The sequence below is a fragment of the Alteromonas sp. P256 genome (genome assembly GCF_036864455.1).
Classification (GTDB): domain Bacteria; phylum Pseudomonadota; class Gammaproteobacteria; order Enterobacterales; family Alteromonadaceae; genus Alteromonas.
Genome location: NZ_JAZETM010000002.1, coordinates 288,356 through 346,026, shown reverse-complemented (window position 1 = coordinate 346,026; position 57,671 = coordinate 288,356). Strand labels below are relative to the sequence as shown.

Annotated in this window: 51 protein-coding genes (2 of these 51 running past the window's edge); 29 read left to right on the top strand and 22 right to left on the bottom strand. The window is 43.7% G+C overall.

Annotated features, from left to right (window positions below; genetic code table 11):
• Positions 1–515, top strand: partial view of a glycosyltransferase gene (locus V7R39_RS04855; protein ID WP_334028747.1) — the 3' portion only. 487 nt of this gene lie to the left of the window's left edge; 515 of the gene's 1,002 nt are visible here — the last part of the coding sequence; its start codon lies off the left edge, out of view; its stop codon occupies positions 513–515.
• 52 nt (positions 516–567) lie between these two features.
• Here the strand turns inward: V7R39_RS04855 and V7R39_RS04850 are convergent, their stop codons facing one another.
• The 5 genes from V7R39_RS04850 to V7R39_RS04830 form a co-directional block, all read right to left on the bottom strand.
• On the bottom strand, positions 568–2,028 hold the full coding sequence (locus V7R39_RS04850; RefSeq protein WP_334028745.1) for an oligosaccharide flippase family protein: 1,461 nt from the start codon (positions 2,026–2,028) through the stop codon (positions 568–570).
• A 48-nt stretch (positions 2,029–2,076) separates the two neighbouring features.
• On the bottom strand, positions 2,077–2,976 hold the full coding sequence (locus tag V7R39_RS04845; protein ID WP_334028743.1) for a glycosyltransferase: 900 nt from the start codon (positions 2,974–2,976) through the stop codon (positions 2,077–2,079).
• Between the two features lie 72 nt (positions 2,977–3,048).
• Positions 3,049–4,155 (bottom strand): glycosyltransferase family 4 protein, encoded by a 1,107-nt coding sequence (locus tag V7R39_RS04840; protein WP_334028740.1) that lies wholly within the window; start codon positions 4,153–4,155, stop codon positions 3,049–3,051.
• A gap of 4 nt (positions 4,156–4,159) precedes the next feature.
• Complete coding sequence (locus V7R39_RS04835; protein WP_334028738.1) at positions 4,160–5,479, bottom strand: O-antigen ligase family protein; 1,320 nt, start codon at positions 5,477–5,479, stop codon at positions 4,160–4,162.
• A 2-nt stretch (positions 5,480–5,481) separates the two neighbouring features.
• Positions 5,482–6,621, bottom strand: a complete 1,140-nt coding sequence (locus tag V7R39_RS04830; protein ID WP_334028736.1) for a glycosyltransferase — start codon at positions 6,619–6,621, stop codon at positions 5,482–5,484.
• A gap of 453 nt (positions 6,622–7,074) precedes the next feature.
• On the opposite strand from V7R39_RS04830, the gene V7R39_RS04825 reads away from it, so the two are divergent.
• The 5 genes from V7R39_RS04825 (at position 7,075) to V7R39_RS04805 (ending at position 12,236) form a co-directional block, all read left to right on the top strand.
• Complete coding sequence (locus tag V7R39_RS04825; protein ID WP_438823514.1) at positions 7,075–7,722, top strand: transglutaminase-like cysteine peptidase; 648 nt, start codon at positions 7,075–7,077, stop codon at positions 7,720–7,722.
• Between the two features lie 2 nt (positions 7,723–7,724).
• Positions 7,725–9,662: a bifunctional diguanylate cyclase/phosphodiesterase gene (locus V7R39_RS04820; protein WP_334028734.1), complete on the top strand. Its 1,938-nt coding sequence runs from the start codon at positions 7,725–7,727 to the stop codon at positions 9,660–9,662.
• A gap of 96 nt (positions 9,663–9,758) precedes the next feature.
• Entirely contained in the window at positions 9,759–10,331 is a 573-nt protein-coding gene (locus V7R39_RS04815; RefSeq protein WP_334028732.1) for a hypothetical protein, read from the top strand.
• Between the two features lie 410 nt (positions 10,332–10,741).
• Entirely contained in the window at positions 10,742–11,761 is a 1,020-nt protein-coding gene (locus V7R39_RS04810) for an O-antigen ligase family protein (protein ID WP_334028729.1), read from the top strand.
• A gap of 67 nt (positions 11,762–11,828) precedes the next feature.
• Positions 11,829–12,236 (top strand): 3-phosphoshikimate 1-carboxyvinyltransferase, encoded by a 408-nt coding sequence (locus V7R39_RS04805; RefSeq protein ID WP_334028728.1) that lies wholly within the window; start codon positions 11,829–11,831, stop codon positions 12,234–12,236.
• Between the two features lie 88 nt (positions 12,237–12,324).
• Here the strand turns inward: V7R39_RS04805 and V7R39_RS04800 are convergent, their stop codons facing one another.
• Genes V7R39_RS04800 through V7R39_RS04780 form a run of 5 tightly spaced genes read right to left on the bottom strand, consistent with a single transcriptional unit; the run spans position 12,325 to position 17,771 of the window.
• Positions 12,325–13,041 carry a VpsP family polysaccharide biosynthesis protein gene (locus V7R39_RS04800; RefSeq protein WP_334028726.1) on the bottom strand — a complete coding sequence of 239 codons (717 nt, stop codon included), beginning with the start codon at positions 13,039–13,041 and terminating at the stop codon, positions 12,325–12,327.
• Positions 13,042–13,764 (bottom strand): tyrosine-protein phosphatase, encoded by a 723-nt coding sequence (locus V7R39_RS04795; protein ID WP_334028724.1) that lies wholly within the window; start codon positions 13,762–13,764, stop codon positions 13,042–13,044. It lies immediately after the preceding gene.
• 9 nt (positions 13,765–13,773) lie between these two features.
• Entirely contained in the window at positions 13,774–15,990 is a 2,217-nt protein-coding gene (locus V7R39_RS04790; RefSeq protein ID WP_334028722.1) for a GumC family protein, read from the bottom strand.
• Between the two features lie 24 nt (positions 15,991–16,014).
• Positions 16,015–16,542: a polysaccharide biosynthesis/export family protein gene (locus V7R39_RS04785; RefSeq protein WP_334029125.1), complete on the bottom strand. Its 528-nt coding sequence runs from the start codon at positions 16,540–16,542 to the stop codon at positions 16,015–16,017.
• Between the two features lie 17 nt (positions 16,543–16,559).
• Entirely contained in the window at positions 16,560–17,771 is a 1,212-nt protein-coding gene (locus V7R39_RS04780) for an outer membrane beta-barrel protein (protein WP_334028720.1), read from the bottom strand.
• Between the two features lie 578 nt (positions 17,772–18,349).
• Between V7R39_RS04780 and V7R39_RS04775 the strand changes: the two genes are divergently transcribed.
• Positions 18,350–19,804, top strand: a complete 1,455-nt coding sequence (locus V7R39_RS04775) for an undecaprenyl-phosphate glucose phosphotransferase (RefSeq protein WP_334028718.1) — start codon at positions 18,350–18,352, stop codon at positions 19,802–19,804.
• Positions 19,805–20,419: 615 nt separating this feature from the next.
• On the opposite strand, the gene rplT is transcribed toward V7R39_RS04775, so the two are convergent.
• From rplT to thrS, 4 genes are all read right to left on the bottom strand, one after another.
• Entirely contained in the window at positions 20,420–20,776 is a 357-nt protein-coding gene (gene rplT / locus V7R39_RS04770) for a 50S ribosomal protein L20 (RefSeq protein WP_071979225.1), read from the bottom strand.
• Between the two features lie 18 nt (positions 20,777–20,794).
• Positions 20,795–20,992 (bottom strand): 50S ribosomal protein L35, encoded by a 198-nt coding sequence (rpmI, locus tag V7R39_RS04765; protein ID WP_032095095.1) that lies wholly within the window; start codon positions 20,990–20,992, stop codon positions 20,795–20,797.
• Positions 20,993–21,109: 117 nt separating this feature from the next.
• Positions 21,110–21,664, bottom strand: a complete 555-nt coding sequence (gene infC / locus V7R39_RS04760; protein ID WP_287009097.1) for a translation initiation factor IF-3 — start codon at positions 21,662–21,664, stop codon at positions 21,110–21,112.
• A gap of 98 nt (positions 21,665–21,762) precedes the next feature.
• Positions 21,763–23,679, bottom strand: a complete 1,917-nt coding sequence (gene thrS / locus V7R39_RS04755; RefSeq protein WP_334028709.1) for a threonine--tRNA ligase — start codon at positions 23,677–23,679, stop codon at positions 21,763–21,765.
• A gap of 395 nt (positions 23,680–24,074) precedes the next feature.
• Here thrS and V7R39_RS04750 point away from each other — a divergent pair, with 395 nt between their 5' ends.
• The 12 genes from V7R39_RS04750 (at position 24,075) to V7R39_RS04695 (ending at position 39,717) form a co-directional block, all read left to right on the top strand.
• The gene (locus V7R39_RS04750; RefSeq protein ID WP_334028707.1) at positions 24,075–24,968 is read left to right on the top strand and encodes a fructosamine kinase family protein; all 894 of its coding nucleotides are present in this window, start codon (positions 24,075–24,077) and stop codon (positions 24,966–24,968) included.
• Between the two features lie 23 nt (positions 24,969–24,991).
• Positions 24,992–25,786: a pteridine reductase gene (locus tag V7R39_RS04745; RefSeq protein WP_334028704.1), complete on the top strand. Its 795-nt coding sequence runs from the start codon at positions 24,992–24,994 to the stop codon at positions 25,784–25,786.
• 35 nt (positions 25,787–25,821) lie between these two features.
• Complete coding sequence (locus V7R39_RS04740) at positions 25,822–26,934, top strand: DUF3080 family protein (protein WP_334028702.1); 1,113 nt, start codon at positions 25,822–25,824, stop codon at positions 26,932–26,934.
• Between the two features lie 144 nt (positions 26,935–27,078).
• The gene (locus V7R39_RS04735; RefSeq protein ID WP_334028699.1) at positions 27,079–27,924 is read left to right on the top strand and encodes a MurR/RpiR family transcriptional regulator; all 846 of its coding nucleotides are present in this window, start codon (positions 27,079–27,081) and stop codon (positions 27,922–27,924) included.
• A gap of 193 nt (positions 27,925–28,117) precedes the next feature.
• Positions 28,118–29,344, top strand: coding sequence for an amidase (locus V7R39_RS04730; protein WP_334028697.1), 1,227 nt, complete (start codon positions 28,118–28,120; stop codon positions 29,342–29,344).
• A gap of 132 nt (positions 29,345–29,476) precedes the next feature.
• Positions 29,477–31,063, top strand: coding sequence for a gamma-glutamyltransferase family protein (locus V7R39_RS04725; protein ID WP_334028695.1), 1,587 nt, complete (start codon positions 29,477–29,479; stop codon positions 31,061–31,063).
• Positions 31,064–31,343: 280 nt separating this feature from the next.
• Positions 31,344–32,162, top strand: a complete 819-nt coding sequence (locus V7R39_RS04720; protein ID WP_334028692.1) for a sulfite exporter TauE/SafE family protein — start codon at positions 31,344–31,346, stop codon at positions 32,160–32,162.
• A 12-nt stretch (positions 32,163–32,174) separates the two neighbouring features.
• Positions 32,175–33,437: a pyridoxal-phosphate-dependent aminotransferase family protein gene (locus V7R39_RS04715; protein WP_334028689.1), complete on the top strand. Its 1,263-nt coding sequence runs from the start codon at positions 32,175–32,177 to the stop codon at positions 33,435–33,437.
• Positions 33,430–34,665 (top strand): allantoate amidohydrolase, encoded by a 1,236-nt coding sequence (locus tag V7R39_RS04710; RefSeq protein WP_334028686.1) that lies wholly within the window; start codon positions 33,430–33,432, stop codon positions 34,663–34,665. Before V7R39_RS04715 ends, V7R39_RS04710 begins: the two co-directional genes overlap by 8 nt.
• Positions 34,666–34,856: 191 nt before the next feature.
• A complete protein-coding gene (locus V7R39_RS04705; RefSeq protein WP_269520344.1) occupies positions 34,857–35,222 on the top strand; it encodes a hypothetical protein in 366 nt (121 codons plus the stop codon).
• A 381-nt stretch (positions 35,223–35,603) separates the two neighbouring features.
• Positions 35,604–37,004 (top strand): uracil-xanthine permease family protein, encoded by a 1,401-nt coding sequence (locus V7R39_RS04700; protein ID WP_334028681.1) that lies wholly within the window; start codon positions 35,604–35,606, stop codon positions 37,002–37,004.
• A 283-nt stretch (positions 37,005–37,287) separates the two neighbouring features.
• Entirely contained in the window at positions 37,288–39,717 is a 2,430-nt protein-coding gene (locus tag V7R39_RS04695) for a TonB-dependent siderophore receptor (RefSeq protein WP_334028679.1), read from the top strand.
• Positions 39,718–39,726: 9 nt separating this feature from the next.
• Here V7R39_RS04695 and V7R39_RS04690 read toward each other — a convergent pair whose 3' ends face one another.
• The gene (locus V7R39_RS04690) at positions 39,727–40,107 is read right to left on the bottom strand and encodes a hypothetical protein (RefSeq protein WP_334029138.1); all 381 of its coding nucleotides are present in this window, start codon (positions 40,105–40,107) and stop codon (positions 39,727–39,729) included.
• Here V7R39_RS04690 and V7R39_RS04685 point away from each other — a divergent pair.
• Positions 40,034–41,137: a purine nucleoside permease gene (locus tag V7R39_RS04685; RefSeq protein ID WP_334029123.1), complete on the top strand. Its 1,104-nt coding sequence runs from the start codon at positions 40,034–40,036 to the stop codon at positions 41,135–41,137. The genes V7R39_RS04690 and V7R39_RS04685 overlap by 74 nt on opposite strands.
• Positions 41,138–41,309: 172 nt before the next feature.
• Here V7R39_RS04685 and V7R39_RS04680 read toward each other — a convergent pair whose 3' ends face one another.
• Entirely contained in the window at positions 41,310–41,435 is a 126-nt protein-coding gene (locus V7R39_RS04680) for a hypothetical protein (protein WP_334028677.1), read from the bottom strand.
• Between the two features lie 171 nt (positions 41,436–41,606).
• Positions 41,607–42,539, bottom strand: coding sequence for a GGDEF domain-containing response regulator (locus tag V7R39_RS04675; RefSeq protein WP_334028675.1), 933 nt, complete (start codon positions 42,537–42,539; stop codon positions 41,607–41,609).
• A gap of 459 nt (positions 42,540–42,998) precedes the next feature.
• On the opposite strand from V7R39_RS04675, the gene V7R39_RS04670 reads away from it, so the two are divergent.
• Complete coding sequence (locus tag V7R39_RS04670) at positions 42,999–43,349, top strand: Hpt domain-containing protein (protein WP_334028673.1); 351 nt, start codon at positions 42,999–43,001, stop codon at positions 43,347–43,349.
• 96 nt (positions 43,350–43,445) lie between these two features.
• Here V7R39_RS04670 and V7R39_RS04665 read toward each other — a convergent pair whose 3' ends face one another.
• The gene (locus V7R39_RS04665; RefSeq protein ID WP_334028669.1) at positions 43,446–44,456 is read right to left on the bottom strand and encodes an adenosine deaminase; all 1,011 of its coding nucleotides are present in this window, start codon (positions 44,454–44,456) and stop codon (positions 43,446–43,448) included.
• A gap of 289 nt (positions 44,457–44,745) precedes the next feature.
• On the opposite strand from V7R39_RS04665, the gene V7R39_RS04660 reads away from it, so the two are divergent.
• Positions 44,746–46,077: an NCS2 family permease gene (locus V7R39_RS04660; RefSeq protein ID WP_334028667.1), complete on the top strand. Its 1,332-nt coding sequence runs from the start codon at positions 44,746–44,748 to the stop codon at positions 46,075–46,077.
• 46 nt (positions 46,078–46,123) lie between these two features.
• Here the strand turns inward: V7R39_RS04660 and V7R39_RS04655 are convergent, their stop codons facing one another.
• The 3 genes from V7R39_RS04655 to V7R39_RS04645 form a co-directional block, all read right to left on the bottom strand.
• On the bottom strand, positions 46,124–46,381 hold the full coding sequence (locus V7R39_RS04655; RefSeq protein WP_334029121.1) for a DUF3862 domain-containing protein: 258 nt from the start codon (positions 46,379–46,381) through the stop codon (positions 46,124–46,126).
• 203 nt (positions 46,382–46,584) lie between these two features.
• Positions 46,585–47,499 (bottom strand): allantoinase PuuE, encoded by a 915-nt coding sequence (puuE, locus tag V7R39_RS04650; protein WP_334028665.1) that lies wholly within the window; start codon positions 47,497–47,499, stop codon positions 46,585–46,587.
• Between the two features lie 3 nt (positions 47,500–47,502).
• Positions 47,503–48,147 carry a TetR family transcriptional regulator C-terminal domain-containing protein gene (locus V7R39_RS04645; protein ID WP_334028663.1) on the bottom strand — a complete coding sequence of 215 codons (645 nt, stop codon included), beginning with the start codon at positions 48,145–48,147 and terminating at the stop codon, positions 47,503–47,505.
• 697 nt (positions 48,148–48,844) lie between these two features.
• Here V7R39_RS04645 and xdhA point away from each other — a divergent pair.
• From xdhA to V7R39_RS04610, 7 genes are read left to right on the top strand one after another with little or no spacing between them, the layout of a single operon-like run.
• Entirely contained in the window at positions 48,845–50,329 is a 1,485-nt protein-coding gene (xdhA, locus tag V7R39_RS04640) for a xanthine dehydrogenase small subunit (protein WP_334028661.1), read from the top strand.
• A complete protein-coding gene (gene xdhB, locus V7R39_RS04635) occupies positions 50,322–52,736 on the top strand; it encodes a xanthine dehydrogenase molybdopterin binding subunit (RefSeq protein ID WP_334028659.1) in 2,415 nt (804 codons plus the stop codon). Before xdhA ends, xdhB begins: the two co-directional genes overlap by 8 nt.
• Entirely contained in the window at positions 52,736–53,752 is a 1,017-nt protein-coding gene (gene xdhC / locus V7R39_RS04630; RefSeq protein ID WP_334028657.1) for a xanthine dehydrogenase accessory protein XdhC, read from the top strand. Before xdhB ends, xdhC begins: the two co-directional genes overlap by 1 nt.
• A complete protein-coding gene (uraD, locus tag V7R39_RS04625; RefSeq protein WP_334028655.1) occupies positions 53,739–54,242 on the top strand; it encodes a 2-oxo-4-hydroxy-4-carboxy-5-ureidoimidazoline decarboxylase in 504 nt (167 codons plus the stop codon). Before xdhC ends, uraD begins: the two co-directional genes overlap by 14 nt.
• A gap of 12 nt (positions 54,243–54,254) precedes the next feature.
• Positions 54,255–54,587: a hydroxyisourate hydrolase gene (gene uraH / locus V7R39_RS04620; protein ID WP_334028653.1), complete on the top strand. Its 333-nt coding sequence runs from the start codon at positions 54,255–54,257 to the stop codon at positions 54,585–54,587.
• Between the two features lie 5 nt (positions 54,588–54,592).
• Entirely contained in the window at positions 54,593–56,038 is a 1,446-nt protein-coding gene (guaD, locus tag V7R39_RS04615; protein WP_334028651.1) for a guanine deaminase, read from the top strand.
• Entirely contained in the window at positions 56,025–57,305 is a 1,281-nt protein-coding gene (locus tag V7R39_RS04610; RefSeq protein ID WP_334028648.1) for a urate hydroxylase PuuD, read from the top strand. The genes guaD and V7R39_RS04610 overlap by 14 nt, the downstream gene beginning before the upstream one ends.
• 22 nt (positions 57,306–57,327) lie before the next feature.
• Here the strand turns inward: V7R39_RS04610 and V7R39_RS04605 are convergent, their stop codons facing one another.
• Positions 57,328–57,671 carry the 3' portion of a diguanylate cyclase gene (locus tag V7R39_RS04605; protein ID WP_334028646.1) on the bottom strand. It continues 922 nt past the right edge of the window, so 344 of the gene's 1,266 nt are visible here — the last part of the coding sequence; its start codon lies off the right edge, out of view; it ends in the stop codon at positions 57,328–57,330.

Below are 57,671 nucleotides of genomic sequence, written 5' to 3'. Positions count from 1 at the left end.
TGGCTCGTGCTACTGAGAAGAAAGGACTAGAATACGCAATCAGAGCGATGGCCCAATTGAATAATAACTACAACCTTTCAATAATTGGGGGGGGAGCATTGGAAAAGCAGTTAATAGCACTGAGCGAGGAACTAGATGTTACCAGTAGAGTCACTTTTCACGGTGCAAAGCCCCCTAGTTTTGTAAAAACGACTCTTGACGAGTCAGACATATTTCTCCTTCCCTCAGTCATAGACAGCGTTGGAGATATGGAAGGTGTGCCAGTGGCACTCATGGAAGCTATGGCCTCAGGCCTTGTAGTTATTAGCACCCAGCACAGTGGCATCCCAGAACTAATTGATAACGAAAAGAATGGCTTTCTAGTCCCAGAAAGAGACTCTACAGCCATATCCGCAGCAATCGTACAAGCTTCATCATCTACCAACCTATCTATGTTGAGACGAGAAGCAAGAATGAAAGTTGAAAAAGAGTTTAACTCTCATACACTAGCTGGACACTTATATAAATTAGTGTAATCAGCTAGAAAGAGGCTTAACTACAGCGATATATTAAGCCTCTTGTTTCCAACTATTTGATCCCTCGCTTCTTCAAAAACATTGATTTAAGCTCTTGAACTTGACGCTTTGTTTGCGGGTAAAACACCGAGAATGAAAACACTATATAGCTTGCGCCCCCCAGAGCAATTAAAGCTATAAGCATGAAAATGTCGTTGTCTAAAAGATTACTAATCCTAGGTTTTGCAGCCATAACTACTAAAAACATACCAAACGCACTCACGAATGATGGTAGAAGTGCGAAAATTAACAGCTTAATGTCAATATAAATATGCCTTCTTACTATTGCGAATCTAATCGGCATCGCTAAGAAGTTACCGATTACGATACAGGTAAGCATAAATGAAACGCCAAACCAAATAGTACATGCGGCTACAACTACATTACTTATAATGTTAACTAACGTAATATTGAATGCTGCTTTCGTCTGAGCTTTAGATATCAATAAGTTAGGCATAAAATTAGCTATGACCAAAGGAAAAATGCTAAAAGCAGATATGGTCATATACTCTGCGCTTGGAGCGAATTTATCACCGAACGCGATTGTAACGAAAGGATCGGCGATAGCTGCCAAACCCATAAAAATTGGCGTAACAATAATGGATGTAATGGCCACTAACCTTGTGAATAGCGAGCCCACATTAGCGTCTTGACCGATGCGCGAAAAACTTGGGACTACCATTGAGTTGATAGAACTCATCGTAACTTGATTTATCACCACTTCCGCCTTGTGCGCTGCTGCAAGAAGGGCGAAGTTTATAGGCCCGAGTACGACACCAGTAAATAAGTTACTCGCTTTCTTATTTAAAAAGCGTAGTACTACCATCCAAAATAAAGGCAGACAAAACGTAATAAGTTCCTTAAAGTTATCCCTGTCTAGATTGAAGGAGAGCCTAACCTTCGAAACAAAAACAAGTAAGATGTATTGTAAGCTCACGTTAATTAGCTTTCCAATGATTAGCGCCCATATGCCATAACCGAATTCAGCGAGCACTACTATTGAAGTTGCAGAAATAAGCGTTGCACAAAATTTAGCTATGCCCATTTGCTTATTTTTGAACTCGCGCAAAAGTTTCCCTGTTACAACTACTTGCAGACTAGTAATTAGTGTTATTGGGGCGAGGCTAATAATTACTAATGCAGCCAACTCAGAATAGTTATAATAGGCAATAGGGGCTCCAATACCAACCAACAACCCTGAAGCCATAACCCCCATAAAAGCTACAAAGGTCATAGTGCTAGCAGCATACCTGTCTGTCCATTCCTTGCGCTGCACTAAGTTTTGATTTACACCTGCGTTGACGAGAGTGTTAGTGAACTCTACGAAAAGGAAACAAAAGCCAGCTAAACCAAACTCCTCTAGGGTAAGGATACGTGCTAAATAGGCGTATACGAGGAAATCAACTACGTTTATACCAGTCCTTGTCAGGGACATCCAAATACTACCTTGCGTAGCTTTCTTTTTAATCGACATGAATACTAATGGTCCATCAATGGTGTGTTTATTGTGGTTTCAGGGAAATTATTGTCTATTTGACTGCTTGCCAAATGAAAGCGCTACAAGTTCAGTTATACTTACAAGAAAAATGCTAAACAATAAGCCGATCAAGCCAAGTTTACGGCGAATCGATAAAGAAGAATTTTTGATCACCTTCTTACTTCTACCAAAAAACATTTTTAAAAGTCGAATAACAAAGTTAAATTTGTTAAGAATATCGCTCGAAGAGAGCACGGAGTCCCACGTTCCACCAATTATTCGTTTCCTTTTAATTATAAGCTCATTCTTGTTTCTAGAAGGGTGCTCAACAACGGCTTTTTCGCTATAGACAACTGACCCACCTTTCTTAACTACCCTTCCGCTCATCTCAACATCGCCGCCAGACTTAAGTGAAGCATCAAAAACACCTGCTTCATTAAATAGGTTTCGGTAGCAAAAAAAGTTAGCGGTTATACACTTGCCACTCGCTGCGTTGTCTTTTTGCTTCATTGAAAACAAGTTTTCAAAATCGATAGCACTCTGTTCAGTTTTCTTCGAGTCTTCAGCGAAAAATTTTACTTCACCCGCGCTAATACTGTTCGTGTGACCCTCGATATTTTCTAGATGATGATCTAACCAATTTTTCGAAACAATACAATCCGAATCAGTAAAAGCAGTAAAGTTTCCACTGCATACTGATAAACCAAGATTGCGCGCCGCATAAGAACCTGGAACTTCGCAGGTTTCAACGATCAGATCTTTGTATTTTATTTTGAGTTCACTTTCAATCACCGACAATGTGTTATCTGAGGAGCCGTTGTCGACGACTATTACTTCTAGAGAATAATTTAACTGTGCCTGTTCATAGACAGAGGTGACACAATCTATTATGCGCTTCTCGTCGTTGTAAACTGGTATAATTACACTTACTAATGGTTTTGACACTTTCTTCCCTCTGGAAAAATCGTTCCTTAGATGCCGAATGCTATAGCATTCGCTTACACCATTACCATGAACCTATTCTTTATCTTTCGCGATTATTCTCATTGTAGAATCAGTTGTTTCGGCAATGTTTCCCCAATCAAATCGAGCTAAAAAACTTTGCTGGTCTAGTTTTAAATCTAAACTTGCTAACCTGCTAAGTTTAGTCGAAAGCTTATCAATGTTTCCCACGGGAAAGTAACTATCACTTTTAGCCTCAATATCTTTGTTAGGGAATATATCGCTTAGTATTACTGGCGTTCCTGCACTAATCGCTTCCAAAGCTACGATTGGAAGCCCCTCGTGATAAGAAGGTAAAACAAATAGCGTTGCGTATTTAAATAAGGCATGTAGTTCATTTCCGCTTCGACGGCCTGCGAATATTACTTTTTCATTTCCCTTGGCTAATAAAGTTGACGCATATTCATCTACGTGGTCTGCATCACCTACAATTACCAAACGTTCCGCTATTCCAGCTTTATTATAAGCTTGCACTAAGTCGTGAAATCCTTTTTCAGGGACTAATCTACCCACCGCGAGTACGTAGTTATATGGTTGCAAGTAGAGATCTTTTGGAAGGAAAGAGTCGGAAACGTCTTCCGCAAACTTCGGTAACATACCATTCGGAACATATCGAACTTTATCTGACTCATTTGGAAAACGTAATTTGAGGTGCTCCGTTAGGGTCCTCCCAACAACTAAAACAGCATTCCCATACATAATTCCCATTTTTTCGCCAAATCTAAGCACTTTTTTCGCGAATGGGCTCCATTTTTGTCTGTCGTAATCGGCACCATGGTGAGTAACCATAACCTTCATACCTAGCATTCGAGCCAATGGAGTAAAAAGCGCCGGTCCTATAGCATGCAAATGCACGATATCTGGTCTAACAAAAAGCCTTGCGTAAACGATCGCGATGAAAGTGTGTAAAAAGGTTTCTAGCAACTTATGCCTTAGCGCCCAAACGCTAATAACTTCGACGCCTTCATAGCTATATCGCTTCTGACTTACATAAGGTGAACGCGCTAGAACCGTAATCTCAGCTCCTTGCCTAACCATTTTGGGGTAAAGTTGTTGGCAATGAGACTCTATCCCTCCCATCACATCTGGAATACCGCGTAGACCTATCGCGCAAATCTTCATAAAACTAATCCGTTGTTAATAATGCTAATTGATTTCTAAAACTGTACCGCGCTTTTGCTGGCGCGGTATTACCTAGCGAAACGCCTATCAAAATTGCGAAAAATATTAGCCCTTCTATATTCCATAAAGGCATTGTTGCTAAATTCATTGTTAGAAAACCAATCAAAGACAATGGTAGTATTTTTGATAAGCGCTTGTCTTTTACACCAGCGGTAATAACTAGCGAATACGAGCATAGAAATACGAAAGATAGCAAACCTATGTATCCGTACTCATAGAAATAAGATACGAAAGTATTGTGTGCGTAATGCTTGAAAACGCCATTCCATGCTTCTGGTCCATAACCTACCAATTGCCTAAGTAAGTCTGAATTTGTAAGCGCATCTATATATTGGCTCCACAAATATACTCTTGAAGACATGATGTCTTTTTCCGCTTCAGTAAAATATGCAGGCGCTTTAAATATCAAGTCTAAGTTCGACGCTAACATCCCAACGTCGGCAAACCTTTCTCTCATCGTAAAAGAAAGTGCCACAAAAGCAAAAATGAGTAACATAGACACCACCGTGAGAACTGGGGCTTTTTGTGATGGTTTCAAACGCTGCTCAACGAGCGAGTAATAAAAGATTGCAGCTATAGGCAAAATTGTTAAAACCGCAGTCCGATAATTAACGAGTATAAGGAGTAGGGCCGCTAACGTAAAAAGCGAGGTTCTAAATTTAATAGCACTTCTTTCAGTTAACCCAAGCACGAAAATAAAGCTAACGATTATCATAGAAAATGCGGCTTCGTGGTTATATCCACCGATATAGCTCGCTGAGCCGTCATTTTCTGTCGCTTTTACTTCACCAAGCGCAATAGACAGCACCTGCATAGTAACTGGCATAAAAAAGCAAACTAATAGCTTTTTAAAAGTAACATTGTGGCCTTGCACTCTTACCGATAAAAATATTGCCCCAGCTAAAACAAGGAAGTAACACCATTTAACTAAAACATTAATGGTTCCTGGTATCTCCATGTTCACAAAACCACTTATAGCAATAGCCAAAAATAGAAAATAAAAAGGAAGCAGTTTACGCAAAGTGAAAACTGTAAACGGCAAAAAGAATAGCCCTAATCCGGCTACCGATATACTTGAAAGCGCATTAATCGAAAAACCTGCAACAAGCGAGGGGTAGGTAATAGTGTGAAACGCAGATAAAAAGAAGCGCAGCCATATAGCGCAAATAGCAAACGCAAGATACTTATTGCAGTTCCCCGTTATGCTGCGATACACCAAAATGACGCTTATTAGGCCAACGACAACCTTCAACCCTTCAAACATATTTATTGACTAACCTTTTCAATAATGGCTATAACTTTTTGTTGAAAGGCATTGTAAGAAAATTGCTGTGCACAGCTTTTGCTTTTTGCGGCATAAGAAAGCCGAACAGTTTCATCACTGAATGAGCTTAACGCACTTGCAACGCCTTCAGCGTTATTCAACTCACATAGGATACCGTTTTTTTCCTCACTCGCACCAGAAACATGGTAAGGATATTGTTCAGCAATGATTTCAGCTGGGCCCGACTCACAATTGGTAGCAACTACCGGCTTATCTAAACACATAGCTTCCACTATGGCATTGGGGAAACCTTCTGCATTACTGGTTGAAACAAAATATTCTGCCTTGGCCACGTAGGGGTAAGGGTTTGGTTTAAAACCTAAAAAATGCACCCTATCTGCAATGCCCAAAGTTTTAGCTAGCGCTTTAAGCATTGCTTTTTCGTCACCAACACCCAAAATAACCAAATCTTCAACTATGTCAGCCTTGGCGAAGGCATTTAATAGCAGCGAAAAGTTTTTGTTTTTAACTAACCGCCCTACCCCAATAATGTATGGCGCTTTAGGAATGTCGTTAACCGGCTCACTTGCAAGTTCGTGAAGTTGAACAATGTCATAAGGGTTATATAAAAGGGATACTTTTGATTCGGGTACAGCATAGTTTTTAACTAAATCGGCTTTTACACCTTCAGATACCGCCACAACGTTATTTGCACGTTTGTACAAAAGCTTAACAAGAAGTCGACTGATAGCATCTTTCAAACCACCGGATAAGTGGCTGGTGGTATTCACTCGCTCACTTATAATGGCGCGATAGCCTAACGATTTAGCAAGGGCAACATTTAAAAAGTTACTGCGTGTTAAAAAACTAAAACAATATGCTGGCTTAATTCTGCTTAAAAGTGGCTTTAACTGTTTGTAGCCGTTAACTAAACTGCCCTGCGAATTGAGCACGGTTTTGGTCACATACGTTGGGCACGCTTGAGATTCCGGTAAACTATCTAACAGGATAAGGTGTACAGGGGTTTTATTCGCCGCAAAGTAATTTTGTAGGATGAAAAGAAGTTTCGCCATTACTCTCTCAGCGCCGCCGCCCTCTAATGAGTTTATAATAAAAACAGCAGGGCGTGCTGGTTGTTCCATGAAACATCCTTTTCTAGGTTAAATAACTACAAACCGCCACTATTCTAACAGTCTGTATATGAATTGGTAATAAAATTACAAATTCATGAAAAGCCTCTCAAACTTGCACTTCAGTAATTATAAAAAATGCTACTTGGCGCTTGTTGAATGTAAGTCAAAGTATTAGTCCCTACATCAGTACACATATCGTGAATACACATATCGTGCCAGTAATTGATACAGATAAATCTGTTCATTTTGTGTAAAGATCTTTCAAGTTCAGTACAACTTTGTAATGATAAGCGCTTAACCAGGAGCAAAAGTGTATATCAAAAGAATTACGCATTTTTGACATCAACTTTCGTTGCACAAAGTAAGTACGTTTTGCACCAAAAAGACTACACACTCAATGCTTTTATTCATTTAGATAAAACTAAACATCGCGTTTGTGGTGTGTTTGGTCGTGCGCTTCCTATTGTTGCTACGCTGTACTGTCTTAGCACTTTTCCTTCGTTAATTGCGCAGCAAGCCAATGTATTTACTACTGATGTGTATAAGCGCATTAGCAATGTGTACGGTAAGGATGCATCACACGCTGTTGCCGATTGGCGACAGCTTATTAACGAGCTTCAAACTGAAGATTTAGATGAGAAGCTCTATTCAATAAATCGTTTTTTTAACAGGTTCGATTTTGTTGATGACATTGTACATTGGAAAGAAAAGGATTACTGGGCAACGCCTATAGAACTTATAGGAACGGGTGCCGGCGATTGCGAAGATTACGTAATAGCAAAATACTTCTCTCTAATAGAGCTCGGAGTACCAGAAAATAAGTTACGTCTTATGTATGTTACTGCACTAGAGTTGGGGCAACCGCATATGGTGCTTGCCTTTTATGAAACTCCTACTTCCATACCATTGGTGTTAGACAATATTAATAGACGTATACTTCCAGCAAGCAAACGACGAGATCTAGCGCCTATCTACAGCTTTAATGGCAATGGTTTATGGGCAGCAAAAGCAATGGGAACTGGAAAAAAACTAAGAAGCGGCGGCCCCATGAAAATGTGGGACGACATGGTAGAACGGCTAGATACCGTAATGAACGGAGATAAAAAATAACAATGAAATTATCTACCCAACTGAGCACTAGTTTGCTCGTGTTTTTAATATTTGTTTTTGCTGGGTCGTTTGTTATTAACGTAAAGCTTACGCGAGAGTATGTTAATGAACAATTAGCTACCCATGCTCAAGATACGGCAACTTCGCTAGGGCTTTCCATCACCCCTTACTTAGCTGAGCCAAACGGTATGGCCATCGCTGAAACAATGGTAAATGCAATTTTTGACAGAGGGTTCTATCAGTACATAACGGTTACCGACATGGAAGGAAACATGCTGATTGAGCGCAGAAACCCAAACACCGTCAGCACGGTACCTAAATGGTTTACGGAAATAGTCGATGTGACCCCTCCAAGTGAGAAAACAGAGTTAAATGACGGTTGGACGCTTGCAGGAGAGTTGATGGTGCAAAGCCACCCAGGCCTTGCAAACGAAACACTCTGGGAAAGCGTAAAACAAAGCGCGTTTATGTTTTTTGCTGCCTTTGTTTTAGCGTACATTGTTCTTATTTTTATTATTAGTGCTATTACTAAGCCATTAAGTACTGTTGTCGCAAAGATTAATGACATTCAAAATCAAAAGTTCTCTCAGATAAATTATACTCCTTTCACTAAAGAACTGAGTTTTATCACTACCGCTGTAAACAAACTGTCGCTCTCTGTTGAAGCAATGTTTAAAGAGCTCACTCAAAAAGTTGAGCATTTTAAAGCGCAAGCTTATGAAGATAGCTTGACAGGCTTTTCTAATAGAAGTGCTTTTACAAGGCATATGAATGCACTTCTAAGCAGCACCGTACACAGTGACGAGGGTTATATTATTATTGCCCGACTTGCCCATTTGAATACGATTAACACCACGCTAGGTGCTCAAGAAGGTGATGTGTATGTATCTGAAGTAGCAACAGCGTTAAAGAAGACGACTAACGATTTCCCTGAAAAATCCTTTCTATTCCGCATCTCCGGTGCCGACTTTGTGATTATTACTGAAGCGATTTCACAGGATGAATGCGAACGACGGTTACAACTTTTAAGCGACACCTTTAATAAGGTCACTCCGCTAAAAGATGGCTCTAAAGCCGTATGGATGGGCGTAACTAAATTTAATGATGAACAGTCTTTTTCACAGATTATGGAAAATGCAGACAGCGCGCTTATGGCGGCAACCAAACAGGAGTTTGGATGGCAGTTTGCTTCTAAGCTTACCTTCATACACAGCAATACGGCTTGGCGTGAGCGTTTAAATAATGTTTTAGAATTAAAGTATGCCGACATCTTGATCCAACCCATTATGAACCTGCAAGATAACAGCCCGAGCTATTTCGAGGCCTTCGCTCGCTTTAAAGATAAAGACACCGGAAGCATTATTCCTATGTCGCAGCTTATTCCAGCATCTGAACGCCTTAATCTCATTCCTGAGGTCGATAAGTTGGTCGTAAGCTTAGTACTTCAAAAGCTTTCCGGAACACCTCGTAATATTGCCATCAATATTGCAAATGCTTCACTTGCGAACCGAAATTTTAGAGATTGGCTGGTTGATACCTTGGGGCAACACCCTGAACTATGTGAAAGATTGGTATTTGAAATAGAAGACTCCGCCCTAATTCACCACAAAGCACAGGCGATTAGTTTCGCAAAAGCACTGATTGGTATGAAATGCCGAGTAACTATTGAACATTTTGGTGACAATCTTGCTTCTCTTGCAGGGTTGCGGGCCATTCAACCACATTTTGTAAAAATTTCTGGCAAGCTTACAAAAGGAATTCATACCGATAATGACAACTTGTTATTTGTAAGTAGCCTTCTAAGCGTCGCTCGTAGTTTGCACATATCAGTTATTGCCGAGCTTGTAGAGAATGAAGCTGAGTCGGTGGCACTATCGACAGCCGATGTTCAGTTTCAACAAGGTTACTATTTTGCAAAACCTACTTTATGGCAAATATGAAAAAGAAAATTATCAGCGGGCTTAGTGCAATTCATGTACAATGATGCCCAAAGAACGTCAATTTTTATCGACAGACACCAATATTAAGGAGTTTTTATGCGAAACAGTGCATTGTTGTCTCTATTTGTGAGCGCACTTTTACTATTGACGCCTATTTCGCATGCGCAAGAGTCTTCTGTTGCGCCTGGAACTAAGGTAAGAGGGTTGCTTGTTAGCGAAGTGGAAGCTGGAAAAGAATTAAGTGCCGCTTCTAGCGAAGTGAGTAGTACCGTACTCAATGAAGGATTGTATTTTGATGCCACTGGTCGCGCATATTTAGAACAAAACAGGTCGTCTTATGAAAGTATGGTTACTTTGTTGAATGAGAATGCGTCTGGGTTTGAAATTACGATAGCAGGCCTAGATTCAATGCCTGAAATACCGGCGCAAGTTGTTACTATTGCCATGATCTTCTTTCCAGAGAGTGCGGATGAAATTTACAGTATTGCATCACAGATGGGCATGCTGAGCGAAGATGATGCATTATTGGCAGCAATTAATGCGGGAATTGATCCAACAACTCTGACGGCCACTGCCGCAGGTGCGGATGGGAATGATTTTTCACCTCTTGGTGTTGGTACGGGCGCAGCGGGCGCCGGTGGTGGCGATACCACAGTCTCAGCAAACTGATAATAATTACAGGCGCAGTTGAGGCTAAGTAGTCGTTGATAAATCAGCCCTTTCCGAAAACCGAAAAGTTTCTTTTCGGTTTTCTTTTATTCACGCTTTTTTGGTTGCCTCTTTCTCTGGGAGGAAACCGCCCATGGGCATGGTCGTTAATGCAGGTGTCGTTTTTCCTGCAGGGGGCATTGCTTGTGCTTACTCAGCCTCATTTTTGTCAAAAATTGTATGCAAAACATAAATGGTTCATCTTGCTTTGGCTTGGCTTTTTAGCCTGCCAGCTTATCAACATTATTCCACTTCCCTACGCGTTCTTAGAATTTTTGCGACCTGAGAGACTTTCCGAGCTAGCAAATTTGCCAGGGAGTAGCGAATGGATTGCGTTAAGCTTTGATGTTGGTCAAAGCCAAATTACCTTGATGAAGTCTTTTGCCTACAGCGTATTATTTTTTCTTTCTCTATCCCTTATTAACTCACCTCAAAGGCTTAAGCTTACATTAATAACAATTAGCGCGGCAGGTATATGCCAAGCAATTTACGGAAGTTTAGAGGTGCTTTCTGGTATTAAGCAAAGCATTATTTTTGAGTTACCGGTAACGCACATTGCCACTGGAAGCTTCGTTTATAAAAACCACTACGCTAACTATTTACTATTAACCTTAAGTGCGGCCATAGGCTACTTGATCGCAACTATGCATATTACAAAAACTGGAACAAAGAGAGAACGCCTTAGAAGACTTATTAAGTTTTGGCTTAGCAACAAAGTTTTGTTTCGTATAGGCATTATTGTAATGGTAATAGCTTTGGTTATGTCTCGCTCTCGCATGGGGAATAGTGCATTCTTTTTTAGCATGACCCTAACCGCAACCTTAGGCTTGATATATTTTAAACCACGGCAAAAAAGTTATATTACACTGTTTGTCAGCATGCTAATTATCGATATATTGATTGTTAGTAGTTTATTCGGCTTAAAACAAGTTCAACAACGTTTAGAGCAAACCAGTTTCACTCAAGAAAGTAGAGATGAGGTTATTGCAGATGCTTTGCCTTTATTAGGTGAGCACCCATTGTTGGGTTTCGGTGGCGGAACTTTTTATACAATTTATCCACACGTTCAAAATCAAACTATTCAGCATTTTTACGACCATGCCCATAATGAATACCTGCAATTTAGCATTGAGTTTGGGCTTGTTGGCACCCTATTGCTGGCCTTGCTGGTAATTTTATGTGCCAAAAGTAGTATAAGTGCAATTCGCCGGCGGAGACACCCACTCCCAAGAGGCGTAGCATTTGCAAGTTTCATGGCAACAGTGGGAATGGCTTTGCATGCAATCGTGGATTTCCCACTGCAGGCGTCAGCAAATGCAGCACTTTTTATAGTACTTCTGTCATTAGGCGTCACAAGCAAAGCTATATCTATGCGCCCTCAACATAATTAAATTTGATTAATAGCAATGCAGCCTGTCTCATTATTAACTGGTAGCGCTATCACCTAAAGGATTTTTTGTGGTTCTTAAAATTAAACACCCTGTCGAAGAAGAGCCAAACGTGCAGCATATGCTAGACCGAATGCCCAAAAAGGTAGCTGAGTCATTTTCTAACGAACAGCTTACTCATTTAAATGCAGCACTAGCGGGTAGACGCTGGGGTAGTCACAAGGTCGATTTAAGGGGCACTATTGGCCTTTTTAAAAGCAGATACTATTTTGTATTGCTGGCAGGCAGAGACAAGCGCGACTTATCAAGAACTGAAATGCGCATGGGCCGAATTGCCATGGCAGCAGCAGTAACTTTGTTTATAAGCACTTCGTTATTACTAGGGTTAGTACTGCTGTATATTCTTAAAAGCTGGCTTGGCATAAACTTGTTTGAAGACTTTTCACTCGGATTGTGGGATTTCTTGAAGTCCTTATAGTAAATGCGAGTTAAGCGTTACCACTCGCCTGATACTTAACATTCCATACTCTAGAAAAATTGCCCTAAGCCCAAACCACCTTCAAAAACTAGTCATAACTAACGCAGTTGGGGATTTGCTTCCTTACTGGATAAGGCGATGACTTTAGCCATCTACATACCGTTTTTTCTAACGAGTATTTCTCAATGCTCTGTAACACTCTTTCTCGGCTTAATGGGTTTTGTAAACCACGATGCAAGTGTTTTGCTAGCATGCCTTTTATTTTAACATAGTGAATACTTTTAGCGTGAAACATACTGAGGCCAAATTCTGCTATAAAGCTATGCAGTAAGGCATCTTGAGGCCCAACTTTTTGAGCGCTGTCTAAGTAGGAATAAAACTCATCATCTAGCTGGTTTAGCTTCCACTTTGAGGATGCAAGTCCAACCCAGCTCGCCGACCACTTTGGTCTTAAAGTCAGGCTATTGTGATAACTTGCCATTGCACTCTCTAAAAATTGGTTGCTTTCGCTTTTTCTATCTATGAACGCCAACCACTCATACACTTGCCCACGCATTTGAAGGTAAAGTGCATTATTTGGGAAGTACTTTATTGCAGTTTCAATTTTCTTTAACGCTAAGTGTGCTTTATCAATGCTTGCTCTACTTGGCTGCTCTTGCCATTGTTCTACACTGTTTTTAACGCTGTAATATGCGTTTCCCGCAATAAAGAATTGCCCACTCCAAAATACACCCCAAAATAACAAGCCAATTAACAAGAACTTAATCATATTGATGGATAAGGCCTTACTGCGCATCATTGACATTTACTGCTTCGCTGAGCCAACAATGTCACCAGGCGTTTTTATAAACAGCTGTTCTGCATAACTTTTGTCAAACTTAGATACTAGCTCGAATGCCTCTTTCATATCGTTTGGGCGTCTAAATGTGTCATGGGTATCGGAAGCGACAACGTGAAACGCTCTTTCTCTCAATAAAGTGGTTGCAAATTGTTGAACATTTTCGCCGAACCTACCGGTTAGCGCTCCGGCCGTGGCCTGAAATTGACAACCTAAACGCTGAAGCCATAAAAACTTGTGCTGCTCGCTCAATAATTCCCTATTTCTTTCTGGGTGAGCTATCAGTGGTTGAACATTGTGTTTAAGCAACCACTTCACAAGTGAATCTAACCCCTGTGGTAAATGACTGTGGGGCATTTCAAGGAGGAGTATTCGCTTCTCATTAAGCGTACCTAAAAATGGCAGCGCATTTTGTTTATGCCAAATAGGAATTAACTCATTTACTCGGACTTCTGCGGCAAATGAGAAAGTAATTGGAATATTGTGATGGGCTACGTTTTGCTCAAACGTTTTAAAAGCGCTTTCAATAGATGCGTGGGTATTGTCAAAATACCCTTTGTGCATGTGAGGTGTGCACACCATATGGGTAACGCCATTATCCACGGCTTGCCTAGCCATTTCTAAGGCAATATCTAGAGACCTGGCACCATCGTCGATGCCAGGAAGTATATGACTATGAAGGTCTATCAAATAATACTGTTAGCTATTTTTATGACTTGTATATCCGTATTGGTCATAAAAACCTGCATACCTTTGTGCTACATCAGATTTGCGTAAGTCTACTTGATTTAGTACCACTCCATCAAGACGATGACCCACTTGTAAGAATCTAGATAGGCCGGTGTTGATTACCTTCTCGCTTGTGCTGTCAGCTCTAACAACGTAGATAACAGAGTCACAAGAGTTGGCAACTACCATAGAGTCGCTAACGGCCTGCGTTGGGGCTGTATCAATAACTACGTACTTGTATTGGGTTTTAAGCTCTTCTATCAGTGCTTCGAACCCTTTGTCAGACAATAACTCTTGTGGATTAGACGGAATGGTGCCCGCAGAGAGAATATCGATTTTCGACTCATCATCTCTTATCAAACATTCATCAAACGTATGAGTTTTTAAAATGAGGTTAGCAACGCCCGGTTGGTAGTTGGGTACATTAAACTGCTTCCCGACGGTAGGACGACGCAAATCAGCATCAATTAATATAGTCTTATCTAATTGCCCCAATGCAAAAGCCAAGTTTATCGAAACCGTAGTTTTACCTTCTTTTGGCACACTGGAGGTTACCATTATAGCCTGTTGCTCTTTGTCTAAATTGAGCAGAGATAAACTGGTACGCAATGTTCTAACCGACTCGGCAAATTGATGCTTTTTACCATCGAAGAAAGAGCGTATTGGCAAATCGGTTTTTTTCTTGTGCGGCAGCCATGGAATAAGCCCCAACATACGCTGTCCTAACTTTCGCTCTACATCTTCTACTGAGCGAATACCGCTATTTAGCGTTTCCATCACTATGGCTAAAAACACCCCAAAACCTATGCTAAAAACAAAGGCAGCACCAATAAGGAGCTTTTTGTTTGGCTTCGACGGCCCGTAATTTGGCATAGCTGAATCTAGCACACTCGCGTTTGCCGACTCGAAACCGCCTAACTCGTCGGTTTCTTTCAATCGCGTAAAGAAGGAGTTATAAAGCTGTTGGTTAATATCAACTTCTCGTTGTAAGCCTTTACGCTGAGTGTCTAGAGTGGATAGGGCGCGATATTCTGACTTTGCTTTTTCAACTTCTTGCTGCAGTTGTTTTACGCGCTCTTCAGATACTTCATACTGCGTAGTAATGCTTGTTATCAAATCGCTAATTTGGCTATTGAGGGTTTCTTTCACTGAGGAAAGTTCTGCGTTTGCCGCAATCATTCTAGGGTGCTTAGGGCCGTATACTTTACTAAGCTCATTAACCCGAGTCATTGCCCGAGCCTCATCTCTGCGAACGCCCTGAATGGTTGGATGATTAAGCACCTCGGGTAACTTAGACACGTCATCGAGGGAGGTATCATTACGTGTTTGGCGATAAATGACACCATTTAATTTTAGTGCAGTTTGTGCGTCTAACAGCTGGCTACTTAAGCGTTCTAATTCATCAGCAGCTAAACCAACCACGCCGTCAATATTTACCACCTGATTTTGCTCGTAAAACTTTTCGAGGTTGCGCTCTGCAACGTCTAATTTGTCTTTTAGGCCCTCTAGGCTCTCTGTCAAAAACGACGTAGCTTTCGCTGTCATATCGAGTTTAGCTTGTAAATAGTTTTCGATATACACATCAGCAATAGTATTGGCAATTTCAGCAGAGAGCGTTGGAGATTCAGTTGTAACTGAAATTTCCATTACCTGAGTATTCTCTACCATGGATATCGTAACGGCTTTCATCAGGATTGAGACAGCTTTACGTTTTTTCTTTGCTAAGATCTCGGCGTCTGTCAAAACAACAGCCTTTTCTTGAGGAAGGAATGGCAAGAAATCTGATGCAAAGGATTTGAGGCTGTCAATCATCCCTGGCCCTTCATCAGCGGGCATAAAATCAGCATTATTGTACAGTGAGATACTCTCTACCGTTCGCTCTGCTATTTGGCGAGAACGCAATATTTCGTATTGCGTTTGCATATAGTCTTTGCGCTTGGTGTCTAACCCATAAACTTCTTCAATTGAGACAATATTGGCTTTTTCAGACTCGACCAGAATAGTAGTGGCCGATGTGTACATTGGCGTCATACGCAATACTAAGAGTGCTACCAGAACGGTAAATGCAACTGCCAATGATACAATTCTAAATGCGTATCGCTTTATAATTCCAAAATAATGAGCGATATCAATGGTTTCATCTTCGAACACACCATTATTTAGCTCTTCCCTGTTGTTAACTGCCATTTTTTATTCCCAAAAACTACTCAATTAGAAAAAGCGTTGGTTTATGGTGATAATGTCACCAGGTTGTATCATGTCACTCACCGTAACTGTAAATTCGAAAGTTTGACCATCTTTTTCTCTTACAATAGTAATTTTGTCCCTAGCCGCTCTCTCGGTATAGCCTCCAGCAAGTGCCGCAGCTTTGTTAACAGACAGCCCTGGCTGATAAGGGTATCCTCCAGGCCTTTTTACTTCACCATCAATGAAAAAAGGCCGATATTCTACAATTGATACAGACACAGAAGGATTAATTAAGTAGTCACCCAACAATCCGTCGTATATAAGCTGCTCTACTTCAGCCGCCGTCATTCCAACAAGCTTAATCTCACCGAGGAATGGATAGTTTATGGTACCCACATCTGGCAGCCTTACTTCCATCGACAAATCGTCTTGTCCGAACACACTTATACTTACTCTGTCCCCTGAGCCTAGCTGATACTGGCTCATACTAAGGTTGCCCTGCTGCGCTGCTAATGACGAACACATTAAAGCAAGAAAAGCAAAAGAGAACATCGATACTAAATGGCGTTTCACAGCGTTACCTCAGCAGAAATTCCAACTACATTTCTATCGTACCCTATTAAAGCTCGGTTACTGTCACGGTCGTCTAATTGATAAAACAAAGAGAAGCTTAACCAGCGTCTTGCATCATAATTTAGAGATGCAGAGTATCGCATTAGTTCATCATCTCGGTTAGCGAGCACGCTGTCTGTAAGCACGTATTCATCGGTTAATTTGGATACTTTAAACGAAGTACTTAAACGCTGAAGCCACTCGTGGTTCCATGACGCAGAGTAATCTCTACCCCGAATGAAGTTACCTTCACCATTGGTTTCGCGAGTGTCTGCGCTTGTGGTAAACCTGAATGTGGAATAAGTCAAAGGTTGCCACTCAACACCCACCTCCCAGTCTGTACCGTAGAAAGTGCTTCTTGTCTCCGCTTTAAAATCTTTTTCTTTATACCCTGCTTTCGCAAAACCAGTTGTTGCCGCTGTACTTTCCCAAGTTAAACCGACGAGTACCCTAGTTTCATCACTATCTCGCGTGGTTATACCAACCTGATTGTCATATCTCACGTAAGTTTGGGTTACATCTAATACAACATTTGTAGCAGAACCAACTCGGTAGGCCAGCTCGGCTCCGACTCTGTTTTTTACTCGATCGCGGATTAAATAAGCTTGTTCACTTCTATCGTAATCCAGTGTTTGCCTATCAGCTTTTAGGATAATCATGCCATCAGACGTAACCGCGCCATAAGAGTAATCTGCACCTATTGCAGTGCTTTTATATCTGTCTGGCGTTGCAATGTTATTGCCAAGCCCTAAGGAAAAACCAGTTCCTCGGTCTTCATGGCCATCTTCGTACTGCGCTATCGCATTCACACGATGGCGGCTGTTAAGCTCAAAATCGCCAGATGCTTCAAAGAAATGATCAGTATAGTCGTCAGCACTACTTGAAAAATAAACGCCGCGCTCAAGTCGATAGCCAATTTGAACTGGGTTCCCATCAAGCTCAGTCGCTGCAATAAGTTCAGGAGAAAAAATTGACCGCCAGCTGTAGATTTCTGGTAGATCATCCCGCGCGTACGCTACGTTATCAACATAGCTTATTGAAGAGTTTAGAATAGGAATAATATCAAACTGCCCTACTTCTACGCGGCCCGCCTCCTGCGCACAAACATTTATTGGTATTGTGGCGCAAATCGCCGACACTACTGCTATGTTTCGTGTCCATTTCAACATTTCATTTCCTCTGATTTCAACCCAACTGATTCATTTTTGTGCAAAGCACGAACTTCGTTGCCTTTCAAAGCCGCAAACGCCGGAGAAAAGGACTTTTCATAGTGCACATCTATTTCATTAACGTAAGTGATGCAAGCAGCACGCCCATTTATCATTTTAAGCTTAAATGTAATAAGCCCGAGCGTTTAACCCATTTACATGGCAAGTACTGTTAGCCCTCTGTCCAAGCTTTAAATCACTAATTAAAACCAGTTTTAAATTGTGCGTTATGCTATCTCATTTATGACACAGATGGAAAGAATTAAGGGACAAACAGGTACTCATTGAGGAATCTTTCGATAAATTTTGTAATAAAATTACATGAAAGTTATAATAATCGTTAAATACGTGTAATGTATAAAGTAGTATATCCTTTAACCACTCGTGATTTAAATTACTTCATATAATTTCTTTTTTCGGTAGATACAAGTAAAGGCTCAGTTTTTGCTTAGACATTACAATGGCCTTTTCTAAAAACAACTTCTCTTGCAGTTAGCAAGCGCCTTTGATTTCAACCAAGCATTCCGAGATATTTAAAAATGGATAATAAAGTAGACCCAAACAAAGCGATTAAATCTCACCCAGTGGAGTCATCGAGTAGTGGTGGTCTTGTGGTGAGAAATCAAAGTGGGTTTTCTACGTTTTACAGACTGATTGACCTCTCAATCGTTACGTTCTTCTATTACGCTAGCGCCTATTTTTATGGTGTCCCTGTCGACGCTACCAGCCTCCTACTCCTATTCATCAATGTAGTCTGTTTCCAAATTTCAGCAGAAGGTGTTGAGCTTTACCGCTCTTGGCGTGGACACAGAACGCCAGAAATGCTGCGAGCAGCGGCCATAACATGGGCAATTACCATTTTTGCAACGCTCACGTTAGGGTATTTTTTCGTTTCAAATATTAGTCTTCCAGCTCCCGCCATTTTACTTTGGTTCGCTTCATCTTTTATCGCTCTTATCATTTGGCGATATGTAATGCGAAAGTTTTTGTTCAGGATTCGAAAAAGTGGTCTTAATTCGAGGCGTTCGATCATTATCGGCGCCACACCAGTAGGTGCGAATGTCGCTTTACAGATACAGAATAACGAACACTTGGGTATTCGGTTCAACGGAATTTTCGACGATAGAGGAAGCGACCGCCTTCCCCATGAGCTGCAAAATACGGTACTGGGTAAAATTGACGACGCCATTGAAATGGCAAAACGTAATGAAGTGGATTATATCTACATTGCATTGCCAATGAGTGCCGAAAACCGCATACGTACTATTTTAGAACAGTGCAGCGACACCACAGCGAACGTTTATGTTATTCCAAACTTCTTTATGTACAACTTACTCAATGCACGCTGGCAAACCGTAGGCAATGTGCAGGCATTGAGTGTTTACGACACGCCTTTTCAAGGTGCAAGCGATGTATTAAAGCGCATTGAAGATGTTGTACTGAGCATTGCCATTCTTGCACTAATTTCAATCCCTATGCTTTGCATTGCCGCAACAGTGAAAATGACGTCCAAAGGCCCTGTTATTTTTAAACAAAAACGCTATGGGTTAGATGGTAAACAAATTACTGTTTATAAGTTTCGTTCGATGACAACGCAAGATAATGGCGCAGTGGTAAAACAAGCTACCAAGAATGATGCGCGCTTAACAAAAATAGGTGGTTTTTTGCGACGCACCTCGCTTGATGAGCTACCTCAGTTTATCAATGTTTTACAGGGGAGGATGTCTATTGTCGGTCCCCGCCCTCATGCTGTTGCTCATAATGAAGAATACCGAAAAATAATTACTGGCTACATGCTGCGTCATAAAGTTAAGCCAGGCATTACTGGTTGGGCACAAGTAAACGGTTTGCGTGGCGAAACAGAAACCACTAACAAAATGGTTCAGCGGGTTGAATACGACCTAGATTACATACACCGCTGGTCTATTTGGTTCGACATGAAAATTGTATTTATGACTGTGTTTAACGGTTTCTTGAATAAAAACGCTTACTAGCTAGTTGGTTGTATTTAGCGCAGAGAGGTAATTTCTGCGCTTTATTCTCTTCACTATTTCTTAGAGTAGAGTATTTTAATGTAGTGCAGTCTCGTGCTTTTTTGGTTCAAATCTTGTTCATAGCTAATCCCGCTTAAACCTGCTCCCTGTAGGCTTATAAAAGCCTCGGCCTTGAGTCATACGAATAGCCCACCTCCCACTACAAAAGATAAGTTTTTATAAACTCTTCAGTGCCGTAATTTTTCTATGTCAGCACTACATTACATTGTGCATATGAAATTTTTAGCGTGACTAACTTTTGCATTTGATAAAAGGGAAATCGTACTAAAGAATTAACGTCACACCATCTGGAAACCTCTATATAACGACTCGGTTATATAGTTAGTTGATGACCTTTTACGTCAAGAGCCTGGATAATAGGAAGTTTGAGTTTGGATATATTGGAGTTTAGGTGTATTAGAGTTTAGGTGTAATGGAGTTTAGGAGTTCACTAGCCTACAAGAGTAATTAACCTAATAAGCGTTTCAACTTCTAACGTAATTTCTTGTAGAAAAGAAAAAGGCGAGCATCCTGCTCGCCTTTCCCCGAAAGAACTTAAACTTAATTAGTTAATAATTAAGCTAATGCGCCTTTAGCCGCTTCGACTAATGCGCTAAAAGCTGCTTTGTCATGAACTGCGATGTCGGCAAGGATCTTACGATCAATCTCAACAGACGCTTTCTTCAAACCGTTAATGAAACGGCTGTATGACAAACCATTTTGACGTGACGCAGCATTAATACGTGCAATCCATAACTGACGGAATTGACGTTTACGCTGACGACGGTCGCGGTAAGCATATTGACCAGCTTTAGTTACAGCTTGTACCGCTACGCGATAAACTCGTGAACGAGCGCCGTAATACCCTTTTGCCTGCTTGAGGACTTTTTTGTGACGAGCACGTGCAATCGTGCCGCGTTTTACTCTAGCCATTCTTTAGTCTCCTAAGTCTTAAACGTACGGCAACATGCGCTGAACTAATTTAGTATCAGAATCATGAACCAATTTTTTGCCACGTAACTGGCGTTTACGCTTAGTACTCTTCTTAGTCAGAATGTGACGTAAGTGAGACTGCTTGCTTTTAAAGCGACCAGAGCCCGTTTTCTTGAAACGTTTGGCGGCACCGCTTACAGATTTCATTTTAGGCATTGCTAAAACTCCGCATTGTTTTGTATCGACGTGTTCAGCGTGCAGACGCTTAATTGTCGGTTAATGTTTGCAGCAAGGTGTTTCAGGGTGCAGATTCCTGAAAACTTTAGACCATTACTACTTCTTAGTTGGGGCGAGCACCATAATCATCTGGCGGCCTTCCACGCGACGTGGAAAAGATTCGCAGTTTGCGATCTCTTCTAAATCGGTTTTAACGCGATTTAGTAGGTCTATACCGATGTCTTGGTGCGCCATTTCACGTCCGCGGAAGCGAATTGTGACTTTGGCTTTATCACCACCTTCGAGAAAGCGACGCAGGTTGCGCAGTTTTACCTGGTAATCGCCTTCATCAGTGCCAGGGCGAAACTTAATCTCCTTGACCTGAATTTGCTTTTGTTTTTTCTTCTGCTCTTTCTGAGCTTTACTCTTTTCGAAGACGAACTTGCCATAGTCCATAACTTTACAGACTGGCGGCTCAGCATTCGGACTGATTTCTACAAGATCTAAGGCAGCTTCTTCCGCTAGCTGCGTTGCTTCAGCGAGTGAAACTACGCCAACCTGTTCTCCGTCTTTGCCAATTAAACGTACTTCTTTGGCTTTAATCTCATCGTTAATGCGGGCTTTGTCGCCCTGAGCCTTATTGTTAGCGCCTTTAATGTGGTATTCCTCCAAACATTCAATTCTCTCGTTTGTTTTTGTGATGCCGTATTCAGCATGAAATTTGAGTCAAAAACAAACTCCGGTGTGCATTATACACAAATTTTGCTCAACTACTTAATGGTCTTTGCCATAACTTCTTGTTGAGACATGGCAATAAAGTCTTCCAGGCTCATTTTGCCTAGGTCATCGCCGCGACGTGAGCGTACTGCTACTTCGCCCGATTCCATTTCTTTATCGCCTACTACTAGCATATATGGGATACGCTTAAGCGTGTGCTCACGGATTTTAAAGCCAATCTTCTCATTTCTCAAGTCAGACTTTGCTCTAAACCCTAAATCGTGCAGTTTTTTTACACAATCTTCTGCGTAATCTGCCTGTTTGTCAGTAATATTCATTACTACCACCTGTTGTGGTGCTAACCATAACGGGTAAAAACCGGCAAACTCTTCGGTAAGTATACCGATGAAACGCTCTAACGAACCCAAAATCGCTCTGTGGATCATTACAGGTACTTTGCGTTCGCCATCTTCAGCAACGTAAGTAGACCCTAAACGACCAGGCATAGAGAAATCGAGCTGCACAGTACCACATTGCCATGCTCTGTCTAGACAATCGTGTAAAGTAAATTCAATTTTAGGGCCGTAGAACGCACCTTCACCCGGTTGATATTCAAATTCAATATCATTGGCTTTTAATGCGTCAGCTAGTGCTGCTTCCGACTTATCCCAAATTTCATCAGCCCCTACTCGCTTTTCAGGTCGAGTAGACAATTTCACTGCTACTTTGTCGAAGCCAAATGCTGCGTAGGTCTCATACACCATTCTTATACAGCCGCTAACCTCTTCTAAGATCTGCTCTTCTGTACAAAAAATATGGGCATCGTCTTGCGTAAACCCACGAACTCGCATTAAACCGTGCAGCGCGCCTGATGGCTCGTTGCGGTGGCAACAACCAAATTCAGCCATACGCAGCGGTAAATCGCGGTAAGACTTAAGGCCTTGGTTAAATATTTGAACGTGACCTGGGCAGTTCATCGGTTTAACCGCGTACTCGCGCTTTTCCGACTCGGTAGTAAACATGTTTTCTGCGTACTTGTCCCAGTGTCCACTTTTTTCCCACAAGCTGCGGTCCATCATTAATGGGCCTTTCACTTCGTCGTAGTTATATTGGCGAAGTTTCGTGCGAATGAAGCTCTCTAACTCGGTGTATATAGACCAACCGTCATTGTGCCAAAACACCATACCTGGCGCTTCTTCTTGCCAATGGAATAAGTTTAGTGCTTTACCAATTTTGCGGTGGTCGCGCTTTTCAGCTTCTTCAAGTCGTTGTAAATACGACTTCAGTTGTTTTTTGTCTGCCCATGCTGTGCCGTAAATACGCTGCAACATTTTGTTATCGCTGTCGCCGCGCCAGTAAGCACCCGCCACTTTCATCAGCTTAAAGTGATGGCAAAACTTCATGTTTGGTACATGAGGGCCACGGCACATGTCGGTATATTCTTCGTGAATATACAGTGCTGGGCGGTCATCCTTGCTGATGTTCTCATCAAGAATTTCAATTTTGTAGTCTTCACCACGCTCTGCAAAGGCATCGCGAGCTTCTTGCCAACTGACTTTGTTTTTTACAACGTTGTAGTTTGTTTTGGCAAGCTCTAGCATACGCTTTTCAAGCTTGGCTAAGTCTTCCTGAGTCAGGCTTTCTTCCATATCAACATCGTAATAGAACCCGTTGTCGATAATTGGTCCAATGGCCATTTTCGTGTTTGGCCATAGCTGTTTAATGGCATGGCCTAACAAGTGAGCACAGCTGTGGCGAAGAATATCTAGGCCATCGTCGTCTTTTGCGGTAATAATTTGAAGCTGTGCGTCAGCATCAATCATGTCAACTGCGTCAACAAGCTCGCCGTTTACTTTTCCGGCAATCGTTGCTTTGGCTAAACCAGGGCCAATGTCGTTAGCAACGTCAAGTACAGAAACAGCGTTGTCGAAAGCGCGTTGGCTTCCATCAGGAAGGGTAATTACAGGCATGAATGTTCCTTTACAGTGGTGACGCCTACTCTGCGCCACTTGCATATTTAAAGTTTGAGCGTGGAATACGCTATTCGTATTTCTCCAACGTTCGTGTTTATCCCGCTTACACCATCAATTTTACGGCTGGCCATGTCACTCACAGACCGCAGCGTCAAAAGATTAAAGTAAAAGTTAAAAACAAAGCACAGCGTTGAATTATTAATATGTTTTCGATGGGCGATTATAACGAGTGTATGCACAACTTCAATGATGAAAACTGGTTTCATCAACTAATTGACATTCAATCGCTTAATTTAAGTGCTTCTCCTTAAAAACACTTGCCATTAACCGTGCATTTTTTGTGATTTGCTCCATACTTTAAACTCTGTTCAAAATATAACCACAGGTGTGTTATGTGGCATTTCATCAGCGAACATGTTTCTGAAGCAACAGGTCAATTTTTTCATTGCCAGCGCGCAGAGCCCGTAACGGGTGGCCATACTCACGCATGCTTTATTATCAAGGATGAAAGCCATCGATACTTTGTCAAAACACGGCTGTACGATGATACCCAGCAGCTATTTCATGAGGCTGAAGGGTTAGAAGCGCTATCACAAACCAACACAATTTTAGTGCCCAAGGTTATCTGCCACGGAGTTACCAAAAACGAAACACCCAATATGGAATATTTAGTATTGTGCCATTGCCGTTTTGTGACGCCTGATTTGAACAGCTATTTTGCGTTGGGAGAAAAGCTTGCGCAGCTGCATAGCGTAAATGCACATACAAGCTATGGTTGGCCACACGATAATTTTATTGGTTTAAGTGTTCAAACTAATGGGCGCGCGGCGTCTTGGGCAGATTTTTTTGCTGAACAGCGACTAGGTAGCATGCTTGAGCGCTTAGTTGCCAGCAATGTATGGCAAAAAAGTGATGGCAACGCCGATGATATTGTTGAATACGCTCGCAATGTGCTTAGCTTACACCAGCCCCACCCTTCGCTACTGCATGGAGACTTGTGGCAGGGTAATGTAGGCTTTACTGCGAAAGGCCCGGTAATTTACGACCCTGCTGTTTATGTGGGTGATGCAGAAACAGATCTGGCTATGGCCGAGTTGTTTGGTGGCTTCCCCGATATTTTTTTTAAAGGCTATAACAATACCTCCCCCATTGAAAAAAATTACATTCAAAGAAAACCAATCTATCAGCTTTACCATATTTTAAACCATGGGTTATTATTCGGCGCTCATTATATCGTTCAAGCAAAAGACATTATTAGCGATATTCAGCGTACGAAATACGCGTAGCGTAAATACAAAAGTGAGTTTTTATGGAAGACAACGGCCTTAATGCGTTTGCAGCCAACAATGTTTACAAGGAAAGCGTAACGCCTGTTGTATTGGTAACCGGCGCTGCAAAGCGCATCGGCGCGACAATAGCCCGTAGACTTCACGCAAGTGGATATTCAGTCATCATTCATTTCTCCACGTCTTCAAATGAGGCAAATGCCTTAGTTAACGAACTCAATCAATCTCGCGAAAATTCTGCTGCCTGCCTTCAGGGCGATCTACGCGACAAAGACAGCGTACAAAGCTTAGCTGAACAGTCAGTAGCCATTTGGGGGCGATTAGACTTACTGGTTAACAATGCATCGAGTTTTTATCCCACGCCCCTTGGCGAGATTACCGAAGACGACTGGTCATCATTGGTGGGTAGCAATGTGAAAGGCCCCTTATTTTTGTCTCAAGCATTAACACCAGCACTGACAAACAGTAAAGGCAGCATTATCAATATGATAGATATGCACATTGATAGGCCGCTGCCTAAACACAGCGTGTATTTATTGGCAAAAGCAGGATTAGCATCACTCACCCGCTCTATGGCGATAGATCTTGCACCAGAGGTGCGCGTAAACGGTATTGCGCCCGGCGCTATACTGTGGCCAGAGCGGGAGATGAACGAACAAGATAAAAAGCGTTTACTCGACAGCGTTCCACTTCGCCAACTTGGAAACCCAGAAGATATTGCAGAAACGCTGATGTTTCTTGTTTCTGCGCCTTATATAACAGGGCAAATTATCTATGTAGATGGAGGCCGAAGCCTTTATACCAGCGCTGAAATATAAAGCGAAGAACTCAATTAAAAAGAGACGCACAATCTATGATGAAGTTTCAACGTTTTACAAGCGCTAATTCTTTTGCACGCGCTTTGTTTTTTACAAGCGCTATGCCTTACACGCCAACTTTCGCATCGGCTTGGCGGTATGCGGTCGGTGCAATCGCCATCGTTTTGCTATCGGGGTGTTTTGGGCAAGAAACGGTAAAAGAGAGTCTTGACGATTATCAGGGCCGGCTTTCTCGAGTATTAGACACTCCATTGCCTGAGACGGTTGTGAAACCGCTGCCAAAACTGATAGACGGCTCGCAATTAAAATACAACATTGAAGGGCTGAGCATAAACCTACGGGAGTTCTACGCTATACAAGACTGTGAGCTTGGCCGAGTAGTTGCTGAAAGAAACACCTCCCTTGGCAAAAGCCAGCTGCCCTCTCAGCGCTTGGTATATGAGAGTAAGCTACTGTCTGTATTTTCAGCCTGTGAAAACTCACTGAGAGAGACTGACACAAAGCTTGCCGATACGCTGGCCGCTTGGAAGAAAGCAAAAGAGGCTGATTACACGCAAAGCTGGGCTAACCTTATTCAAACCAGTAAAGAGTTGCGTTTAGGTTTAAATAGCCCTGAGCGCCTTCTTGCCACTGAGAGCAATAAGGACGCGTTAGCGAGTATTAACAGCTTGTATTTTCTAGATGAGCTGTTAACCCCCGCGGCGTTAAGGAAAAGTATTGATAGCAGCGAGTTAGAAGCACAGCTTAAGATAATTCTTTCTTCGCGACTGCCGGCGAGTTTGTGGCAAACGCAGCAAACCCTTGCCACTATTTTACCAAAGCTGACAGAGTCTCTCGCCCCTCAACTCAATGCCATTGCTTGCCCAGAGGGACGCGCGAGTGATACTGCTAAAATTCTTCGCAATGTGTTTTATTTGTTTTTTATTGAAGAAATTCAGCCCGTGGGCAGTTTAGTAAACAACTACCACTACAAAATGATGCCGTTGTGGGAAAAGTGGCAAGACAACCCGGTGCTTCATAGCGCATTTAAGCGCTATATACACCAACAAGCTAACATAGGATTTGCTACTTACAGCAATGCTATGCAGGAACATGTTTCTATGTGGCAGCAGTTTTTAGGTCGCTGTAATTTATCGCCGGTGGCGTAAATGTTCTTTGAAGAGGGGCTTTACTCAATATACCGCAATACTCTGTGATAAATTGCATAAGCAATTGGAATCATGGAATACTCTTATCAAATCACTATTTCTAAAAAATGGCGTTAGCGCTGATGAGCTGTTGCAAAAAAGACCATGACTAAAAAAAGAGCGGATAAAAGCCAAAACGACGTTTTAGCGCAAATAGCACAGCATTATGCAACGCTGTCTCCCGCGGGTAAGGCAATAGCGCATTACCTTCAGAAAAATCCAATTGCAGTGCTATCGCAGTCAACATCGCTGATTGCGGAAAATGTAGGTACATCCAAAGCCACGGTAAGCCGGTTCTTTCGCCAGGTTGGCTTTGAATCCCACCAGCAAGCCAGAGCCTCGCTCACCACACTGCGAGAACAAGGCATACCTATTGCCTCAGATAACAATGAAAAACACCATTTCGATAGTGAGGTGCAAAACCTAGCGGCAAGTTTTGATGGTATCGCTGTTGAAGAGCTAAACTCTATCGCCACATTGCTGGCCAATGCTGGGCAAGTCACACTTATTGGGTTTCGAAACGCCTACCCTATTGCCCTTCACTTTCGCCAACAGTTAAAGCAAATACGAGCTTCAGTTCGAGTGCTTCCTCAGCCCGGACAGACACTCAGTGAAGATATTATCGACCTTACTAATAAAGATGTGGTGGTTTTATTTGGCTTTCGCCGTCGCACTCGCCAGTTCAAGTTTGTGCTCGAGAACATCAAGCACTGCAAAACCGTGTTGATTACCGATCCTACTGGTCAAGGCTATAAGCACTTTGTCGACCACCTTTTAGTATCGCATATTGGCAGTGATGCCCCCTTCGACAGCTATGCTGCGCCAATGAGTCTGGTTGCTACGCTGTGTAACTTAACGTATACCAAACTTGGCTTAACGGCCTCTAAGCGGGTTGATGCCATTACTGAAATTTACAAGCAAATGGATGAATTAGAAGACGCCGAGCGCTAAGAGGAAGCTCTCGCCTTTTTTATCACTCGCTTTTTTCTCTTTCGCTTTTCATCCCGCGCTCTTACAAAAAAGTGGCTTGAATAAGCACGTTGCAAATTACCTCAACTAGAATGCTGACTCAGCGCCGTAGGAACAATTGTTTCTCTTGACATTATTTTGAAACGATTGTTTCATAGGATATCGAAAAATTATAATGACTATACCGAAACACGCAGTGAATTCTCCTTTTGTATTAACGCCACCTATTAATGAAGAAAAATCTCAGTTCGCCCTAGAGGGTTCCTCTAAAGGTGCCCTTGAACATTTAGGGCTGGCAGTGAAAGACTTATTTCATATGGCTAACCTGCCAACAGGTGCAGGCAACCCTGACTATTTGAAGTCGCATGTAAAAGCTCATGAAAATAATACAATTGAGACGAACAACACAGTAAAGGCACTGCTCAACGCTGGCGCAGTGTTTAAAGGTAAAACAATTACCGATGAGCTTGCCTATAGCCTACACGGGCAAAACAAGCACTTTCCTGTGCTTACCAACCCTGCGACTGTCGAGCATATTCCCGGCGGGTCATCATCTGGCTCTGCGGTTGCGGTTAGTAGCAGACTAGCAGACATCGGTTTAGGCACCGACACCGGCGGCTCTATTCGAGTTCCTGCCAGTTATCAAGGGCTGTGGGGCATAAGAACAACCCACGGCATTATCGAGTGCGATAATATGGTCGCCTTGGCGCCTTCTTTCGATACCGTGGGTTGGATGACGCGAGACTTAGCCACCTTTGAATTGGTAAGCAAAGTGTGTATTCCAGCACACACCCAACGTGATATTACTGGCGAGCCTCGCTTTGGCATTGCTCTTAATTTGTTCGATAGTGCCCTTCACAAAGAGTTATGCAACGCATGGATAGAAGAAAACCTTCGTTCACACGTTAACACCAGGGATATCTTTTCTGACAAGCTCGACCTAGCTGCTATGAATACCGCTGCCACATTTAGAGTATTGCAAGGCAATGAAATTTGGCAGCAGCACGGTCAGTGGATAGAAAACGACAAACCAGATATTGCAGAAGATATTATGTCTCGCTTGTTGTGGTGTAAAACCATAACGGCCGAGCAAGTGGCCTTTGCAAAACTGCAGCAACACAAGCTGGTTACACACCTTGAAGTACTGTTTCAAGATATCGATGTGTTGGTAATACCCACTACGCCAGGCATTGCACCTCGATGTGATGCCGACAGTACCACATTGGCAAATGATAGAAATTCACTACTCGCGTTAACTTCTCTTGCGGGATTAGCCGGGCTACCACAGCTTCATTTGCCGTTATTTACGCTACACAATGCCCCCTGCGGATTATCGTTTGTAGGCAAAAAAGGCAACGATCTTGCGCTTTTAGCGTTAGCTAGGAGATTAGAGAGCCGTTAGCAAAGCATTACTCCATAAAAACTAACTTTGCTAACACAACAGGTACAAACACATAGCAACAAGTGCATGCACAATAAAAACTCACTATGTGAATGTCGAAGCACGCGATGCCTGAAATCAAAGGAAAGAATGATGACAAAAAAATCTAATATTGCATTTACCGCCCCGCATTTTGCGGCATCTCAGGTAGGTTTGAACATTTTGGAAAAGGGCGGAACGGCCATTGAAGCTATGGTTGCTGCAGCAGCGTCAATTGCCGTGGAATACCCTCATATGAACGGTCTTGGCGGCGACGGCTTTTGGCTTATTAGCGAGCCGGGTAAAGCACCGGTGGGCATTGATGCATCGGGCGTTGCAGCAAAAGGTGCCACGCCGTCATTTTATAAAAACTATGATGCTATTCCAAGTCGCGGCGGTATGTCTGCGCTCACAATGGCAGGCGCGGTAGCGGGCTGGAGCGAAGCACTAAAAATAAGTAAAGAGTGGCAAGGTGGCAAAGCAGGCCTTCCGCTTACCACCTTACTAGATACAGCCATAAGCCAAGCTAACTGGGGAATTGAAGTTACCCAAAGCTTAACTGATGCAAGCAACAAAACCTTTGATGACCTCGCCGGTGATGAAAATTTTGATCAATTTTTGATTAAAGGCAAGGCACTTAAAAAGGGGAAAATCCTTAAGCTAACCGCCTTATCAAAAACCCTCGCTCATTTGGCAGAAAAAGGCCTAGACGACTTTTACCACGGTGAGTTGGCGCAAAAGTTAGCCGCTGATTTAGAAGCAGCAGGTTCTCCTATTCGCTTAGAGGACTTTGAGAACTATAAGGCGCAGCGGGTAACCCCACTTCACGTTACTACGTCAAAAGGTAAGCTCTATAACTTACCGGCCCCAACCCAAGGTGTGGCATCGCTTATTATTTTAGCGCTTTACGATAAAGTACAGCACTTGGGCAGCAGCGATGCTGACATGGTGCACCTACTTATCGAATGTACCAAGCAAGCGTTTATTGCACGCAACAACAATGTGACCGACCCATCTCGAACGCCAGTTGATTTACAACAGCTACTTACAGATGAGTCGTTAAATGAAATGGCACACCATATTTCGTTAGATACAGCGCAACCTTGGCCTCATGTGGCTAAGCCTGGAGATACAATCTGGATGGGTTGCTGCGATAGTGAAGGCCGTATGGTGAGCTACATACAGTCGCTTTATTGGGAGTTTGGTTCGGGCATTGTAAGCCCGCAAACCGGCATTGTGTGGAATAACCGCGGAACTTCGTTTTCGCTCGACTCCTCTAGCAATCAATATTTAGCGCCAGGGCTAAAGCCATTTCATACACTAAACCCTGCGTTTGCTGAGCTGAGCGACGGTCGCCGCATGAGTTACGGCACTATGGGTGGTGAAGGTCAGCCTCAAACTCAAGCCGCGCTTTTCGCCCGCCACGTATACCACAATCAGCCAATCGACAAAGCGATATGGCTGGGTCGATGGTTATTAGGCCGCACCTGGGGTGATGAAAGCCATAATTTAAAAGCCGAGCGTGACCTTGTTGAATACGTAGGTGAAAGTTTAGTGGCTCGCGGCCACGACCTAGTGACCGTAGACCCTTGCAATGAATTAATGGGCCATGCTGGCGCTATTATTCGTCAAGAAACAGGTGACGTTACTGGGGCAAGCGATCCGCGCAGCGACGGCAAAGTCTATTTGGGCAATGTGTAGCGGTTATTTTTAGCAGTTATTTTTGGCCGCTGCTTAATACTTTTTTTCAAGGCCGTTACTAATAGCAGCATATTGTGCGGGCCTTTCAATGACCATTTATCCGGCACGCTACTCGGGCCTTTCAATGGCCATTTAACCGGCACGCTACTCGGACTTTTACCCAGCTTTTTTATAACAGCTCGGTATAGCGCAGCGACAAACGCACATCGGCATTAGCGCATAAAATTAAGCTCATAAAATTAAGCGCATAAAATTTAGATTAATAAGAGATAACACAAACATGCAGTTTTTAATGGATAACATAACGGTAATTTTATCGTTAATTGGCACCGGCGTTTTTGCCGGGTTACTAGCAGGGTTGCTCGGCGTTGGGGGCGGCATCGTTATTGTGCCTGTACTCTTTTTCTTGTTTCAGGCACTTGGTGTATCTTCAGAAAGCGCCATGGTTATTGCTACCGCTACCTCGTTAGCTACCATAGTGCCCACCTCGCTGAGCTCAATTAAAGCCCACCATGGCAAGGGCAATGTAGACTTTGCCCTGCTTAAATCATGGGCGCTGTTTATACTTGTTGGTGTTCTTGTGGGAAGCTATGCCGTTACCGCAGTTAACCCCACGTTATTAACGTTAATGTTTGGCGTTATCGCCACGTTATCGGCGATAAACATGCTAATTGGCAGAAAAGAGGCCTTATTCAACAGCCTACCAGGTAAGGGCGGACAATCAATCATGGCCACCTGCATCGGTTTATTTAGCTCTATGGTGGGTATTGGCGGTGGTACACTTACCGTACCAACCCTTACCTTTTGTAATTACCCCGCGCACAAAGCCGTAGGCACTGCCGCCGCTGTGGGGCTGATTATTTCACTGCCAGCGGCTATTACGCTGCTGTTTGTGGGCACAACACCACCTGATGCACCATTTGCAACCTACGGTTTCGTTAACCTGCTTGGCTTTGCCTGTATTGTGCCTCTTACCGTTCTTTTTGCGCCTATTGGTGCCAACATTGCCAGCAAGCTAGATGCTGGACTGCTCAAAAAAATATTTGCCGTCGTTCTCATCATTACAGGCCTGCGCATGCTTGCGCAGGTGCTCATTTAGGAGTTTTCTTTTATGCAAGGTTTTACACCGCTTTCTCCTCCACCTCGCCTTCTTATGGGTCCAGGGCCCATTAACTGTTACCCGCGGGTGCTATCGGCAATGGCAACACAGCTAGTGGGCCAATACGACCCTGTAATGACGGGCTACATGAACGAAACCATGGCCTTGTATCGCAATGTGTTTAATACGAAAAATCAGCAAACGTTTTTGGTAGACGGCACCTCGCGTGCAGGTATTGAAGCCGTGCTGGTGTCGGCTATTGAGCCCGGTGACAAAGTGCTTATTCCAATCTTTGGCCGCTTTGGCCACCTATTAGCTGAAATTGCTGAACGTGCCGATGCCGAAGTACATACCATTGAAGTGCCGTGGGGAGAAGTCTTTACCCCTGAACAAATAGAAACGGCGATCAAATCAGTTAAACCAAAATTACTGGCCACTGTGCAAGGTGATACTTCCACCACCATGCTGCAGCCTCTTGCTGACATTGGCGCAATTTGTGAAGCCCACGACGTGCTTTTTTACTGTGATGCCACTGCATCAATTGGCGGAAACCCGCTAGAGGTAGACGCTTGGAAACTCGATGCAGTGTCAGTGGGTTTACAAAAGTGTTTAGGCGGGCCCTCTGGCAGTGCGCCTATTACCCTTAGCGATAAGTTTGTCAAAACCGTTCGCACTCGTCATCACGTGGAAGCCGGCATTCGCGATGCCCACCACCAGGCGGCAACAGGCCCTAAAATTCGCTCCAATTACTTCGACTTGCCAATGATCATGGATTATTGGGGGGATGAGCGCCTCAATCATCATACAGAAGCCGCCAGCATGCTGTACTGCGCGAGAGAATGCGCACGAGTACACTTGGAAGAGGGGCAACAACAGGTTATTGCACGTCATAAAGTGGCTGGCGATGCCATGCTTGCGGGCATTCAAGCAATGGAGCTTGCGCCTTTTGGCGATTTAAAGCACAAAATGTACAACGTGGTAGGTGTGTATATTCCAGATGATGTTGAAGGTGAAGAGGTTCGAGAAACCCTATTGCTGCGTTTTAACATTGAAATTGGCACCAGCTTTGGGCCATTAAAAGGGAAAATTTGGCGCATTGGCACTATGGGCTACAACGCCCGCGAAGACGCTGTGCTTCATACCTTGCAGTCACTAGAAACCGTACTTGGCATGCAGGGGCATCAATGCCCTGCTGGTGCAGGCGTTGAAGCCGCACTTAACGTGTATACCCAAGCAAAGAATGCAGTTAACAAGGCGGGTAGCGCGAATGAGTGAGTTCGCTGAACTAGCTACACAAGTAATGGCGCGATGTGAAATGCTAGGCACGCTAAGTCAAAACCCCAACTGCCTAGATAGGCGATACCTCAGTGAGCAACACAGGCTTGCCAATCAACTCGCTTCTGGTTGGATGATTGAAGCGGGAATGACCACATGGCAAGACGCCGTTGGCAATATTTGGGGCCGCTATACATCAACGGTGCCGAATGCCCCTCGCCTTATTTTAGGCAGCCATTTAGATACCGTACCAAACGGCGGAAAGTATGACGGTATGTTAGGTGTTGTTGCCGCCATTTCCATGGTTGCCATGTTCGACGGCTTGCAGCGTAAATTTCCTTTTAACATTGATATTGTGGGCTTTTGCGATGAGGAAGGCACACGCTTTGGCACAACGCTTTTAGGCAGTCGCGCCCTGACAGGAAATTGGCAAGAAAGCTGGCGTCATTTAAAAGATGAAAACGGCATGAGTTTAGCCGAAGCAATGGAGCAATTTGGACTTCATTTTGATGAAGTGTCCAGCGCCAGTATTTCACCTACTGATATTTTGGGCTATTTAGAACTTCATATAGAGCAAGGCCCGGTTCTTGAACAAGAAAATCTGCCTGTAGGCGTAGTAAGTGCCATTGCCGGCGCAAAGCGTTTTACTATCACCATAGAGGGAATGGCCGGTCACGCTGGAACCGTACCAATGTCTATGCGCTACGATGCCCTTGCTGCCAGCGCAGAAATGATATTGGCGGTAGAGCGCACAAGCCATCAGCGACCAGGTGTTGTCGCAACCGTGGGCAAGATAGATAACATGCCAAACGGCGTAAACGTGATATCGGGTAAAACCCGTTTTTCACTGGATGTAAGAAGCGAAGATGACGCATTGCGAGACGCGGCGCTAGCAGAAATAATGCAGCAATTTGGCGAGATTGGCGCGAAGCGTAATGTAAAGCTAAATGTAGAGCAAACTCACGCTGCTTCTGCAGTGCAGTGCGACGAAGACCTAAAGCAAGCCTTAGTGCGTGGGGTAGAGCTGAGCGACATAAAGCCAAGAATATTGGCATCCGGCGCGGGGCATGACGCTATGGCAATGGCTGATATATGCCCAGTGGCTATGCTATTCACGCGCTGTAAAGGCGGCATTAGTCATCACCCTGGTGAGTCAATAAAGGAAAGTGACGTAGAGGCAAGTTTATCGGTGTTATTCAAAAGCATCGAGAACCTTCAGCATGCCTAGCGCCCCCAGTGGCGCTTGTGCACTTCAGTGCTGTATTTCGTAGCCGTTCTTAAAGGCTATTCTTAAGAGCCATTCATCAGGGTCGTTCTTGAGAACCGATCTTCAGGGCCGGGCTTCGAACTTCAGAGTTGCAGCGCTCACAGGCTTTAAAAGTAAAGATTAATAGTTCAAAAGAAAAAGGGAGAGGGCTAATGAAAATAAGCAGAATTTATAACGATGATGAAGGGAAAAGCCACTTTGGTGAAGCCCATATCGACCTTAAAGACGGCGGCCCAATTGGATTGCTTTCAGAAAAATTCGGTGTAGATAAAATTATATTTAGGGAAACGCCTGCCGACTACGATTTTAAATGGCACCCAGCCCCAGCTCGCCAGCTTTTGTTTATTATAAAAGGCCGCGCTGAGTTCACCGTTTCTAATGGCGAGAGTAAAGTGTTAGGTGCAGGTGATGTTTTACTCCTTGAAGATACCGAAGGCCAAGGGCATTGCTCGAAGGCTTTATTCAATGAGGTACGACATTCCATATTTGTTACCTTAGACGATGACACTACTTTTTAAGATGCTCAAATTAGGGCGGATTGATCTTCACCGTTTATTTGTGCAGAAAAAGTCAACACGCCCTAATACAGCCCCCCTTAAAATGACCTAACGGTCATTTTTTTGCACTATTTCCACTCAATTGCACAGCTACAGTGCACAGTCCATTCTTTGCTTATACGGTTTTTCTCACATCTTATCTTTATATATATTTTTCAGCTACTTAGGCCAGAATCAATTCAAGAATAACAATGACCAACTGGTCAGCTAATTGCTTTATTTACTTTTTATTCTGCGTACTTTTTGTTGCTCACTTTTCGTTGCTCGTTCTTGAGTAAGAAGCGCGAGTACAAAGCAAGAGTACAAAGCTCGAGTACGGAGCACGATTCATTTGGAAATATAATGCACAATAGCGACTTACTTTTTAATCTTCACGACAAGCCTAGTGCACTCACGTCACTTATCGCTGCCTTTCAACATATGTTAGCCAGCTTTGTAGGCGTAATTACACCTACGCTTATTATCGCTTCAACATTAGAGTTAGCAGAGTACACCCCCTATCTCATTAGTATGGCGTTGTTTGTAAGTGGCGTTGGCACTGCGGTTCAAACCAAACGAACTGGCCCTATTGGCAGCGGTCTTGTAGCCATTCAAGGTACCAGTTTCGCTTTTATAAGCGCTTTATTACTTGCTGGTAATCAAGTGAAAAATAATGGCGGCTCGTCTGAGGATATTCTTGCCCTTTTGTTCGGACTTACCATGGCCGGTGCGGTAGTTGAAATTGTATTTAGCTTATTCATTGCCCAATTAAAGCGCATTATTACACCACTCACCACAGGAATTGTGATTACGGCAATTGGGTTGTCATTAATCAACGTGGGTATGACGGATTTGGCAGGTGGCTTCAATGCACAAGGATTTGCTGATGTATCAAACTTGGGAATTGGTGTTGCCGTTTTACTTGTTATTGTTTTTTTAAACGCCTCGTCTAATCACTGGCTTAGATTGTCAGCTATTTTTATCGGTATGTTTTTGGGCACTTTCTATATTGTGTTCACCGACGGCATAAACCTTCAGCATTTAGCAGTTTTGCCTGTTATCGCCATTCCACAACCTTTCGCATTTGGTATCGACTTCGACATTTCACTGTTTTTGCCTATTGCACTCATCTATCTCTTTAGTGCTATCGAAACCGCGGGCGATCTCACTGCTAATAGTCTTTTTTGTAAGCAGCCCACTAGCGGGCCGCTTTACCTTTCTCGAATTAAGGGTGGGATTCTCGGTGACGGCATAAACTCGCTGCTAGCAGGCGCATTTAACACGTTTCCAAATACTACATTTGGTCAAAATAATGGGGTTATTCAGCTAACCGGCATCGCCAGCAGGAAGGTAGGGTTTTATGTTGCTGGTCTGTTTGTCGCCGTAGGTTTTTTTCCTGTTGTTGGCGGCATACTTCAAGCCATTCCAAAGCCTGTGTTAGGAGGAGCAACACTGGTTATGTTTGCCATGGTTGCGGTTGGTGGGCTTAAGCTATTAGCCAGTCACGCGTTAGATAGACGAAGCAGTTTGGTAACCGCTTGCTCACTTGGTATGGCTATTGGGGTGATGATGGTTCCCGAAGCGCTATCCCAATTGCCCCTGTGGCTTAAAAACGTACTGTCATCTCCTGTCACCTCTGCGGGATTAACCGCAATAGCCTTAGATTTAACCCTACCAAAAATGACTGATACAGATTCTTCTGTATTAGGGCGTAATGATCTTTTAAAGAGCGATGAAAATCAGCCAGTTGCAAGTGAAAATTAGCCACTTGCGCATGAAAATCGGGCCACACTTATTGGTGCAAATTGCGGGCAAAACTCCCATTAATGGTGCACTCAATGTCATGTAGAAAAAGCGTTACATAAATATAACATTATATTCATCGAAAATAGAAAATAACCCTATATTTATCAACACGTTAAATATTTCAAAAATGCAGACTAAATGGACAAGAAGTTGGCACTTTTTCTGCTCTTCTATTTTCAGCAAGCAAGAACAGCGTTAAAAAGCTCCACAAAAGAGCTAAATAAAATAAAAAGAGGAAGCCATGAAACACACTACGTTCGCTCTATCCCCCCTATCTCGGGCTCTCATTGTAGGTATTGGTGCTATGGCATCAGTATCTACCAGCGCGATTGCGCAAGAGGAAACGCCTAAAGAAGCCGATGTTGAAAAAATTGAAGTAACAGGCTCGCTGGGCAGCTTACCAGGGCAAGACGTTGAATCTGTTTTTGGATTCGGAAAGTCTATCTTGGAGACCCCTCGCTCAGCTTCAACCATTTCACAAGAGCAAATGGAACGATTTAACGTCACGGATATAGACGAACTGGTTGCTTTTGCACCGGGTACATTCACACAATCTTTCTTCGGTGTGGCAGGCTCTTTGGATGTACGAGGAACGCCAGGTGAAAACTATTTTAGAGGGGTTAAGCGTCTAGATAACCCAGGCAACTACCCTACGCCAATTGGTGCATCTAGCCGAATAGATATTGTGCGTGGCCCTGCTTCTCCTATTTACGGCCCGTCGAAGATTGGCGGCTATCTTAACTTTAACCCCAAATCTGCGCGTGCATCGTCCGGTCAATACTTAGATTCTCCTACAGGTAGACTTTCTTACACCGCTGGTTCGTGGGACAAAAGTATTCTTACCGCTGAAGTGGGCGGTCCTGCTGAGGTGGGCGGTAAAGAAATGGGTTACTATCTATACGGCGAAGTAGAAAACTCAGATAGCTACTACGACAATACGCAAACCGACCAAACCATTTTACAAGCGTCGTTCAATATCGATATTACCGATAATCTGCGCTTTGAATTTGGTGGAATGTATCATGACTTTGATGGTAACCAGGTAGCAGGTTGGAACCGTTTAACTCAAGAGTTGGTTGACGACGGAACTTACATTACCGGTACAGCACTGCCATTAGATACCGATGGTGACGGACAAATAAGCCATGAAGAATATGGTGCTGTTAACATTGCGGGCAATAGCTTTTTCTATGTGCCAGGAGCTGCATTTACCGACGATGAAGCAACCGACTTGATGAAGCTTCAAAATGTGGGTACAACAACATTAAGCGGTAACCAAGTACTTGTTGCTCCTGACGATCAACTCGGTAACGAAGCTATTACCCTTTATTTTGACACCATTTTTTACGCCGATGAGTGGGAAATTCGCAACCAGCTTTTCTATGATTATTACGATAACATCAATGAAAACGCCTATGGGTTTTCTCAGTTTCACGAAAGTTGGGTAGTAGAAGACAAGCTCATTTTTGCTACTGAATACGAGAAAGACAGTTTACTCGCGCAATTCCAGTTCTCCCCTTCTATTCGCTACACCGACTTTGAGCACGGTGATGACTTTACTTTTGAGTACTTTAATCGTCGCGACCTTACTATGGCTTCATCTCCATTAGACCGCCGCTTATTGTCAACTCGCTCTGGTAAAAATTACGATAACTACGATGTAGGTAATTACCTAGATTTAGGCATCGCAGCCATGACCGACTTGACGTGGGATTGGGGGCTGAACCTCGTTTTAGGTTTACGTTACGACACCATAGACATTGAAAGTACTTCTCGCAGCGACTTATTACTTTTTGCTACGGGTGATGAGACGCCGGTGTCTGCAGAAGAGACCGTAGACGGTTGGTCTTGGAATGCCAGTATTTCCTACGAGTTTGATTTTGGTCTTATTCCATACTTCACCGCAGCCGAACAGGCAACGCTGGTTGCCGGTCAAGGTGCAGAGATTGGCGTTGGTCAGTTAAACCAACCTGATTCTAGCGGTGCTTTTGATACCTCAGAACTCATTGAGTACGGTGTTAAAGGTTCGCTACTAGACGACACCCTTTACTTTGCTCTATCTGTTTTTGAACAAGAGCGTACCGACTTTAACACGCAAAATGTTGTCACCAATAACACGACGAATAACGAAGGTATTGAGTTTGAACTTCGCTGGGTGGTTAACGAAAACCTTGTGGTTTCAGCAGGCTACACTAACATTGAAGTTATAAACCTAACTGCGCTTGAGAATGGCAGTCAGTTTGGTTTCTTGGGCGCTGAAGATTTAGTCAACCTTACCGATCCGTCTCTCGTGTTTGGCGGAAACGTAATCGGGCTTAATCTTATTGGTGAAGGATTTGCTAACTCTGACGGCCGCAAGGCAGGTATTCCTGAAAATATTTACACCCTAACAGCGACATACGACTTTCAAAATGGATATGCAGCCAATGTTAGTGTTGTTGATGTAGAAGAAGTTGCCTCTGGTTTTTCTGCGGCAGTTACACTTCCTGCTTACACACTAGTGAATGCCGGTCTGTCTTATGAAGCTGAAGATTGGACGGTTAATGTGACGGTTAAGAACTTAACCGATGAACGTTATTTCCGTGCTAACTTCCCAGACTTGTTTGGTAGTCAAATTGTATTGCCAGAATTACCACGTCACTGGAACGCTACGTTTGCCTACAGATTTTAAACGTACTCTTTAGGCTAAACCCAGTTCGCTGGGTTTACCTTTTTTATTGGAGACACTTATGTATTTACGCGTTTTATCCCTACTTCGATTCTCTTTGTCATTGAGTGTTTCAATTGCTAACACAGTCTTGAACGGTTTGAGAGTCTTGAACGGTGCGAGAGACTTGAACGGTTTGAGAGACTTGAACGGTTTGAGAGTCTTGAACACTGTGACAGTCTTGAACGGTGCGAGAGTCTTTAACGCTGCGAGAGTTCTGCGCGCTGAAAGAATTTTGAGCACAGCCAAAGCTTTAAGCGCGGCAAGCTTCTTGAGCGCAATGAGCTTTTCATCATTGGCACAGGACTCCACCCCCCAAGCTAATGATATATCGTTGACACCATTGAGTTCCACAAAAGGACAGGCTCATGAAAAAACCAAGTTAAAAGTAAAAGTGGTCGTTGTGAGCATGTTTGAAATTGGCGAGGATACGGGTGACGCTCCGGGAGAGTTCCAGCTTTGGCGTGAACGGGAGTCGTTAGACACAGTTTACCCTACGCCCCACGCTCATCATGATGTGTTCGCAAATGAACAAAAAGGCATCATTGGTATTGTAACAGGAATGGGTATTGCCAGAGCGTCTGCTGCTATTATGACGTTAGGGTTAGACCAGCGTTTTGACTTATCCCAAGCGTATTGGATAGTGGCGGGCATTGCCGGTATCGACCCATTAGATAGCACCATTGGCAGTGCCGTTTGGACTGACTATGTAGTAGACGGCGACCTTGCTCATCACATTGATGCGCGAGAAATTCCGGATAGCTGGAACACGGGTTACTTTCCGCTTTTCACCCACGCACCATACGCAAATGCCGAGAATGTTAATGTTGAAGACAGCCCAAATGGAGAGGTTTATCAGCTCAACGAAAGCTTAGCAAAGTGGGCATATTCTCTTACTAAAAATACCGAGTTACCTAATACCCCTGCTATGGATGCATTACGAGCTAAATACCAAGGGTTTCCCAACGCGCTGCAACAACCTGTTGTCACCTATGGCTCTCACCTATCAGCATCTACATTTTGGCATGGCGAAAAGCTAAATACGTGGGCTAACGACTGGGTTTCTTACTGGACTCGTTCAAGGGGCAACTTTATGACGTCGGGAATGGAAGACTCGGCAACACTTCAGAGTCTGAGTTATTTACACAATGCAGGTCTGGTAGACAAAAACCGCTTAGTGATATTGCGTACGGCTAGCAACTTTACTATGCAACCACCTGGGCTTACCGCTGCTGAAAATTTAGAAAAAGAAAGCTCTGGCGATGGGTATGCGGCAATGAGAAGTGCCATTGAATCAGCCTATTTAGTGGGAAGCCAATTCAGCGACTATATTCTTACCCATTGGGATGAAGTGAAGACTGTACCGCCATCTCTTGATAAGTAATCTAGTGGGCAGCCCCTATCAGCCAATAATAAGAAAACGGTCGCGGCTATTAGCTTATACAACGCTTTAGGCAAAGGTTGATTTGATAATTAGCGTTTGTTTCACATGAGATAGCAAGCACCGGCATGGCTAAATCCATCAGTATGAGGTCGTACTGCTTGTCTCTAGCCTTCTAAAGCGAAATTTGCCCATTTTCAGCCACATCTACACCAAAATGAAAGTCTTTCAACATAGATGAAAGCACAAGTCTGTTGATGTCATTATCGTCAACAATGAGCACGTTAATAGTAGTGCGCAACAAATCTGCACAATGACATTTTCCTTTGTCAGGTGACCAACTAATATTTCATACACAAGCCTAGGCTACTAGCAAACACCCACCGTTAATATTGAACAATAGGATAGATATAAAACTTTTTAGAAGGCGTGATTTTATACCGCTAATTACGTTAATTTGCAGGCGAAAACATTACAGTGAGGGTGAAAAACCCTTCGCTTGATTCCTACCCGTATCTTTCGCTTCAAATAACGCCACATCGGCTTCCTTAATCAAGGAAGTTGCACTTGAACCAATAATTTCACGGGCGGGTTTTGCGGCATATCCAGCGCTGATAGTCACCATGCTATCTAGGCCATATTCATGAGTAATTGTAGCTTTGTTTACAGCCTTCACGATTTGCTCGGCAACAAAGCCAGCACCGGTTTCATCTACATAGGGCAATATCACCAAGAACTCTTCACCGCCAAAGCGTATAACCGCATCTTTCGGTCGTTTAACCGTCTGTTCAATGATAGAAGCAACACGTTGCAAGCAAATATCACCATCAAGGTGACCGTAGTTATCGTTGAACAGCTTAAAATGGTCGATATCAATAACAATAACGCCAATACTGTCCTTGTCTCTTGCCACTTGTTTTATCGTTTTCGGAATCTCTTTTGCTAAGTAGGAACGATTATAAAGCCCAGTAAGCTGGTCGTGATAAACCATACTTTCCAAATATTCAGTTCGAGTTTTGTTCTCTAGATGAGTTTTAATGCGGTGAGTCAACGTTGACGCATTTACGGGCTTCATCACAAAATCGGAAGCGCCTACTTCCCAGCAGGCATTTTCAACTTGCACGTCCATGGTAGCGGTAACAAAAATAATAGGAACAGAAGCAGTCTCAGGAAAAACTCTTAGCGCTTGGCATACTTCCAAGCCATTTTTATCCGGCATGTTCATATCAAGTAGCACTAAATCCGGCACGTCTTGTCGGCATTTTTGTATTGCCTCACGACCACTTCTTGCGGTTTGACACACCACGAAGCTCTCCAGAATAGATTCTAGCAATATACGGCTTGCAATCTCATCATCAACGATTAAGACCTTACACTCTGAAAAGGATTTTATTTTTGCTAACATTATTTATTTGAACAGCAGTATGTTGGAATAATAGACAAAATAAAATGCGTCACAAAAAGCCCTGTTCTGAAATTGATGAAATAAAAACATTCAACTCATTGTATACATAAGTCTTACAATAATACTCAGCTGCCGCAGAAGGGCTCTCCCATATTCACTCTACTCTCATCGTACTGCGACATCACGTTATTGAAAACAATATAAAACTGTGAAGGGTATAAAAGGAAATAACAAAAAAATTACAACAACAAATACGTGACGTATTTAACTTGACGTAACTGGCAAGCAACAGCTTTTTGTTGTAAGCAAATCATAGATAATCTTAAAATTTATTCTAATTTCTATTTGCTAACCAGGGCGTGCTAATCCTTTGAACGTCTTCAAATCATCTGCAATTTCTTCTATTTTTTGCTATCGTCATCTTACCAAAGTACTACTAAACACATGAAAGGGTTTGCAATGACCGCAGATACTCAAGCAAATTTATGGAACGCAAAAGAGGCCTTAGCCAGGTTGGGAGGTAACGAAACACTCCTAAACCGTATCGTTAGTATGTATTTAGAACAAGTAAACCTGAAACAACAGCAGCTTGTAGCCGCCATCAACGCAATGAATTTGGATGAAGTTCGTTTGCAAAGCCACTCCCTAAAAGGTTTATCCGGTGATGTGGGCGCGGATGCCGTGCGAGAGAAAGCATCCAACATCGAGCTATTGGCCAAGAATAATGCTATGGATAAAGTGGCTAGCGAAGCTGAAAACTTGGACGCGGTAATAAAAGCAACCATTGCGAAAATGGAAAAGAGCCTGTAATGCCAGCCGCCAATACCAGTCCGCCAATACCAGTCCGCATAGATAGTTACCCACCGAGTGAGCAATTATCTAAACGCACTGGTATAAACGACCTGCTTATTTTTTAAAATCGTCATCATCAATCTTATTAATGTACTGACGCTTTTTATCCTCTGGTAAAAAGCTAGCGGTGAAGCTGTTTTTGGCCAGCACTCTTACATGCTCTTCATTAATATCAAGAGATTCGCTAAGGGCAATAAAATTATCGTTTAAAAAACCGCCAAAATAAGTAGGATCATCTGAGTTAACAGTAACCAACAATCCCTCTTCAAGCAGCGTAAGTATATTGTGCTGCTTCATATCATCAATCACGCACAGTTTAAGGTTACTTAAGGGGCAAACAGTAAGCGGTATTTGCTTTTCCTTTAAGTAAGTCATCAACTCTGCGTCTTCTTGACACCTTACGCCGTGATCTATTCTATCCACCTCAAGCAAATTAATGGCTTCCCAAATATAGGAAGCAGGCCCTTCTTCACCCGCATGAGCCACTATTTTAAAGCCATATTGCTTGGCCTGCTTAAAAACGCGCTCAAACTTTGATGGCGGATGGCCTAATTCAGAACTATCGAGCCCAACGGCGTGAATATCCGAAAAATACGGCTTTGCGTGCTCTAAGGTTTCAAACGCCGAGGACTCAGGCAAATGACGTAAGAAAGACATAATAAGGTAACTAGAGATACCAAATTGTTGCTCAGCATCCTGCATAGCGCGCAGAAAGCCCGCCATGAAAGTCGCGAACTCTATTCCGCGCTCTGTGTGAGTTTGAGGGTCGAACATTATTTCGGTGTGAACGATATTTTCTTCATGGCAGCGAGATAAGTAGGCCCACATCAGCTGATAAAAATCATCTTCATCTATCAATACGCCCGCACCTGCGTAATAGAGGTCTAGGAAACTCTGTAAATCGGAGAAATTGTATGCCGCGGCTATCTCTTCCACGCTATTGTACGGAAGTGATACACTGTGCTTAGCAGCAAGATTCCACATCAGTTCTGGCGTTAAACTTCCTTCTATATGAAGGTGTAACTCTGCCTTGGGGATCTTCTTTATAGTATCGATTAACGACATGGCACCTCACTTTACCGCACCAAATAAATGCAAACTAACAATAATGGTGCATTATAGTTTATATCTGATTGTGTCTCTGTAGAAATTTATTAACCTGAATCCTGTTTAAAGAATGGTGCAAGCATTTGTTCAATTCATTTTCTCTCCATAGTTTTTGATGAGAAACAGAGCTACATGAATAGAAGCTAGCACGAAACGCACCAAAACATTGACTAGTTGGTCAGTTAATTGCTTGTGCATGTGATATCAACAAAGAAAATAATAACAGACACAACACAGAGATTATTAGATGTTCAATCAACTCCTAGAGCGGCTTTTCAAACTTCAGCAGCATGGCACAACTATTAGAACAGAAGTTATTGCTGGCCTCACCACCTTTGCCGCAATGTCTTATATATTAGTGGTTAACCCGGGCATTTTAGGCCTAAGCGGCATGCCTGTAGAAGGGCTTATTACCGTTACGGCAATAGCGGCCTGCCTAGGTACTTTGCTAATGGCGCTAATGACCAATTACCCTATCGCCTTGGCACCAGGAATGGGCTTGAATGCGTTTTTTGCTTTTACTATTTGCCTAGGTAGAGAGGTTCCCTGGGAGGCTGCCCTCGGTATCGTTTTTTACAACGGTATACTGTTCTTAATATTATCGCTAACTGGGGTACGAACAAAAATTGCCGAATCTATTCCGCCAGCACTTAAAATTGGCGTTCAATGCGGCATTGGGCTTTTCATCGCGTTTATCGGTTTGAAAAATGCAGAGCTTATTGTTGATAACCCCGCCACCTTTGTCCAACTTGGCGACTTATCAAACCCTGCTGTATTGTTGGCGTTAATGGGGATTATTTTCACCATTGTGCTAATGATTAAAAAAGTCACAGGCGGCATACTTATTTCCATTATCACATTAACCGTTATTGGTGCGTTTATTCCCACTGAATCTGGCACCCTGACTCAAACACCTTCAGCTATTGTGGGCATGCCCGAATCAATCTCAAACACTTTTTTCGCCATGGATTTCTGGTATCCCATCGACCACTTTGCGCAAACATGGGATCTCATTTTTGCGCTTATGTTCGTCAACATGTTTGATACTATCGGAACGCTCATTGGCGTGTCGCGCAAAGCTAACCTACTTACCGACGATGGAAGGCTCCCTAAAATAGGACCCGCAATGACAGCGGATGCATCTGCCAGTGTCGTTGGTGCCATAGTAGGCACTTCACCGGTGACAAGCTATGTGGAATCTGCCACCGGTGTCTCTGCAGGCGGACGCACGGGCTTGACGGCCGTGGTTGTATCGGCCTGTTTTGTGCTATCGCTATTTCTCACGCCATTAATGAAGGTTATTCCCCTGATGGCGACCACCCCAGCGCTTCTCATGGTAGGTATTCTTATGATGGAGTCGATTCGACAGCTAGATTTTGATGACCTCGGGGATTTGGCAACAGCGTCGGTAGCGCTAATCGCAATGCCTCTCACCTTTAGCATCAGCGAGGGAATAGCACTCGGGTTTATCACCTATGTGGGGATTAAAATTGGCACGGGCAAGTTTAAAGAAGTGACCTGGCTAACCTATTTTCTTGCGGCAGTCTTTGTACTGAGATACGTGTTAGATTTAAAATAGTCTAAGAAACAGCTTGAGCGTGAAAGGCAGCGGCAAGAAGTACATGTTACTTCAAGCCGCTATAATTAAATGTCACTGCTTTGTCCGCCATAAATACAATCTTAATATAGCTAGATTCCTCATTTCCCCAAGTACATGCCATAGTACCCATAGTTTTACCGCATTTATCCGCAGAGCCAATAATGCTTTCCACTTCCTGTTGCGTCATACCCATTTCCAATCTGTCGTAGTTCTCTTTCGACAGTTTAGAGCACGCAGTGAGAGCGAGCATACCTACAACCAACGCTATCGTTTTAAGTTTCATCATAGTCTCCTCTTTAGTTAAAGATAGCGTAAAAGCGTTATTCGTAAAGACTAGTAGCTGCTTTTACGCCCCCGATATACCTAACACCACTTTCTGCCATACGATTTTTTTATCACAGAGTTTCTGTTCCATAGTTTCTGCCACACAAGTTTTAGCCATATCACTCACCGTCATATGGCGTTTTGTCGAATCTATGGGCTTGCTTACTCAGAGGTGTCTGGGTGCTCACTGAGCCAGTGCTTTGCAATATCCTCTCTAGTGGCAATCCATACCTTGTCATGGGATTTCACGTATTCAATAAACCGTTTTAACGCTGCCAGTCTAGCCGGGCGCCCGATAATTCGATTATGCAAACCAATGGACAGCATTTTGGGGGAGTCACTGCCCTCTTCCCACAACACGTCGAAAGCATCTTTTAGATAGGTAAAAAACTGCTCACCGCTGTTAAAGCCCTGGGGTGAAGCAAAGCGCATGTCATTGGTATCTAACGTGTATGGCACCATCAGCAAGGGTTTGCTGTAGTGGTGGTCGAAATACGGCAAGTCATCGGCATAAGAATCGGCGCAGTAAAGAATGTCGTCTCGCTCAGCAATAAGCTTTAGCGTATTAGGACTTGTGCGACCGGTATACCAACCAACAGGCTTTTTGCCGGTTAATTGCTCGTGCAAAACAATTGCGTCGTCAATTTCCTTGCGCTCTTGCTCTTCACTCATATCCTGATAATGAACCCAGCGCATCCCGTGGCTGGCAATCTCCCAGCCAGCGTCTAGCATTGCCTTAACCGCTTCAGGGTGGCGCTGCATTGCCATGGTAACGCCAAACACCGTTACAGGAATATCTTGCTGAGTAAATAGTCGATGCAAACGCCAAAACCCGGCCCTGCTTCCGTATTCGTATAGTGATTCCATACTAAGATGGCGGTCTTGATACGCTTGAGCACCAATTATTTCCGATAGAAAAACTTCAGATGATTCGTCCCCATGAAGCACACAGTTTTCACCGCCTTCTTCATAATTAATGACAAACTGCAGGGCAATTTTGGCATTACCTGGCCAGTTTGCTTTCGGTGCATGCTGCCCGTAACCAATGAGATCTCGAGGGTAAGTAGATGTGGTCATATGCTATTGTGTAAACTCTTTAGGTACTGACAAACCGCAACCGCCAAGCACGAGATGCACGACCTCTTTTGTCGCTTGCTCAAAATCGGCTTTATTCATTTTTTTACCTCGCAAACGAGTAATTTGCGCAGAAAAATCAGCATAGTGCTGAGTACTCGCCCAGATACTGTAGAGTAAATACTCAGGGTTCAACTGTCTAAGCTTGCCAGCATTTATCCATGCGTTTATAAGCGCTACTCGCCCTTCCATCCAACGCGCATGCTCTTCATCAAAGTAACCGCTTAGGTTTTGAGCGCCGTTGATAATTTCCATTGCAAATATCTTTGAGGCCAATGGGTGGAGACGAGAAACTTCCATCTTTTCAGCGATGTATACTGATAATACATCAGCAGGGTCGTCCTCTACTGTCGCCTTATCGAAATGAGAGTTCCACAGCGACAATGTTTCTTCTAATACCGCTACGTAGAGGTCTTGCTTAGTTTTAAAATAGTAGAGAACGTTGGTCTTCGGTAGACCTGCTTCGTCAGCTATTTTCTGTACAGCAGTACCTTTAAAACCAAATTGAGCGAAGCACTTTTCAGCAGCCTGAAGTATTTTTCTTCTATTAGCAGCCCCAACTCCCGCCTCGGAGCTTCTTACCTTTATCATTATTATTTATTTCCTTTGCAAAACATTATGCAAGCGCAATTTACGTCATCAATGTACACCGCTAGCGCACATTCCGATAACGCACGTAGCCTAACGACATAAATGTTACTGTGAATTTTTGTACTTTGATAGGCTTACGGTAGCATGAATTAACGGTAGTCCTAAGCAAATATCAGCCCAAAAAACACCTTGTAGAACTATATAGACAGACGCAGCTCGCTATAAATTATTGATAGCTCGAAACAAAAATAGCCCTATATAACTGCCAGTGTATTAACCCGCTTGCATTTTGTAGCCTGTCGCTTTACGTTAGAGCGCCCACTATTTCAGTGCCGTATCGACCATTCTCTTCAAGCTAGCACCAAACTAGCATGAATCTTGCTGCAATTACCTTGCATTCATAGCTACGCTTTTATCAAGCACTTGTCGAAAAGCGCAGATATTACTAACTAAAAATTGCCTCAAACCGAATAATTATAGCCAATAACTAGTGCGCCTTAGTCTGGCTTTTTTTATACGCAAAAAATTGACCACATGGTCTACTTTTTTACTAAAAAGACAGCTATATTAAGGGGAGCTGTATTTAAAGGCAGTTTTTGTTGAAAAGCCGGCCTTACTAAAAAGCGTATAAGAAGCCGTGTTTGCGATAAATACAGCTAGTGGGAAAATATTATGAAAACAACAACAAGGTGTACGTATGATTCGCTTCCTCATTAACCAAGAAAGTGTTGAGATAGAGGACGTAAGAGCCGATCTTACGCTGCTTCAATTCATACGTGAGTACCGACATAAAACCGGTACAAAAGAAGGCTGCGCCGCAGGTGATTGCGGTGCTTGCACCGTTGTTCTTGCCGAGCCCAACGCCGATTTTTCAGCGCTTCATTACAGAACCGTAAATAGCTGTATAACGCTTATGAGCGCGGTGCATGCTAAACAACTTATTTTTGTTGAACACCTAAGTAATGGCGCTACTTTGCACCCGGTGCAACAGGCCCTTGTTGATCATCACGGTTCACAATGTGGTTTTTGTACACCCGGCTTTATTATGTCAATTTTCGCGCTTTATAATACAAACAGCTCGCCGAATAGAGACGATGTACTTCATGCCCTATCGGGTAACTTGTGTCGCTGCACCGGCTATCGCCCCATTATTGACGCAACACTAGCAGTCTGTGAACAGCAAGCTGATGACGGGTTTACGCGCAATACGTCTTCAACATTAAGCACCTTAAAGGCGATAGCTACGAGAGATAGTGTAGGCGGTGATTATATGGGTGGTGATTATATGGGTGGTGATTATGTGGGCACTAGGAACCTAATCATGCCTCGACATCGTAAATCTTTAGCAAAGGCGATAAAAGACAATCCAGCGGCTAGGTTAGTTTCCGGTAGTACCGATTTAAGTTTAACCTTTACCCAGCAGTTAAAAAATATCGATACGCTAATAAGTTTATCGCAGATGGATGAACTAAAAGTGTGCACCACAACGTCGCATTCTCTCATTATTGGTGCAGCCAATCCCATCAAGGACATCACGCAAGCGCTGTTAAAATACTTTTCGCAGCTGGCAGAGTTGATCACTCGATTTGCATCACTGCCAATCAGAAATCAGGCAACTTTGGGGGGTAATATTGCTAACGCATCTCCCATTGGCGATATGCCGCCCGCATTGATTGCGCTTAACGCAGCAATTTTGGTCGATAACGGAACACAAAAACGTTCAATTCCTGTAACAGAGTTTTTTGTGGGCTACAGAGAAACCGCTCTAAAAAGTGATGAATGGATTGCTGCCATTGAAATTCCCTTTCTGAGCGCAAATCAGCGTCTTGCCGCGTATAAGATATCGAAACGTTTTGAAGACGACATATCAGCAGTATGCGCCGTTTTTAACGTTACTATTAACCAAGGTATTATTGAGCAAGTCGATGCGGGGTTTGGCGGCGTCGCTGCAACCCCCGCAAGCTGCAACGCATTGCATGATGCGCTGGTGGGCAAGAACTTCTCAAGTAAAGCATGCGTAGACCTAGGAAAAACAGTGTTGATGAATGCGTTTACGCCTATTGATGATGTTCGCGCGACAGCAGAGTACCGCAAGACTGTGCTAGCAAATTTATGGCATCGGTTTTGGTTGGAAAATCAATCAGACACAACAATAACGACACGAGTGATGAACCATGCGTAAACTCATCGATTCACTTTCTATTGAACAGTCGTCTCACGCCTTGTCGTCAACGGACCAGCCATCAGGCCGTATTCACACGTCGCAAAAACATGAGAGCGCCATTCGCCAAGTGCAAGGCTCTGCAAATTACGTTGATGATATTACTGAACCCCAAGGTACCCTTTACGCCGCGGTTGGGCTTAGCCAGTGCGCAAGGGGTAAAATTACAGCAATAGACTTAAGCGCGGTTCGCGCAAGCGAAGGCGTTATAGACGTAGTAACCATAGACGACGTGCCAGGCCATAAAGATATAGGGCCAGTTTTTAAGGGCGACCCGTTACTTGCCGATGGCGAAATAAAATTCTGTGGGCAACCTGTGTTTGCAGTGTTAGCCACCTCAGTATTTGCAGCCCGCCGAGCCGCCCTTAAAGGCATTGTTACGGTAGACGGCGAAACGGCTATTCTTAACGCACAAGAGGCTCACCAACACAGTGCATTTGTACGCCCTTCACACCGTTTTGGTCAGGGTAATCCTGACAACATCATGCAGAATGCTGAGAACACCGTAAGCGGTACGTTAGATATAGGCGGTCAAGAGCATATGTATCTTGAGGGGCAAGTGAGTCTTGCCGTACCTTGCGAAGAAAACCGCATGGATATTTACACCTCAAGTCAGCACCCTAGTGAAGTGCAAAAGCTTGTTGCTGAAGTGCTTGATGTGCGCCTTCACCATGTCATGGTAGATATGCGCAGAATGGGTGGTGGGTTCGGCGGTAAAGAAACACAGGCTGCTCAATGGGCCTGTATTGCCGCGCTATTGGCACACAGAAATCAGCGAGCGGTAAAATTAAGGCTACCCCGTTTTGTTGATATGCACGTAACGGGTAAGCGCCACCCGTTTAATAACACCTTTGACGTAGCGTTTGACGACAGTGGTAAAATTATGGCGACACGCATGGAAGTAAACGGTATCTGTGGACATTCGCCGGACCTTTCTGACGCTATTGTTGATAGAGCCATGTTTCATGTCGACAACGGATACTTTTTAGGCGACAGCGATATTGTAGGCCATCGGCTGCAAACCAATATGGTATCACATACCGCTTACCGAGGTTTTGGCGGCCCTCAGGGCATGATCATGGCAGAAGCTATGATGGATAAAATTGCTCGTCATGCCGGCATAGACCCATTGATAGTGCGAAAAAGAAACCTCTATGGTGCATCAACGGGCACCAAAACACCTTACGGTATGGAAGTAGAACACAACCTGCTTCCTGAAATGATTGACGCCCTTGAGCGCAAAGCAAACTACTGGCAGCGACGAGAAGATACCGCTACGTTTAATAGCAATAGCCCAGTCGTTAAAAAAGGGCTGGCCTTAACACCAGTGAAGTTTGGTATTTCCTTTACCGCCAAGCACCTTAATCAGGCCGGCGCTCTCGTGCATATTTATACCGATGGCAGCATACAAGTTAACCACGGTGGTACAGAGATGGGCCAAGGCCTGCACACCAAGATAGGCCAAATTGCAGCCAACGAGTTTGGTATCGACTTGTCCATGATTGAGGTAACCTCTACACGTACTGATAAAGTACCGAACACATCCCCTACCGCGGCATCAAGTGGCACAGACCTTAACGGAAAAGCAGTTCAAAACGCCTGTATTACACTTAAAGAACGCTTAGCAGCATGTTTTGCGAAAAAACTAGGGCAAGATGAATCTGCAGAGCAAGTGACTTTTGAAAATGGACACGTGGTGTTGGGCGATGAAAAGATAACGTTTCCCGACCTTATTCAAGCCGCCTACTTTGAGCGCGTATCGCTATCGACAAGCGGTTTTTATCAAACGCCAAAACTTGCCTACAACCGAGATACGGGCGAAGGCCGTCCCTTTTTCTATTTTGCCTATGGCGTCTCTATGTCCGAGGTATCCGTTGATACCTTAACCGGCGAATACACCGTAGATCGGGTAGACATTATTCACGACGTAGGAAATAGCCTTAATCCGGCTATCGATATTGGACAGATAGAAGGTGCGTTTATTCAGGGAATGGGCTGGCTCACCACCGAAGACTTAAAATGGAACGAGAGTGGAAAGCTTATTAGCGAAAATATGGCGACCTATAAGATACCTGCCATCGGCGATACGCCTGCGACATTTAACGTTGAGCTGTATGGCAAAGAAAACGCCGAGGACAGTATTTATCACTCTAAAGCAGTTGGCGAGCCTCCTTTTATGTTGGCAATTTCAGTATGGTGTGCACTTAAAGACGCCATTGCTAGCTTATCTGATTACACTATTGACCCACAGCTTGATACTCCAGCCACACCAGAAAGAGTGCTCAATGCAATTACTGAAATGCAAGGGCACGCTGTAACCTCACCCACAGATTTAGCCGCTGAATTAAATAAAGCGTCGGAGGCCTAATGCAGAATCTTACTTGGCGCGCAAAAACGTGGCATGAAGGGATAGCCCAATGCCAACAGCACAATGTGTCGTACGTATTGGTTACCGTTGTCAGCGTTGCAGGCTCAGCGCCAAGGGAAACTGGCAGCAAAATGGTCGTTACCGCCTCTGAGAGCATCGATACTATTGGCGGTGGGCACTTAGAGCACCACGCCATCGCAACGGCGCGAGAGTTTCTTTTAAGCAATCAACCTCTCACTGAGCTGCGCAGCTACCCACTAAGCAGTAAATTAGGGCAATGCTGCGGGGGCGCGGTAAAAGTGCTATTTGATGTGTGTAATAGCTACCAGCAGCACATCGCCGTATTTGGCGCGGGTCACGTTGCAAAAGCGCTGGTGCCTATACTTTCGCAGCTACCTGTGAAAATTACGTGGATAGACAGCCGTGAGTCACTTTTCAGCAACAATGGAATAAATAACGCTGATACTTCGGCGCTTAATTCCAGCGATTTGCCAGATAATGTGAACATTGTTGTTGAGCAAGAGCCTGAAACTGAGGTTGCCCAATTAGCCCCCGGTACATGGCTGGTTATCCTTACCCATGACCACCAATTAGATTATCGAATTACGGAGCAAGCACTAAAATATCCATCGCTTCCGTTTGTTGGTCTTATTGGGTCACAAACCAAAGCCAAACGATTTATCACTAAGCTGTCTCATCGTGGTTTTGACGAAGCAGCTTTGGCGCGGCTTCATACTCCAATTGGCAACCCATCGATTCCGGGAAAACGGCCTATTGAGGTGGCAGTTTCTATAAGCGCCCAATTGATTGCGCTGTTACACTGCCAATCAGACAAAGACAGTACTCAAACAGCTGATAGTGCATCTACGTTCACCACTATCAGGGCAGCGACTAATATAAGAGCCGGTACAAGTGCCCGTACAAGAGCCAATACAAGTGCCGATAAAATCGCCACGGCAACAGCCAATGCAGAAAATACAGCCGGCAAAAAAGAGAAAACTAATGACATTCGATGAGCTAAATAGTCTAGAAGAGGCAAAGGCAGCTGAGTGGTTTGAACAATGCTGCGCCGCTACTACATGGGTTAATAGTATGGTCAATGCTCGTCCGTATGCAGATATCAATGCTGTCGAGGGTCAGGCAAAAACAGCCTGGGCTGCCTGTGATAGAGACGATGTATTAGCCGCATTCAAAGCGCATCCCATGATTGGCAATATAGAGTCGCTTCGTAAGAAGTTTGAAAATACAAAAGCCATAGCCGCAGGTGAACAATCTGGTGCACACACAGCCTCCGAAGAAACCCTTCATGAATTAAAAAATGAGAATATTGCGTATCTTAATAAACACGGCTTTATTTTCATCATTTGCGCTACCGGGCTAGCGGCCGAAACTATGTTGAATGCGCTCAAAAAACGACTTCCCAACAGCACAGAAGAAGAGATTAGCATTGCCGCGGACGAGCAATTAAAGATCACCCTTCTTCGACTAAACAAAGCGCTGAGCTAAACAGGATTAATTATGAATACACTATCAAGTCATGTACTCGATACCACATTGGGAAAACCCGCCAAGGGCATACCATTAACCCTTACATACCCAAATGGCGATAAGGCTGAGGGAGTAACTAATGACGATGGCCGCTTTAATGGCTGGGCAGAGAATAGCGCATCAGGTTTTAAGCCTGGGATCTATACGTTGCGTTTTCACTGTCAGCCGTTTCTAAAGGAGAATCACGGCAAAAGTTTTTATCCTCATATCGATATTACCTTTGAGCTAGAGCAACAAGGTGGGCACTACCACGTTCCCCTTCTTATATCACCGTTTGGTTTCAGCAGTTACAGGGGCAGCTAGATTTAATGCCGTTAAATTCTTTAATTTCAGAAGCTGGCTCTTTAAAAAAGTCACCTTTAAAAGCGACAGCGTCAAATACTGTAGTGCCGAAAAGAAAGCAGTTACTTCGCGCAAGTATTGCGCATTACCCGAAGAGTAAGCCTGCCAACAAGAGTGCTGATGAGCGCATAGACAAGCGCTTTTATGAACGCTCATATAAAGAAAACATCGAGATATTCACCGACGGTGCGCTAGTGATAGAAGACAGCATAATTCGCGATATCGGTGACTACGCCACTGTCGTTCAGAAATATCCCGATGCCGCTATCAGTGATCATTCGGGCAAATGGATATTACCCGGGTTGATAGACAGTCACCTGCATTATCCGCAAACACAGAGCATTGCCAACTATGGCGATCAGCTTCTAAGCTGGCTAGAAAACTACACGTTCCCAGCGGAAATGGCCTTTGCCGATGAAGAACACGCCAAAAATATCGCTAAGGTATTTGTCAATCAGCTCCTTAGAAACGGCACAACTACTGGATTTGTTTTTACCACCGTGCACGCGTCGAGTTGCCAGGCGTTATTTAGCGCAGCCAACGACATCAACATGGCGATTGTGGCGGGCAAAGTGTGCATGGACCGCAACTGCCCTGCACAGCTGCAAGATACAACAGAAATCGCACAGCGTGAAAGTGCCGACTTAATTGACCAGTGGCACAATAAGGGACGCAATAAATATGCGCTCACGCCGCGGTTTGCACCAACAAGCAGTGATGCTCAGTTAGCGGCGCTTGGCGAATTGGCAACGCAATATAAAGACGTTTTTATACAAACGCATCTTTCAGAAAACCGCGATGAAATTGCATGGGTAAATTCACTTTTTCCACATGCCGATGGCTACCTGGATGTTTACGACAAACACCACCTTGTGAGAGAACGTTCGGTTTTTGGGCACGGTATTCACCTTAATCAGGACGAATGGGTGAGGTTAGGCGAAGCAAATGCCACCTTGGCGTTTTGCCCTACCTCAAACCTGTTTTTAGGCAGTGGCCTTTTTAATATGGAGCAGGCAAAAGCGAATAACGTGCATGTTGCCTTGGCCACCGATGTGGGCGCAGGTACCACATTTAATATGTTTAAAACCTACGGTGATGCCTACAAAGTGAGTCAACTTCGCAATGCCCCTATAAGCCCCTTCGAAGGCTTTTACTTAATGACTCAGGGCGCTGCAGCTGCACACCAGTTAGATGACGAGATTGGAAATTTAAACCCCAACACTACGGCAGATTTTATTATTGTTGAACCACGGTTTGACGAACTCACCACATTGCGAATTAGTGAAAACGCCGCTTTTGAAGATGTGTTTTTCGCTCTCAGTATTCTTGGCGATGACCGCATGATTGAGCAAACCTGGATCAGCGGTCAATGTTGTTACAATAAAAAGGAGAATCAACATGCCTTGGCTTGACTGGTTTAGTTTATTTGTTCGATGGTTTCACGTTATCGCTGGCGTAGCGTGGATTGGTGCATCTTTCTATTTTATCTGGCTAGATAATAACCTTCGTGCACCTGCACAATGGAAAGTGGATAAAGGGATAAAAGGTGATTTGTGGGCGATACACGGAGGCGGCTTTTACGAAGTGGCTAAGTATGCCTATGGCCCTGAGCAAATGCCAACTACCCTGCATTGGTTTAAGTGGGAAGCCTATACGACCTGGCTTTCTGGCTTTGCCCTATTGATTATAGTGTATTATTTTGGCGCGTCAGCTTACCTTATCGACCCTCGGGTAAATGCCATTTCACCGACTGTCGCCATCGGCCTAGGTTTAGGGCTTATCTTTGGCGGCTTAGCACTATATGAACTTGCCTGTCGAAGCCGACTTGCAAACTACCCCGTTGCCTTTGGTGTTTGCCTTGTTACACTCATTTGTGTTGTCACCTTTTTCGCTACCCAGTGGTTTAGCGGCCGAGGCGCTTACATTCACGTGGGTGCGCTTATTGGCACTATCATGGCAGGTAATGTATTTCTCAACATTATGCCTAATCAGCGCAAAATGGTCGCTGCCGTGGCAGGAAAAAAAAACATCGACCCACAGTGGGGAGCAAGTGCAAAACTACGTTCACTGCACAATAACTACTTTACGCTTCCCTTGCTGTTTATCATGATTTCTAACCACTACCCCATGACCTATCAACATCAGCACAACTACCTAGTGCTTATTGCTATTATGATAGCGGCAGCGTGGATAAGACACTTCTTCAATTTACGTCATAAAGGGCAAACTAAACCAAGCATACTCGTTACCGGCACTATCGCTATGCTGGCCATAACTTTGTGGGTTTCATGGCCTCAAGCTACAGCCGTGAAATCTGCAAAAAGCTCTGCTGAATCAAAGCAAACAGCGTCTATCGATACAAATGGGGCTGTTTTAAATCAAGCCACTTCAAATACAGGCAGTGACTCGTTACCTACAGGAACCGCATCGATAAGTGACGAGCACGTAGAGGGCCTAATAAATAAACACTGCGTTAGCTGTCACTCGCGTAACCCAACCGACGACATTTTTAACGTTGCGCCTGTGGGGGTAATACTAGATACATGGCAAGACATAGAGCGCTATGCACCGCAAATAGTGAGGCGAACTTCGGTTACAAAAGATATGCCCTTTATGAATAAAACAGGCATGACTGAAAAAGAGCGCCAGGACATTGCGCGCTGGTTTGCACAGCGCTAACAATTTAAGAATGCTCGTTTATCTACATGACCTCATTCCCATGGGGCTTTTTCTTTACGGTGTACATAGCGCGATCTGCAGCATCAAGCCATTCCTGTACCGACGATAACTCGTCGCTCCATTCTTTCCAGCCTGCGGTATAGCGAATAGGAATACAGGTATTGTCTTGAGCTAATACGACAAACGCGAGTTCATCAATACGAGCAAAAAAACGCTCTACTTCCTTCTCTTTAGTGCCGTAAAGCAGCACAACAAATTCATCACCGCCAATGCGACCCATTCTGTCTGTATCTCGTAACATGGTCTGCATTTTTTCCGAAAAGACTTGTAGCGCTTTGTCCCCCACTTTGTGGCCGTAATTATCGT

Excerpts from the sequence above, each read along its gene's own strand:
- V7R39_RS04850 (WP_334028745.1), bottom strand. The coding sequence starts at position 2,028 with ATGTCGATTAAAAAGAAAGCTACGCAAGGTAGTATTTGGATGTCCCTG.
- V7R39_RS04840 (WP_334028740.1), bottom strand. The coding sequence starts at position 4,155 with ATGAAGATTTGCGCGATAGGTCTACGCGGTATTCCAGATGTGATGGGA.
- V7R39_RS04835 (WP_334028738.1), bottom strand. The coding sequence starts at position 5,479 with ATGTTTGAAGGGTTGAAGGTTGTCGTTGGCCTAATAAGCGTCATTTTG.
- V7R39_RS04830 (WP_334028736.1), bottom strand. The coding sequence starts at position 6,621 with ATGGAACAACCAGCACGCCCTGCTGTTTTTATTATAAACTCATTAGAG.
- V7R39_RS04820 (WP_334028734.1), top strand. The coding sequence starts at position 7,725 with ATGAAATTATCTACCCAACTGAGCACTAGTTTGCTCGTGTTTTTAATA.
- V7R39_RS04815 (WP_334028732.1), top strand. The coding sequence starts at position 9,759 with ATGCGAAACAGTGCATTGTTGTCTCTATTTGTGAGCGCACTTTTACTA.
- V7R39_RS04810 (WP_334028729.1), top strand. The coding sequence starts at position 10,742 with ATGAAGTCTTTTGCCTACAGCGTATTATTTTTTCTTTCTCTATCCCTT.
- V7R39_RS04800 (WP_334028726.1), bottom strand. The coding sequence starts at position 13,041 with ATGTCAATGATGCGCAGTAAGGCCTTATCCATCAATATGATTAAGTTC.
- V7R39_RS04790 (WP_334028722.1), bottom strand. The coding sequence starts at position 15,990 with ATGGCAGTTAACAACAGGGAAGAGCTAAATAATGGTGTGTTCGAAGAT.
- V7R39_RS04785 (WP_334029125.1), bottom strand. The coding sequence starts at position 16,542 with ATGTTCTCTTTTGCTTTTCTTGCTTTAATGTGTTCGTCATTAGCAGCG.
- V7R39_RS04780 (WP_334028720.1), bottom strand. The coding sequence starts at position 17,771 with ATGTTGAAATGGACACGAAACATAGCAGTAGTGTCGGCGATTTGCGCC.
- V7R39_RS04775 (WP_334028718.1), top strand. The coding sequence starts at position 18,350 with ATGGATAATAAAGTAGACCCAAACAAAGCGATTAAATCTCACCCAGTG.
- rplT (WP_071979225.1), bottom strand. The coding sequence starts at position 20,776 with ATGGCTAGAGTAAAACGCGGCACGATTGCACGTGCTCGTCACAAAAAA.
- rpmI (WP_032095095.1), bottom strand. The coding sequence starts at position 20,992 with ATGCCTAAAATGAAATCTGTAAGCGGTGCCGCCAAACGTTTCAAGAAA.
- thrS (WP_334028709.1), bottom strand. The coding sequence starts at position 23,679 with ATGCCTGTAATTACCCTTCCTGATGGAAGCCAACGCGCTTTCGACAAC.
- V7R39_RS04750 (WP_334028707.1), top strand. The coding sequence starts at position 24,075 with ATGTGGCATTTCATCAGCGAACATGTTTCTGAAGCAACAGGTCAATTT.
- V7R39_RS04745 (WP_334028704.1), top strand. The coding sequence starts at position 24,992 with ATGGAAGACAACGGCCTTAATGCGTTTGCAGCCAACAATGTTTACAAG.
- V7R39_RS04740 (WP_334028702.1), top strand. The coding sequence starts at position 25,822 with ATGATGAAGTTTCAACGTTTTACAAGCGCTAATTCTTTTGCACGCGCT.
- V7R39_RS04735 (WP_334028699.1), top strand. The coding sequence starts at position 27,079 with ATGACTAAAAAAAGAGCGGATAAAAGCCAAAACGACGTTTTAGCGCAA.
- V7R39_RS04730 (WP_334028697.1), top strand. The coding sequence starts at position 28,118 with ATGACTATACCGAAACACGCAGTGAATTCTCCTTTTGTATTAACGCCA.
- V7R39_RS04725 (WP_334028695.1), top strand. The coding sequence starts at position 29,477 with ATGACAAAAAAATCTAATATTGCATTTACCGCCCCGCATTTTGCGGCA.
- V7R39_RS04720 (WP_334028692.1), top strand. The coding sequence starts at position 31,344 with ATGCAGTTTTTAATGGATAACATAACGGTAATTTTATCGTTAATTGGC.
- V7R39_RS04715 (WP_334028689.1), top strand. The coding sequence starts at position 32,175 with ATGCAAGGTTTTACACCGCTTTCTCCTCCACCTCGCCTTCTTATGGGT.
- V7R39_RS04710 (WP_334028686.1), top strand. The coding sequence starts at position 33,430 with ATGAGTGAGTTCGCTGAACTAGCTACACAAGTAATGGCGCGATGTGAA.
- V7R39_RS04705 (WP_269520344.1), top strand. The coding sequence starts at position 34,857 with ATGAAAATAAGCAGAATTTATAACGATGATGAAGGGAAAAGCCACTTT.
- V7R39_RS04700 (WP_334028681.1), top strand. The coding sequence starts at position 35,604 with ATGCACAATAGCGACTTACTTTTTAATCTTCACGACAAGCCTAGTGCA.
- V7R39_RS04695 (WP_334028679.1), top strand. The coding sequence starts at position 37,288 with ATGAAACACACTACGTTCGCTCTATCCCCCCTATCTCGGGCTCTCATT.
- V7R39_RS04685 (WP_334029123.1), top strand. The coding sequence starts at position 40,034 with ATGAGCTTTTCATCATTGGCACAGGACTCCACCCCCCAAGCTAATGAT.
- V7R39_RS04675 (WP_334028675.1), bottom strand. The coding sequence starts at position 42,539 with ATGTTAGCAAAAATAAAATCCTTTTCAGAGTGTAAGGTCTTAATCGTT.
- V7R39_RS04670 (WP_334028673.1), top strand. The coding sequence starts at position 42,999 with ATGACCGCAGATACTCAAGCAAATTTATGGAACGCAAAAGAGGCCTTA.
- V7R39_RS04665 (WP_334028669.1), bottom strand. The coding sequence starts at position 44,456 with ATGTCGTTAATCGATACTATAAAGAAGATCCCCAAGGCAGAGTTACAC.
- V7R39_RS04660 (WP_334028667.1), top strand. The coding sequence starts at position 44,746 with ATGTTCAATCAACTCCTAGAGCGGCTTTTCAAACTTCAGCAGCATGGC.
- V7R39_RS04655 (WP_334029121.1), bottom strand. The coding sequence starts at position 46,381 with ATGAAACTTAAAACGATAGCGTTGGTTGTAGGTATGCTCGCTCTCACT.
- puuE (WP_334028665.1), bottom strand. The coding sequence starts at position 47,499 with ATGACCACATCTACTTACCCTCGAGATCTCATTGGTTACGGGCAGCAT.
- V7R39_RS04645 (WP_334028663.1), bottom strand. The coding sequence starts at position 48,147 with ATGATAAAGGTAAGAAGCTCCGAGGCGGGAGTTGGGGCTGCTAATAGA.
- xdhA (WP_334028661.1), top strand. The coding sequence starts at position 48,845 with ATGATTCGCTTCCTCATTAACCAAGAAAGTGTTGAGATAGAGGACGTA.
- xdhB (WP_334028659.1), top strand. The coding sequence starts at position 50,322 with ATGCGTAAACTCATCGATTCACTTTCTATTGAACAGTCGTCTCACGCC.
- xdhC (WP_334028657.1), top strand. The coding sequence starts at position 52,736 with ATGCAGAATCTTACTTGGCGCGCAAAAACGTGGCATGAAGGGATAGCC.
- uraD (WP_334028655.1), top strand. The coding sequence starts at position 53,739 with ATGACATTCGATGAGCTAAATAGTCTAGAAGAGGCAAAGGCAGCTGAG.
- uraH (WP_334028653.1), top strand. The coding sequence starts at position 54,255 with ATGAATACACTATCAAGTCATGTACTCGATACCACATTGGGAAAACCC.
- guaD (WP_334028651.1), top strand. The coding sequence starts at position 54,593 with ATGCCGTTAAATTCTTTAATTTCAGAAGCTGGCTCTTTAAAAAAGTCA.
- V7R39_RS04610 (WP_334028648.1), top strand. The coding sequence starts at position 56,025 with ATGCCTTGGCTTGACTGGTTTAGTTTATTTGTTCGATGGTTTCACGTT.